The organism is Flavobacterium hibisci (assembly GCF_020026925.1).
In the GTDB taxonomy this organism is placed as follows: Bacteria; Bacteroidota; Bacteroidia; order Flavobacteriales; family Flavobacteriaceae; genus Flavobacterium; species Flavobacterium hibisci.
Map to the genome: position 1 here is coordinate 1 of NZ_JAIQDW010000017.1, position 57,671 is coordinate 57,671.

Consider the following 57,671-nt stretch of genomic DNA (forward strand, 5'->3'; position numbering starts at 1 on the left):
ATGCCAATCCATAATTGGGGATTAATACTCAATCAGTTCTTAACTATATTTGAAAAAAGGGTCCAACTTTAATTAAAAAGTCAAACCCCGTTATTTTTAAACTTACACACTTTTTAGGACAGTGTCTTTCAAGCGTATATCAATAATCTCTTTTTCTCTTTTCTGTTTTTCGAAAGCAAGATTGGAACGCAATTCAATCATTTGTTCAAGGGTGTTTTTCACCATACCTTTATTGAACAAACTATTGGGATTGCTTTTGAGCAAATTCTCATATTTCAGTAAAGTATCTTCTGAATTTGCAAGTAATTCCTCTATGCGTTCTATACTATACATCTTTTGATAATTGTATTTTATATATTCCTTTGCTGTTCATTTTTCGTGTATCAAAGCCATATGTTGTTATCCATTTTTGCTTTTCAATTTCATCATTTCGATCTATAAAATAAACATCTACTAAATATCTCACTTTAATATTTTCTCTATTTAAAAACAATTCTTCAAACAATTTCTGTTTTCTATCATTTAAATGTTCTATTTCATTCTGGTCTAATAAAAAAACAACATCTATATCTTCTGGTTCAGGTTTATGAGTTGAAAATGAACCATCAATCCAAAGTTCTGCATTTAAACCCAAAGAAAAAAATTCACTCAAATAGGCATTAAATCGATTTATCAATTGCTTTCACTGTTCATTTTCTCCAAAAGGTTCTAAGAAAATTGTATCTAATTGCCACAAAGCAATTTCTTTAAAACCATTTTCAAATAGTGGTTCATATTCTCTTTTATACATTTTACTTTAAAATAAGTTATGCAATTTAATCTTTTTTAATTTATTCTATAAAACACTTCAAATTTAAATATACACAAGTTCTAAAACCGGATTTTTACATTACGAATATAGTATTATTTTTATTACAAATTATTAAGTACAGATTAACTCCCTAATCATTCTCCTAAGACCACTCCCGCATGAGGGATGGAAATGGCATCTTTTTGTTTTCCTTCTTTAGGAAAAGAAAAGATATAATGGACAGCCCGACCCTTGTGGTCATGCCCAAATAATCTACAAAATTATTCCACAAAAAAACTCCATTATCGCTAATGGAGTTCTATAAAATTATTTCTTTAAAGTATTATTCTACTTTTACAATTACAGAAGATGACATTCCGTTTATCCCTGAAGCCGTTAACTGAATATCTTTTTTGTTTCCATTCGACTGGATAATAGCAATACATTTTCCGTTATAGACTTTGCAGGAATTGGCTTTAAATGACTCCAAATTGGCCTGATAACCATTGTCAACACCTACTAATTTTCCGCCACCTGTAACTTCAAAATCTATTTTATAATCGGCATTCGGAACCAGATTTCCGTCTTTATCAACGATTGAAACCGTTACATACACCAAATCGTAAGTATCATTTTTAATGGTTGATTTATTTACTTTCAAATCAATTTTGGAAGCTGCACCAGCAGTGTGAATTTCTTTTTCCAAAACTACTTTTCCGTCTTTTCTGGAAATGGCTTTCAACGTTCCTGGTTCGTATTTTACACGCCAGGAGATATGCAGATCATCATTTTGTTTGGATTTTTTACCTAATGATTTTCCGTTTAGGAATAATTCCACTTCATCGGCATTGTTGTAATATGCCCAAACGTCAACTTCCTGATCTTTTTGCCAGTTCCAGTGCGGAAAAATATGCAAAACGGGTTTGGTTGTCCATTCACTTTGGTACATATAATAAACATCTTTTGGAAGTCCCGCCAAATCGATGATTCCGAAATACGAACTTCTCGCCGGATACGGATATGGATCAGGTTCGCCAATATAATCTACTCCTGTCCAGATAAAAGTTCCCGCCATGAAATCCTGTTTTTTGATGGTTTTCCAGTTTTCTTCGTGCGTTGCACCCCAATATGATTTTACCTGATCATAAGCCGAAACCGTCCAGTCTGCATTTCCGTCAAAAGGAGCACCATGTTTGGTTGGCCACGCTTTAATTCCGTCAGGAAAATCATAATGTCCACGGGTTTCGAGAGCCGAAACACTTTCGGAAGCCAATATTTTTTGACCTTTAAATTTCGTTGGAAAGTCTTTATAATCTTCGTGTTTGTAATTGAATCCCAGTAAATCCAAAGCTCCCGACTGATAAATGAAATTTTTCTCGATTACATTTTCGGTCAAAGCCGAAGTAACAGGACGGGTTTTGTCGAGCGATTTTACGATTTGAGCTAATTCCCTTGTAATCGCAATTCCGGTGCTGTCAAATTGTTCACGGATTTCATTTCCGATGCTCCACATCATCACCGACGGATAGTTGCGGTCACGCTTGATAAAATCTTCCAAATCCTGTTTGTGCCAGGCATCCCAGTCTTTGTGGTAATCGTTGGTTACTTTTTTCTTTTTCCACACATCAGTAAACTCATCCTGAACGATAAAACCCATTTCATCACACAATTGCATCATCTCCAAAGAATGTGGATTGTGTGCCATACGGATGGCATTGCAACCCATTTCTTTCAGCAACGTTAGTTTTCTGCGAAGAGCGTGAATGTTTTCTACCGCTCCCAAAGCGCCATTGTCGTGGTGCAGACAAACGCCTAATATTTTGGTAGGAATACCATTTAACGAAAATCCTTTTTCGGCATCGAAATTAAAATAGCGGAATCCAAGCGGAGTTTCGTAATTGTCGATTAATTTCGATTTCTCATAAATTTTGGTCACCACTTTATACAAATACGGATTTTCAGTATCCCATAATTTTGGCTGATTCAAAGCCAGATTGTGCATCTTTTTTGCAGATGTTTTTGCTTCTATTTTTTCTGTGGAAGTATAATTCGCAACTTCAACATTGTCTGAATTCACAATAGAAGTCACAAGTCTGAATTCTTTTGGGGAAGCATTTTCGTTATCGATATCCACTTCCAAATGAATAGTTGCTTTGTCTTTTGAAACTTCCGGTGTGGTTACATACGTTCCCCATTTCGCCACATGCAGTTTTTCGCTGGCTACCAATCGTACGTTTCTGTAAATTCCGGATCCGGTGTACCATCTTGAATTAGGCTGAGCGTCGTTATCGACTTTTACAGCGATGATGTTCTGTTTTCCGAAGTTCAAATGTTGCGATAATTCATAAGCAAAGGAAATATAACCGTTCGGTCTCATTCCCAAAGAATGACCGTTGATGAATACTTCGCTGTTTTTGAAAACACCGTCAAATTCAACCGAAACAGATTTGTTTTTCCAATTTGCAGGAACAGTAAATGTTTTGCGATACCAGCCTTTTCCGGCCGGCAAAAATCCCTGTGCCTGTTTTGTTTTACTGTCTTTATCGAAAGCGCCTTCAATACTCCAGTCGTGAGGCAATTGCAGACTTCTCCAATCAGCAGTACTGAAATTTGCATTGACTGCCTGTGGATGATCACCTAATTTGAAGTTCCAGTTTTTATTGAAATCTTCTACAATTCTTGTTTTTTTAGCTTGCGCGAAACTTGCTGCTGAAAACAATATTGTTAAGGCTATTGCAATTTTTTGTAAAACGTTTTTATGTTTTTTCATAAGCTTATTTTTTACCGCAAATTCGCAAATTTTATTCTCCCAATTTGGATTAATAATTTGCGAATTTGCGGTCATTTTAATTTTATTGAAACTCAAAATTATCCAACATCAATCCTTTCATATCATCCGATTCTATAGTGATTTTGTAGGTTCCAGCGTTGATGTAACCACCGGAAGTTGTATTCAAAACTTTCCATTTTTCTGTTGCAGACGGAAACTCAATTGTATCATTTCGCATCATGATTCCGTAGGCGTCTTCCATTTTGAATTTAACTTTCAATGGAGTTTCGTTTCGGCTCATGAAACGGAAACGCATCAGGTAAATCCCGGCTACTCCCGGTTTGACTTCAAACTGAATGCTGTTATTCGCTTTCTGTTTGAATTCAACATAATCCGCTTTTTTGAAATTGCCTTTTTCGATTCCAGTTCCGGTTGTTTTGGCGGTTTCGGCTTCTAAAAGTACAACGGGCCTTGAATCGTCTTTTTCGCCCATATCGTAAGTTGGAACGACCGCTATTGTACTATCTTCAAAAAGCACTTTTTCGCCTTTTTTTACTTTTTTATGGAATACCGAAAATTCAACCTTATCGGAATTTTTAACCGTTTCCGTCATCTTTTTGTAACCAGAAATCGAATCTTTCGATTGGGTAAACAGATAAATTTCTGAATCTTCTTTGGTTACAAAAGAACCCGACGATTTTGATGAAATCTGTAAATAATCTGCACCAAAAACTTCTGAAGGTAATTGCGTAAACACAACATCCGAATCTGAATATTGTTTGGAATTAATATCCAGCCAGGAACCTATTTTAGCTTCTGAATTTCCTGCAACATTCTGAATATTTCGAGGCGATGCCTGAGCTCCTTTTATAGTTTTGTCTTTGGTTGCAATCGCAATTGCAGAAATAATCGCCTGACTTGCTTTTACATTCGGAAAAGAAATCGTGATTTTTCCGTTTTTGCTTTTTACTACGAAAGTTTTCTTCAATACCGAATCGTGTCCTACTTCGTTCCAGATATCCAAATCTTTCAAAACAACATTGTCATTGACGGCTACGTCAAACAAACGCCAGCCTTTACAATCCAGTCCGCCTCCGGTTCCATACCAGGGCTCTGTGAAATACAATTCTACCAAATATTCTCCATCGGGAGCAGGGAATTCGTAACGCAGTTTGTCGATTCCGTATCTGAAACTCTGGAATAATTTCCAGTCTTTAGTTCCTGCTATTGGATCGAAAGTACTTCTTTGGCTTGCATAAAAATCAGGCAATTGTTTGAAATTATCCGTCCAGGACAAAGAACCCCAAGTATTTTCTCCGCTTTTGTGAACATCTGCCTGCCAAACATTTCCGTTAGAATCTTTGATTTCACTGCCTCCGGAATTGACTCTGTAAATATAATTATAACCTTTTTTAGGCTGTAAAATTGTTTCTTTTTTGGTTTCTAAAGCATTGAAATTCGGTGCTTTTGGCAAACTGTTCAAAACGATATAATCTTTGGCAACCGCTTTTCCGTTTACATAACCCACGGCATACAACACATTGTATTGAATGTTGACATTATTAAACTGAAAATGCTGTCCGATTCCCGGATTTTTTAGTTTTCCAAGGGATGATTTATTCACATCATTGAACAATTCTACCTCATCGCAATTCGAATACACATCGATTCCGTTTTTGATTCCCGGAGCATCCCAGCGATTCGGCCAGGTATGCGAAACAATATACACCATAGGATTGGTTTTGTTCGAGACATAATTAGCACGGTACATATAATAAGCATCCAAAGGTTCGCCCCAAATGCTGAAAAGTCCTTTGTAATTTACCGGTCCAACCTTGTCGATATCCCTGAATCCTTCACCGTTTTGCGAACGTCCCGGGTTTTCGTGAGAGGCAAAAAGCCAGTTGAACTGTCCTGCGATTTTGTCTTTTACCGACTCGGCTTCACGGACTTTTATTTCCATTAATTGAGAGAAACGGTTTTCGCTCAAAATTCCTTTTTGATCAAATTCGCCTTCGGTGTGCAGGTCGTGTGAACGCCAGGCACCGTATTCGCCGTTCAGCAATTGCTTGCTCATTTCGACATCGTAATTAAACGGATCGCCACCATAGGTTCCTGACCAGTTTTGAACGACATTCCAATCGGTTCCTTCTCCTCCGTTGCAGGTAGTCACGATGCGTTGCGAAGCAGAAAGTGGATCCATTTCACGGATGATTTTAGTGCATTCTTCAGCAAATGCTGCCGGAATGGTACTTTCGTTTTGAAGTCCCCACATTACAACAGAAGGACTGTTTCTGCGTTCCTTGATCCATTCTCGTAATAAGGTTTTGAAATTCTCTTTGAATTCGGATGTGTCGTACCAAATATGCGCTGAAAACTGACTCCAAAAAAGGATTCCATTTTCGTCCAGTTCTTTTTGGTATTCTAAATTATGAGGCTGGTGTGCTTCGCGAAAAGCATTGAAACCGCCCGCTTTTATTTGTTCGATCCTCGAATGAATCTGCTCATTTGAAAACGAATGACTGTTCCCGATTAGGTGTTCGTATTCACAGGTTCCGTTAATGAACAAAGGTTCGTCGTTGATGAAAAAACGATTGTCTTTTCCGTCACGACTCACCGGCCAACTAACCCAACGGATTCCATAAGGTGTTTTAAGCTCGTCTATTTTTTTTCCGTTTTCAAAAATAGTAGTCATCAATTGATACAAATACGGATTGGCTGGCGACCATAAATTAGGTTTTACAATTTCAGGAAGTGTTTGTGCTATTTGTTTAGTTTCACCTGAAGTGTTTTTGATATCACTTTTTATACTAGCAACCTTCTTTCCGTTTTTATCAAAAAGAGTGTTTTCAATAGTCAGGTTTCGGTTTGAAGTTCCGTAGTTTTTGATTTCAGTAGTAACGTTTAAAACTGCTTTTTCTTTGGAAGTTGCTATGTCATTCCAAATATGAACGCCGAAAGGTTCAATTCGAACATCATCGGTAACGACTAAAGTTACAGGTCTAAAAATCCCCATTGGCTGAGAACCTTCAGAGAATCCCCACTCGCCGGAACAGCCTCCGCAAACCCATGGCAAATCGGCAATGAATGAAGGATGTGCTGCTTTAACGATTATGTCATTTGCTTTTTCGAAAGAAACAGCGTTGGTAATATCGACCGTAAAAGTGGTTCTTCCGCCTTTGTGTTCGCCGACTTTTTTGCCGTTTACCCAAACTGTTGCATAGGAACTCACGCCTTCAAAAAAGAGAAAAAGCCTTTTTGAAGAATCTTGTTTATCAACTTTTAAAGTTTTGTGATACCAAGCCGTGCCATGCAGATTTCCGTGTTTGGTTCTTAGAAAACCATAATACTGATCCCAGTTGTGGGGTACGTTTACTTTTTGCCATTGTGTATCGACTTTTGGATTTTGCACAAAAGTTTCTTCCTTTTCCGGAAGCTGATTCAGAACAATGGTTTCCCAGGAGGAATTCAGCGAAACTTCTTTACGAAACTTCGCCTGCTCCTTGCTGCTTTGACTCCATACAAAGCAAGCGCCTACAAAAAAACAAAAAATAAAAAAAACTATTTTCTTCATATCTTTTTAAACCATATAAGTGATATAAGGTTATTTAAGTTCTGGTCTTTTATGCTCATTATTTTGTCATTTCGACGAAGGAGAAATCTCCATTAGTAACTCCGCAAAGAAATGTTGCCAATCTTTGTAGAGCATCTTGCGGAGATCCCTCGTTCCTAGGGATGACAAGATTGTGTTTGCATTCCAAAGACCTAACAGATTTTGAAAACCTATAAGGTCTGGATTATATTGGTTTGCGTGAGGGATAGCAGCGACATCCTTTTGGGGCGGGGTTCGCCCCAAAAGATATAGCGGATAGCCCGACCCGTAGTTTTTACGGAGGGTCACGCCCAAATTCTTAATAGAATAACCAGTCTACCGCACCTTTTTCGCCTGCATCGATGTAACCGACATCACGTGTGGTGATGGTTTGATCGGCGTCGATGAAGCCTAAAATCAGTACTCGTCCTTTACCTAAATCGAGTTTGTTTTCGCCTGGCTGAAAAGTGTAAGTGTGAATATTGATTCTTGCTAATTCTTTCAAATTCACGGCACTTGCCAAAATAACTTCAGCCTGACCGTGTGCATTTCCTGCCGCGTCTGTCTCTAAACTTGGCGGGAATAAAAATCGTTTCTGATCGGAATTGAAATAACCAACCACCAGTTTTACAGCTTTGGTGTTTTTGAATTTCAGGTGAGTTCCGTTTTCGTTTTGTGAAGCTTCATCGAAAGCAATTCCTTTTAGGTTTTGCAATTCAGGAGCTATTTTTGTCAGTTCCGAAATTGGTGTTCCGTACACTTTCGTTCCGTTTTTGACAGCGTAAGTTCCTTTGCTTTCGCTTAATAAAGTTACCTCAGCTGTTTTCCACGGCTTGCCTTCTTTAGTCACAATTTTACCGTCTTTTGATGATTTCAAAAGATCCAGATTTCGTTTGAAATTAGCCAGCTCTCTTTCGTAATGAGGCAATAATTCAGCCCAGGTTTTGTTGTTTCCGTCGTCTCCTCCAATTGGGATTCGGCGTTGTGCCGTCTGCATACTGTTGGCATACAAATAATGATCTTTGGTCAGATTCACCAACAATTCGTAATGTTTGATGCTTTCCTCAAGATGTGGAAGTGCTTTATCCAGATCTGCAATATCGTTGGAATAGCTGTAACGCAATACCAAAATGGCCGCTTTTACTTTTTCCGAAAAGAAATCGGCGAAGGCTCTGTAAGCATGAACATCGTTTTTCAGGCGCAGGAATTCTTCTTTGTCTTTGGTCACTTTTGGCTCGGCTTTGTCGATGGCTTCAACTGCCAGTTTCCCGTGTTGCGTGATTTCGGCAATGATTTGCGTTGGCAATTCACCAACGTGCGGTTCATTGTTCCATTCTTTTTTAGCGTATTCTAAAAGCAATTCACCGACAGGTCCGCAAGATTCGTGGAATCCCGGATATACTCTCCATTTCGCAGGGTTTACCAACTGGCTTTCGAACATTCCTAATAATAAGGTCTGACGGTTTCCTTCTGTGATTCCGAAACGTCTTAATGTTTTTGGGGCAATTTCTCCCGACTCATCATACGCTTTTTGGATATTATTTGCTGCTTCTAAATCAGTTCCGTATTTAGTTACTAAATCTTCATTCCAATATTTAATTTCTTCGTTTCTGTCTCTTTTGCTATTCCATGCATACCTTGCCCAAGCTTTGTACCAAATCCAGTCGCGATCCATTTCGAGCAGTTTTTCGCCTGTTTTTGTTTTATCAGCCGTGTAAGGCCAGTCCCAGTAGGAAGCCTGCGGATACAAATGAAGTGCATTGGCTCCGTGTATGGTGTGCATTGCCTGAACGGTTTTCTGGATAAAATCTGGTGAACCATAACGGAAAGGCTCCAGATTCGCCAAAATATGTACGTTTGAAATGTGAACGGAATTCAGTGAACTTAACTTTTTGTGGATTTCTCCCCAAGGTCCGCCAGGCGTGTACGTCGTCAATGATTCGCCATTGTATTTGTGCATTGTGTACAGGTTTTTATACAACGGAAGCGATTTTTCCATAACCAACGGTGCATCAGTATCGTGCGCACGAAGGATAATTGGCGGTTCTTCTGTTTTCCCTAAAGCTTTTAATCCGTCCTGAACGCCCGGAATAATGGTTTTGGTAAACCATTCCACATCATCATCGATAGTATTAATAGCTTCTCCAAGACATACCAGCAATCCGACATTTGGATATTTTTCGATAAATGCTGTGATTGATTTTTTAGTATAATCAGCTATTTCCGGCGTGATTGGGCGTGAACGATCCTGTGTTTTGATATTGTAATGCTCCGCAAAAGGTTTGGAAACAATTATGTTATAGAACATCTGAATTACCCAGATTCCTCTTTTGTTGGCTTCTACGGTCAGATAGTTATAAATTTCTTCGTTCTTTTTGAAATCTTCTTCGCTTACTTCCAGTGCAAACGGATAATCTTTTAATTTTACCAAAGAAGCAAATGGATGTCCATTCCATAAATACAGGGAATTTAGTCGGTTGTCAACCATCATATCCAGGTATTTTGTCCATAGTTTTTTATCATAAAACCATGGGAAAGATTCCGGTGTGTATGGATATTCGTAAACGTCTCTTCCCGGAAGATAAACCGGTTTCTGCACTCCGATACAAGATCCTCTCAACACCATTTCAGGGCTGTCTTCGATATTGATTTCAGAAGGAATTTCGCCTGAAGTTTTGATGCGGTCAGCCAATTCCATTGCACCATACAAAGCTCCGGTTGCATCGGTTCCTTCAATATAAATGAAGTTTTTTTGCGTGCGGATTTGAAAGCCTTCTTTTTTCGTTAATTGGCTGTCTTCGATTTTAGCAGTTTTGGCGTTTTGTTTCCAAAAGTCGGTTCCTTTTTCGCCAATTACGATTACTTTGTCTTTTGATTTTTTCGGTGCTTTGTCTGCAAAAACTACTTTAAGTCCTTTTGCTGTTGCTGTTTCGGATAGTTTTTCGGCTCCATATTTCGCCCTTGGGGCATTGGCATCACGAACAATTGTGATGTTTTGTGCCGATGCAAAAGTGGCGTATAGTCCTAAAAAAAGTAAACTTAAATATTTCATTGTGTTTTTATTTTTTGACCACAAATTGGTACAAATTACAATCTTGATTTTTTTGCCACAGATTAAAAAGATTTTTTAAAATCTGTGGAAATCTTTTTAATCTGTGGCTAAATAATTTTAATTCTGAAAAATGCGTTTTAAATATGCTACATTCGCTCCGTAATTGGCTTTTACGTTATGCACCTGTGTCACGTCTCTCGAACGTTCTACGATTAGCCAACCACTCCATTTCATTTCGTCCAGCGTTTTTTTGATTTTTGGCATATCGACATTTTTATCGTTTTCCAGCCACACAGTATCTGTTGTTGAAGCGTGGATCTGAGCCAGGTATTTTTTGCCTAAAATCTTCAATTCGGTTGCGATGTCTCTTCCGTTATCGACTGCATTGGCAAAATTGAAAGAACTTTTAATGTGTTTACAGCCAATTTCTTCCAATAATTTTTTCTCTTCGGTCGCATTTAATGAGGTTTCGATTGCAATTACTCCGCCAATTTTACCGACTTGTTTACCTGCCCATTTTAATCTTTCGATAATAATCGGACGCAATTCTGGATTTTTAGTCAAATCGCTTTCAGTTCCCAATGGTAGATAAGCGACTTTTACCTTCATATTTTTCATTGTTGCCACACAATCGTTGATCATCAGGTTAACGGAATCTCTTTTGGCAAATGACTGTGCATAAAAACCGGACATAGCGATAGAACTGATTCCGACACCTGTTTCTTTGGATTTATCCAGAAACTTTTGTCTTTCTATCGGATCTCCCAATTTACTGTCGAAGGTTGGCCTTTTTCCCAATCCGCCCATATCGAGTTCGATTCCGTCTGCTTTTATTTCGCTTGCCAAACCAAAAGCACCCAGTTTTTGTCTTTTTAAAATCATCCAGTCGCAAACGGCTACTTTGTATTTTTGCTTTTTATTGGATTGTGCTGAAACTACATTACTGAATGTTCCTGATAAAACAACCAGCATTGCAATAAACATGCTTCTTTTAAAATTTGTTGACTTCATAATTATTATTTTAATTAATGCAGATTAAAAACAATCTGTTAAATCTGCTAAATCTGCGGGAAAAATTACTCTCGCAGATTTAGCAGATTATGGAGATTAAAATTCTTTCTGTATGAATATCTTACTCTTCTTCTGCTTTAACAGCTTTTACTTCAACGCCTTCCTGTCCCGGCCAGATTCCATTTTTGATTGGAAGTGCGACCAATTTGCTTGGGTCAATTTTTACGTATTTCAGTTTTTGTCTTCTCCAGGTATATACGATATGCACCATTCCGTCTGAACTTTGAATTATTGATGGATAGGAATATTGGCTGATTTTTGAGTCTTCCAAAACTAAAACAGCATTCCAGTTGATTCCGTCATCAGAGATAGAAAGATTCAAAGGCGTTCTTGGTCCTTTGGCTTCTTTTCCCGGAGGCAAAACGTGATTATAAACCAATAAATGTTTTCCGTTTTTCAATGTTACAGCATCGGTTCCTGAATTATTATTTGGCAAACCAATGAGTTCTAACTCCGACCAGGTTTTTCCGTTGTCTTTTGAAAAAGTACTGAAAATGGCTCTGTTTTTAGTTCTTCCAATTGCCTGAATACTTCCGTCTTTATGAAACAAAATACTTGGCTGAATGGCATTTATTTTTTGTTTTCCTCTTGAAATGGTATCGCCCAAAACCCAGGTTTTCCCGAAATCAGGAGTTGATTCCATACGCAAATGCCAGCCATTTCCTTCGGTACTTGAAGGAAGCAATAATGTTCCATTACTCAATAAAACCGGTTTATTTTTGATTGGCCCCAGAAAATCTTTACTTGGCATATCAATCTTATCAGACCAGGTTTTTCCTCCATCAGAAGAAGTTCTGTAAACACCCCACCACTCGGATGGTTTTGGTCCGATTTTATAAAATAACATCAAATCGCCACCCGGAATTTGGTACAAAACCGGATTCCACGTTGGAAATCTTGATCCATCCGGCATTACACCATCAGCTACTTTAATAGGTTCGCCCCATTTATCGCTCCCTTTTGGTTTTATGGCAGAATAAATACAAACATCAGGATGCCTTTCGTGACTTCCTCCAAACCAGGCTGACACTAAATCTCCGTTCGTCGCTTCCTCAATAGTTACAGAATGGCACGACGGATAAGGCGCTTTCTCATAAATGAATTCATCTATCAAAATCCCTTCTTTCCATGTCTTTTTTTCCAAAGCAGATTTACAGCTTCCCAAAAGTAGCAGTCCGAAAAGGGCAATAGTTAGCTTAGCAAGTTTCATTATTTTATTCTTTTAAAAATTATAAGGTTTATTTTCAATGAATTACACAAATATCCGAATATAAAATTTCATTAAGTGTAAAAATAACACTAAAAAAATAGTCAAGTGACCTGTACCGTCCTGTATTAAGTGTCGTTTACTTCACATTCAAAACATAAGAACCCGATTCTAAAGTCAGGACAATGTTGTTATTTTCTGTTTTATAAGAAGATGATTTCTCCAGTTTCTGATTGTTCACTGTTACCGAAGAGGGATTTTTTGTTGGCAAATATACCACTGCCGATGAATTGGCAGGGATCGTAATTTTCCATTGCAACGTATTTTTGCTTTTCTTCCAGTCGCTTTTAATTACTCCGTAAATCGATTCGTAAGAAGCATTTACAAAAGTCAATCCGGCGTTGAAATCCGGTTTCATAATGATTTGTTTGAAACCCGGAGTTTCGGGATTGCTCATGATCCCCGCCATATTTTCGTAGTACCAGATCAATAAATCACCCAAAAGCATTACGTGATTTTGCGAATTCATAGTGGGATCAGCGGTGTTTCCGTTCCATAATTCCCAAATGGTAGTGGCACCATTTTCGACCATATAACCCCAGCTTGGATAGGTTTTATTTGAGGCTAATTTGAAAGCCAAATCCCCTCTTCCAAAATTCGTCAGCGTTCGCATTAAAAACTGCGTCCCGATAACTCCCGTGCTGATATGCCCTTGTTTCGTTACCTCCACTTCGTAAACCATATTCTGAAAAACCTTATCAATCAGATTTTCAGGAACCAAACCGAAAGCCAATGGCAGAACGTTTGCTGTCACGGTATTATTCGCGTAATAGTTTTTCTCGGTATTTAAAAATTTAGCATTGAATGCTTTTTTGATTCGTTGAGCCAATTCATCATAATAAGCAACATCAGCATCTGCCTTTGCGATTACGGCAAACTTTTTCATAATCGTCAAAAGCTGGTAATAAAACGCACTCGATAACAATTGTCCATCGGTTAAACGCGCAGGATCTTTGGAACGAATCAATTCCAACGATTCAGGTGGAACACACCAATCACCGTATTTATCCTTATCCATTAAATCATTTTGAAGATAATTTTCCTCCATATACACCATCCATTTTTTCATTGATGGGTATTGTTTTTTAATCACTTCCGCATCACCAAATTGTTGATACAGCATATCTCCCACCGTAATATAGGTTCCCGGCCAGGTCACATTATCTCCGTAATAACGCCAAAATGCCGGCGCCACATCCGGCAATCCTCCGTCCTGTGTCTGTGAATATTTTATATCGTCCAGCCATTTGGCATACAACGTCTGATTGTTGAATAAAAAACTTTCACCATAAGCACCCGTGGTTCGATCTCCCAACCAAGGCTGACGCTCATTTCGTTGCGGACAATCGATAGGCATTCCTTTGTAATTCCCGCTAATTCCCCACCAGGCATTTTTAAAAATCTGGTTCATCGTCGCATCCGAAGATTCGAAAGTTCCTGTTGTTTTTAAATCGTCATACACCACTTTTCCAACGAAATTATCCAATGTCGGTTTGGTCGGAAAACCTGAAATTTCTACAAATCGAAACCCGTGAAAAATAAATCTTGGTTCCCAGATTTCTTCGCCTTCGCCTTTTAAAGTATACACATCTGTCGTTTTTGCATCACGCAAATTGGCAATGTACAACGAACCGTCTTTCTGCAACGATTCGGCAAATTTCATTGTGATTTTGTCTCCGCTTTTTCCTTTTACTTTTAGTCGCAGCCAGCCCACCATATTCTGACCCATATCTAAGATGTAAGTCCCTTTTGCGGTCGCTTTAATCGAAATTGGTTTTACTTCGCCCATAATTTTCATATACGGCGACATCTGCGCTTCGTAAAAACCGCCCGGTTCCTGAACATATCTGGCGTTTACCCAGTTTTTATCGTCAAAATTGGTCGTCGCCCAGCCTTTCATTTCTTTTCGGGCATCATATTCTTCACCGTCGTATTCGTTGTTGGAAAGAATTGGTCCATCGGTAGTTAATTTCCAAGTGTCATCTGTTCGGATTACTTCTTTGCTTCCATCGGTATATTCGACAAACAATTGCATAGCCATTTTCGGAAAACCAAACGATTTGATTTTATACGGTTTGTAATCCTGACGCATGGCAAAAAAACGTCCATTCCCTAAAATCGTTCCCAGCATATTTTTTCCTTCCTTTAATTGCGAAGTCACATCAAAAACATTGTATTTTACGTTTTTGGTGTAATCCGTCGGAACGGGTGCCAAAACCTGATCGCCAATTTTATTTCCGTTAATATACAGCTCATACAAGCCCATTCCCATGATGTACACCTTGGCATTTTTGACCTGTTTTTTAAGGTTGATTTCTTTTCGCAGATAACGAGCAGACAATTTAGAATATTGGGAAATACTGTCATCTTTCGACAATTTTTCATACCCAATCCAGCGTGTAGATTTCCAGTCGGCATAGGTTAAAATCCCGATGCTGAAATGAGCAGTTTCTGCCGATTTTATTTCGCCTTTATTCGTAAAAACAATTACTTTCCAAAACGCATTTTGTCGGTCTCCGAGCTTTTTTCCGTTGTAAATGACATTCACAGAAGCATCGCTATCTACTTTTCCGCTGTCCCATAAATCGGCTTTGTTCGCATTCAGGTTTTCTAAAGTGGAAGCCACCAAAATTTGATAGGACTTTTGTTTTACATCATTCAAATCCGATTGTATTTGCCAGCTCAAACGCGGTTTTAAAACGTCAATTCCTTCCGGATTGGTCAGCATTTCGCATTGCAGGTTTGTAACACTGATTTTTGTTTGGGCTTTCGCCGAAAATGTAAAAAGTGCAATGATTAATGTAAGATGTAAAAAAAGCTTTTTCATTGTTATATTTTTTAAGCTGATTTGCTATAATTTTTTCTCACGCAGATTTAGCAGATCAAGCAGATTTTTTCTCATTTTTGTCATTGTGACGAAGGAAGAATCTTCGCAAGAAACTCCACAATCAAAATCGTCAATCTTTGTAGAGCCACTAATGGAGATTCCTCGTTCCTTGGAATGACAAACTAGACGTAATCTTAATTTTTTATTCTGCCACTAATTTCTCCAATTTTTCAGAAACCGCAATTTCCTTTCCGTTTTTAAAGATTCTGAAACCTTTTCCTTTATGATATTTCTCACCAGTTTTGTCCCAAAGAATCGTAATAATATTCCCGTGATACAAAACATTATCCAGACAAAACCAATCCCATTTTTCCTGTGGAATCAATGGATTCACTTCAATTTTCTCATCCGCTCTCGGGCGCAAACCAACCAATCCCGTAATCATCAAATCGTTAAAAGTCGAATGGTTGTAATAACGGCTACGCTCTTTGTCGCCCATTAACCAATAACCCGTTTTTTCGTCCAGATATTCGCCAATATAAGGTCTTCCTCTGTAATATTGCGATTCAACATACAAATTCATCTGTTTGAAATAATCGGTTTTAGCAACGAAAGTTTGATCGTAATTATTTAAAACATTGGCCAAAGCCGTCAAAGTCTGCGAACTCGCAAAAGGCCAAATCGCTCCGTCCCATTCACAGGTTCCGGTTCCATGAGTCCTGAAACGCGGACTTCTGCGCTCGGCAGTTGTCAATCCAAACGGTGCCGAAAACCCTTTTTCATCCTTAATCTGCTCCCAGGCTTTTTCGAAACCTTTATCTTTTTGTGGCAGATTAAAATACCACGGAATAAATCCAATCGCCTCTCTTACCTGCGCCAGTGTATCTTTCTCCGTAAAAGTTTCAAAAAATTCACTTTTCGAATTCCATAATTTGGTTTCTACCAACTGTTGCAAAACATCCGCTTTAGCTTTAAATTTGGCTTCCGCTTCCTTATCGCCTTTCATCTCCGCCATTTTAGAAATTGCCACAGCATTTCCATACATATAACTATTAATTGTTGGTCTTGCATTTTGTACTTTTCGACCTCCGCTCAACGACTCTTCCATCCCGTCTTTTACATCGTGCTGCCAAAACAAACCATCCTTGCGCTGACGGTCTTTTTCCCAAACGGCATAATCCGTCACCATATCCGGATACATATCCAATAAAAATTTCTCATCCTTATTCACCAAATAGCGATTGTACAAAGCATCAGCCGTCCAGCTACTGAATTTATACAATTTACCCATCGGTTTTCCGTCATTGCCCCGGTACCAGATTTTCACATCCTGTTCAATATATTTTGGATCGTGAACCCAGCGAAATTCATTGATGTGATGCCCCACCGCACAAGCAATCAAATTGTATTTATCGGCATACGAACGATCCACCAAAAACTCCGTGATTCCATAACCCAATGGCGTTTTCTTGATGTGTTTTCGAGCCGTCCACCAACGATAATAATAAATTTCCTCAAAATTCTGCTGTGGACATTCAAACAGCGGAATATTCTTTTCCATCCAAGACCAAGCACTGTCATTCGGAATCGCAAATTTCAGATTCTCGTCCTCCATCTTGTTGAAATAATCCACATAATGCTTGAAGTTTTTTTGCTCTAAAACGACCGATTTCCCTTTTTGAGAATGCCCCGCACCCGATTTGCAACTGCTCAATGAAGCAATCAAAATTACAAAAAAGATTATTTTATATTTAAAATGATATAACATATTCAAAATGATTATTTTATTAATTATGGCGTGACCCTCAGATTGCTCCGTCGTCCCTCCTCGCAACTTCGGGTCGTGCTGTACGTTCCCGCTTTTTTTTGTTCGGCTGAAAAAGCCTCTCAAAAAAAGAGCTCCACTGCCATCACTCACGCGGAAAACATTCTCGGCTTCCCACTCCTGCAAGGTTTCCAAAACCTTGTAGGTTTATTAATTTTATTTCTTTTCGCCCCGATTTGTCATTCCGAGGAACGAGGATCTCCACAAGTAACTCTACAATCAAAATGCTCAATCAAAGTCATTGCGAGGAACGAAGCAAACTCACTATCCTAAGCAAACTCAGTGAATCATTGAAACGGATAAAGCAAATGTGATTGCTTCGTTCCTCGCAATGACTAATTCCCAGAAAAACTATACGTCTGCCCTGCCTTCATTTCCACATCATATTCATTATACTTCGGCAACTGTACTTTAGGCAATTTCGCTTCTTTAGAAATAATTGGTTTTTTCACTTCCACATCATAAAACAACGGATTCGGATTTTTTCCTTTTGCTTTTTTAAGTGCAATTCCTTTGTCTGCTTTCAAAGTGTTTTCCAGTTTCAATCTACAGTTTCCACCTAATTTTGAATACACTTTCAAAGTCGAAACTTTGTTGTTTTTCCAGGTCATATCAATTACAAATCCGCCTCGCGTCACCAAACCTTTGATGCTTCCGTCTTTCCAAACCGTTGGCAAAGCAGGCAATAAATGAATCGCATCTTCCTGACTCTGCATTAGCATTTCTGCGATTCCGGCAGTACAGCCAAAGTTTCCGTCAATCTGAAATGGCTGGTGTGCATCGAGCATATTTGGGTAGGTTCCGCCACCTTTTCTTTGATCAGCGGTTACCAAGTGTAATTGATCCTGAATCAGTTTGTAAGCGTGATTTCCGTCTAATAATCTGGCCCATAAATTCACTTTCCAGCCCATTGACCAGCCTGTGGATTCATCGGTTCTGTAAATTAAAGATTGTTTAGACGCTTCAAACAATTCCGGTGTTTTAATTGGCGAAATCTGATTACTCGGAAACAAGCCGTACAAATGCGAAACGTGTCGGTGATTGTCTTTTGGGTTGTCCCAATCGTCCTGCCACTCCTGCAACTGACTGTGTTTTCCGACTTTCATCGGAGCCATTTTGTTTAAAGCTTCCTGAACTCTTTTGGTAAAATCAGCATCTGGAGCTACCAGTTTCGAAGCTTCGATTACGTGTGTAAATAAATCGAAAACCAGTTGATTGTCCATTGTAGTTCCTGATGCAATTGTCGATTTTCCGGTTCCGCCTGCGTGCGTGTTTTCAGGAGAACTTGAAGGCACAACTACCAAATATCCTGTATTCGGATCTTTAATCATAAAATCCAGAAAGAAACTCGCTGAACCTTTTATAATCGGATAAACCTCTGCCAAATATTTTTTGTCTCCTGTGTACAAATAACGTTCCCACAAATCCTGACAAACCCAGGCACCGCCCGTTGGCCACATTCCTGAAGCGGCCTGGTCAACCGGAGCGGTTACTCTCCAAATATCCGTATTATGGTGTAGGACCCAACCTTTGGCGTTATACATCATCTTCGCCGTTTCTGCTCCCGTCACGCTCAGCTCTTTTGCCATTTGGATAAAAGGCTCGTGCATTTCCGAAAGATTGGTTACTTCTGCAGGCCAATAATTCATTTCGGCATTGATGTTTGTGGTGTATTTACTGTCCCAAGGCGGTGTCACCATATCGTTCCAGATTCCCTGTAGATTGGCAGGCTGACCTCCCGGTTGTGAACTCGAAATCAACAAATAGCGTCCAAATTGGAAATACAAACTCGCCAATTGCGGATCGAATTGGGTCTTGAAATCACGGATTCTTTCGTTTGTAGGTTTGGCAACCAAATCATTTTTACCTAAATCCAAAGCCACTCTGTTGAAGAATTTTTGATAATAGGCAATATGTGCTTTTTTGATATCGTCAAAACTTTTTGGTAAGGCTTTTTCCAAAAAGGATTTACTTTTTGCGATTTCGTCTTCGGTAATGTCCTTATAGTTTTTAAAATTAGTCGCTATCGAAATATAAAGCGTCACCTCATCGGCTTTGTTGATGCTTAAAATTCCGTTGCTTGCCGAAACTTCTCCACCTTTGTTTTTGGCTTCGATTCTTCCCTGAAATTTTACTTTTCCTTTTACGTTTTCAAAATTTGTCCCAACCCCCGAAAGGATTATTTGATTTCCTTCTGTTGACGGAACGGTTTTATCAATCGGGCTGTTCATAAAAACATTGGCCGTAATTTGTCCCGGTTGACTTGCCGACAATTTTACCACAATCACCTGATCTGCAAAAGCGGTCAAAATTTCTCTGGTGAATTCTACTCCGTTTACGGTGTATTTTACTTTTGCTGTAGCGTTTTCAATATTCAGATCACGGTAGTAATTTGTGTATTTTTGATGCCCGGGAAACGAAATATAAACGCTTCCGAAAGTCTGATACGGCATTCCGTCATTGGTTTGTGACATAATATCACGAGTAGCCAGATCCTGTGCTTCATCAAACTTCCCTTCGAAAACCAGCTGTCTTACTTTTGGCAAGGCCTCAATCGATTTGGTGTGGGCATTGCTGTTTGGCGAACCTGCCCAGATGGTTTCTTCGTTCAACTGCAGACGCTCCACCGATGGATCGCCAAAAACCATTGCTCCCAATCGGCCGTTACCCAAAGGCAAAGCTTCATTCCAAATGGTTGCGGGTTTGTCGTACCAAAGTTTGAGATCGGTGTTATTTTGTGCCGTTGTGGCGAAGGAAACAATTCCGAAACAGATGGCTGTAATTTTATTTTTTAATTTCATATTTTATTTTTTTAACTAATGCTACATTTCTACTAGAATGTCAATGTAACGTTATTAACTATGGTTTCAGAGCCATCGGCTCGGTTTATATTGTAGCAACGGATTTTAATCCGTTGAAGATAAATTCGTCCATCATGTCAAATCCCGTAGGGATGATTCATTTTATTTACCTCAATTCATTACATATGAACCGATCCTACGGATCTTTATTTTATGCTTCCTTTATAAACGGGTTGAAACCCGTCCCTACAAAATGTGTCGAGCCTCTGGCTCTTTATTCACGGAACCTAATAATCAAAAGACAAATATTCTTGAGTTACCAGAGCGCGTGAGGGATAAGAGCTGGCTACCGAAGTAGCGCGGATAGCCCGACCGGATTTGAGAAAGGGGGCGACTAAGCGGTTTCGAGAGTTGCCCCCTTTTTCAAATTGGGTCACGCCCAACTATTACTTCTTGACCTCATAGATTTTCAGATTTTTTTCTCCGAACATGTCATATAATTTGTTAATGTCTTTCAATGCGTTTTTCGGCAGATTTTCGGCTTTGTTGCCAAAAACATATAATTTATCATACGGTTCAATCACGCAGGTTGACTCGTCGATTTCGCCTTTTTCGTTCTTTACTTTGTTCAGATCCAGACCTAAATATTTTGCCATAAAGGGATACAAAGCCATACGTTTTGAAACGCCGAAATCGTGTCCCTCTTTGGCAAAATGAGCATTTTCAACCAAATCTTTCTTTCCGTACAGTTCGTAAGTTCTTTGGATGAAAGGGAATTCCAACTCGGGAACGGCCAGTGTCCAGTCTTTTCCGTCGGAAACGATTAACTGCGGTTTTGGAGCCATCATCGCCGAGATTTCGGCATTATTGGTTCCGTTGCCACAAAGGTGAATTCCGCGACCGCTCTCGCACGGACAACCGCCTGAAAAATGCGACGAAACCATCACTACCGGAGCGGTAACTTTGATTCGGTCATCTAAAGCGCCTAAAAACATCGTGTGCGAACCTCCGCCGGAACCGCCTGTAACGCCAACGCGAGTCATATCTACATTTTTTTGAGTCGATAAATAATCCAGCAAACGGATTCCACTCAATACCTGAACCGTCGACGCAATGCTGTTTCGATGCGTTTCTGTTGGGAACTGAAGCAGTGATTCGCCCCAGGCAAACAGGTCGTAACTTACTACAATGGCGCCCATTTTGGCCATTATGGCACAACGGTACTGCTCGTCTTTTCTGTATCTTCCGTCACCGAAATGACCGTCGGGCGTTAAGATAATCGCCGATTTTTTATTTAACGGATACGGTTTGTAAATCGATCCCGTAGTGTAAACGCCCGGAAGAATTTCCAGCGCGATGTTCTCAACGCTGTAATCTTTGTAGATTCTTTTTGGTGTCAAAATCGGTTTTGATTTTGGCATTGGCGGTGCTTTGTCCAAACCGAATGACGTCATCATACAGGCTTTTATTTCTTTTTTACGTACTTCCCAATCGGAAGCATTGGAATATAAAGTGGCCAAATAGTCCAAACGTTCTTTTCCTTTATCGACCGAAACTTTATGGTTTTCGTATTTTCGAATGATGTAGGTTCCATCAGGCTGTTTGAAATACATCAATTCAAATGGAGCCAGAATATTGGTTAGTGAAATTGGAAGATTTCCGGGTTCGATTCGCCAATCAGCATAATCGAGTTCTTTTCCTTTTAACAATCCGCGGTCGTCGTTTATAGTCACATTAAAGATGGTTCCAATTTTTTGAAGTGTTTCTGAAACGGGTTTTCTGAAATTTGTATCCGATGTGCATTGTGCATTCGCAAACGTCAATGTGAAAATTGAGATCAGTAACGTAAAAGTTATGTTTTTTAAATTTTTCATTTCATTTAAAAATTGTTTTAGTTTGCCTCCTGCTTTAGCTGGAGGATAATAATTTGATTTCAATATTGGCTTTAGCCGAACTTTTTAATTTGGCTAAAGCCTTGTAACTTTTATTATTTGTAACCTCCAGTTAAAACTGGAGGCAATTGATTTTCCTTGTATATGAAAAAAGTGATCTGACATTTTTACAAATCACATTTTACAACTTACAACTTACATTCTATTGTATATTTTCCTGAACCTAATTTCAAATTTTTAATCGGTTTTCCATTGACTTTTATTTCTGAATTATTGGCGATTGGCAATTTTATTGTCGCTGATGTATTGGCAGGAATTTCGACTTTCAGGATTAATTTTCCATCTTTCTTTTCCCAGGCTGAAGCAATTTTTCCATAAATCGATTGGTAAGTTGCTTTTACAAAAGTCATATTGCCTACCACTTCCGGCTGAATGAAGAAATGTTTGAATCCCGGATTTTTTTCATCAGGCACAATTCCGGCTAAACTTTGGTAAAACCATTCTTCGATTTGTCCCATCATAAAGTGATTCCACGAATTTCCTTTGCGCGGATCCCATTGTTCGGTGAGAGTCGTTAGTCCGAATTTTATCTGAAAACCATAACCTGGTGCATCGTAATGGTTGTTCATCTTGTACATCGTTTCGTTTTCGCCGTTTCGTGCCAAAGCCTGAAACAAATAACGGTTTCCAACATCGCCTGTCGTTAATCGGTCGCCTTTGGCTTTGATATCGGCCAATAAATTCTGCATCACTGCCGATTTATATTGCGGTTCTACGATATCCATAAAGATCGGAACGGCGTTGCTAAACTGACTGCTGGTTCCGTATTGCTTGGTTTCTGAATTGAAAAACTCCTTATTGAAAGCGTTTTTAATATCCCAAGTCAAGGTCTCATATTTCGCAATATCTTCCGTTTTATTCAATAGTTTTGCCGCTTTTGCAACTAAACTTGTTCCATAAAAATAATGTGAAGTTGCCGAAAGTGCAATCGGACTATTTTTGGAATATCCTGCTGCATGTGTGCCGTAATCATACCAGTCGCCCAATCCGTGCGAAACGATATGATTCGTCGCTTTGGTTCCTAAATAATCTACGTACTTTTTCATTACCGGATAATATTTCTCAATCAATGACGCATCGCCATAATATTCGTAATACATCCACGGCAGAATCACGCCTGTAACTCCCCATTCAGGTGAATCGGTAAAGTCGCCTCCAAAAACTACATATTCGGGAACGATGGTCGGAATTAATCCGTTGTCGCGTTGCGAATCTTCAATGTTCTGCATCGTTGCCGGAATAAAACTTTCCAGATTATAATTGAACATCAGGCCTGGTCCGTTCAAATGAATTTCTTCGAGCCAACCTAATTTTTCGCGTTGCGGACAATCGGTGAAAACGCTCTGGAAATTACTTTTTATAGCGTTATTAATCAGCAAATGTGTTTTATTGAAAATATCATTGGAAGATTCAAAGGTTCCTGCTTCTCCTGCTGAATTGTAAATGAAATTCGATTTTAAGTCTAACAAAGTCGGAAGCTTTTCGTCCTTGGTTTTCTTGTAATTGATGTTTTCAATCTGAACATACTGATAACCATAGAAACTAAATTTCGGTTGCCATTCTTCGATACCTTCACCTTTTAAGGTATAATCGTAATAGTAAGGTTTACCCGTTTTTCCCTGACTTACTGTTCCGTCTTCATTCAGACTCTCGCCCACCCATACACGAACGGTTTGGCCTTTTTTCCCTTTTACTTTTATGGTTGTAAATCCGGAGAGGTTCTGACCCATATTGAAAATAAAAAAGTTAGGTTTCAGTTCTTTTGCTTCTTTTACATCATAACGTTTCTGGATCGTAACTGGTGTTGTCGTCTGCGCTCTTAAAACTCCTTTTGGCGCTTCCTGAACGACTACTTTTTTCCAATTGGCATCATTAAAATCTTTATTGTTCCAGCCTTTTTGTTCCAGATTGGCGTTGTAATCTTCTCCTCCAAAAATACTATTGTAAGTAATCGGACTTTTGCTGTATTTCCAGTTTTCGTCTGATTTTATGATGTCTTCGGAACCGTCTTTGTAAACGACTTTCATTTTGAAAAACAAAGTCGGCGGACCAAAACTCACGTAAAACTTAGAATATCTTTCGGCCAAAGTATTATACATTCCGTTGCCTAAGAGAACGCCAATTACGTTTTCTCCGTTTTGAAGTTCTCTTGCAGTCAATTCGTAGGTATTGAAATTGACAGTTTTATCGTAATCTGTCCACAAAGGCGCAAATTCACTGTTGCCGATTTTCTTTCCGTTAATCGTCAGTTCATAATGCCCTAAACCTGAAATGTAAACTACGGCCTCCTTGATTTCTTTTTTTACTTCGAAAGGCTTACGCAACATAATACTTCTGCGTGACAAAGAATCCGAAGCATTGATCAGAGCGTCTTTTTTCTGTCTGTTAAAGGTCGCTGTATGATAATTTCTGCCTTCCGGCAAATGGCTGTCGGCTTTTGTAATAGCTCCAATCCAGATTGGATTCAAATCTGATGCTAAAGGCGACATTCTAAACGAAGCTGTTTTACTCCAATTGGACGCCTTGCCTTTTTGATTCCACACTTTGACTTTCCAGAAATATTTGGTTTCTCTTTTTAACGGAGTTCCGCTGTAAGTAATTTGAAGATTTTTCTCTGAATTTACTCTTCCGCTGTTCCAGATATCACCTTCGCCATTTTTTAGTTTTTCTTCCGAAGATGAAACTAAAATCTGATAGCCTATTTGCGAGGCATAAAATTCTTTTGAAACCAACTGCCAGCTTAATCTTGGCTGGTTTTGAACAACTGCCAATGGATTTTCGGTCAATTCGCAGGTCAAATGTTCAGCAGAAATTTGTGCATTCGAAATGAATGTTATCAGAAGACAAAAGAGGAATAATATGTTTTTGAAAAACTTCACTGTGTATGTTTTTTTTTGCCACAAATTGCACAAATTTTCACTAATTATTCTTTTTCTTTGAGCTAAAATATTTGCGTGAATTTGCGGAATTTGCGGTTATATTTTTTTATAATTTCTTTGTCACCAACGACTCAATATTAAAAACCGCTTCGGGAATTAATTTTCCTGTATCCGGTAAATCGGTGAAATCCGGCGTATCTGGCTCAGTGTCAGCATTTGGTGTGTAACGTTGCTCTCCGGTGCGGAACATAATACGTGAAATTCCGTCAACCGGTGCATAGAAAATTTTGTTGGTTTCTTTGCCATCATTCACTTTTACAGTGTACGAACGGGAAGTTACGTCTAATTTTACAGTGATTTTATAATCTTTTCCAGCTTCGTATTTTCCAATTCCGCCATGACGGGCTCCATGTTTTACTTTTATTTCGCCGTCTTTATCGAAAACAATGCGGATCGCAGGCAATCCTTGTTTGTTTTGGAATTCCACCTGCAGTAAACCGTGGTTATTTTGTTCTGGTTTTACGGTGAAAGTCGCTTCCATTTTTTGTGCAAACGGAATCACGCGCTCAGCACGCGAATAGTCAAAATAATCCTGATCTCTTAATGTCAGGCATTTTTTGCCATCTGCTTTCTTTTCGATTTTTGTGGATGCCCACGATAAATCGTAGGTGTTCCATAATTTTAATTCTTCGCCGTTTGGCAAATTATTGAAAACATCATTCACGTTGTCTTTCACTTCGCTGGTCACAGGAACAGGAACAGAAGCTACCCAAATATCTTCTTTGTTGACACTGTAACTTACCCAAAGTTTTCCATCGGGCGGAGTTCCATCTCCTTCATTTATTCCGCGAACGTATTGCGGACCTGCTGATTTGTAATTTCCGCCGTAACGCATTGGGGTAATTTCGCCGTGAACCAACAATAAATCTTTGTAATTCAATCCGTCATCACTAGTTGAAATTGCCAATGGCCAACGGTATTCCGAAGGATTATAAACAGTCGCATAACGGTTATCCGAAGTTTTTTGTCCCCAGATTTTGGCATTACTGTTTACAAATCCGGGCGCTCTTACCGGAATGTATTCCCAGGTTTTGCCTTCGTCTTTACTTAAGGAAGTTAAAGCAAATTTCCATAAACCAACTACGTTTCCGTTTGGCAAATGGTAATAATTGAACGCTTTGTATTGTTTTTTTAACGGAATCAATTCATCGTCACGATCGGCTTCTTCTACCCATTGTTGCATTAGCAGAGGTTTAGAAAGTAACTCGTTGCAAGCTTTGATGAACTTTTTGTCTTTGCTTTTGGTATAAAATGGAAAAGTCGTTGGCAATGGATTTCCGGTTTTATTGTATCGGATAAAATAAATCGGGCCGTAAGTTCCGTCTTTGTAGATTTCACGCACGACACGTCCAATTCCTTTTCCGTCATTAGGATCATCTTTTTTGTCTAATGCAACTCCATAATAACCTATCGCCAATAATCTGTTATCAGAGGAAACATAAAAGCCCATTCTCTGATGCATGATAGCATCGATGTTTTTCGCAACGCCTTCTACACCTTCTTTTTTGAATCCATCTGGAACATGATAAATCGGGAAAAGCACTGCTGGTTTTGTCCAGGTTACACCGTCTTTCGAAGTCATTATAAAAGTCTGGCTCGGCGGAATGTGCTCTCCGGACGGGTCGCTCAAATAATGCAGGTAAAAAGTATTGTTCCAATACGCCATCATGGATTGATGATTGTAAGTCCAACCGAATCCGTCTGCTTTTTCAGGATGTTCACGGCTGGCGCGCATAATCTGCGTTGCGTGAACGCCAACTGCCGGACTCAATTGCCCGTGGTGGTAATCGACATTAGAAAGTGTTTTACCTGTATATCGTATCGTGTCTTGTTGGGCTTGCGCCGAATTGACTGCAACACAGCTTAACAAAAGGGCTGTCGCTGTTACGATATTGGTTTTTATGTTTTGAAATGCAATCATTTTTATTTTATTTATGTCATGACCTCAGGGTTATGAATCCTGCGGTCGAATAAATCCATTATTTTTTTTCAATTAATCCTTTTAGAACTTCTGCGGAAATAGTTGTAATCGTTCCGTGTTTGTGTCCTTCGGGTAATTTTATTTTTGAGGAAACATCTTCGAATTTCACAAAATCGGTCGTGCTTAAAGCTTTATAATTTTTGGAACCGTAGTTGTCATAATACAGCAACCAGTTTTTATCCACTTTTACGACTGTTGGCCCTTCAGATAAATATTCCGTCAAGGGTTTTGATCTTTTTTCGAATGGGCCTAAAGGTGATTTCCCGAAAGCTACTTCTATGTTTCGCATGGGTCTGGTGTTGTCTTTCAGAACCAAAACATAATCCTTTTTGCCTTTTTTTACGATGACACAATCGATGACGCTAAAGCCTGGATCGTAATATAATTTGGTATCCGAAAAGGTTTTGAAATCCTTAGTAGTTACGTAATACATTCGGTGGTTGTTTTTCTCGTCTTCTACTCCTCTTTCGAATCGGAACGGAATTGTAGATGCCCAGATAATGATGTATTCTTTTTTGACATCGTCGTAAAAAATCTCTGGCGCCCACACGTTTACGACTTCGGGTTCGTGTTTCATTACGGGAATGTATTGTTGTTCCGACCAATGAATCAAATCTTTCGAACTAGCGTATCCAAAACCGTTTCCGCCTTTCCAGTCGGTTGTCCAGACCATATGAAACGTTCCGTCGGCGCCTTTTGTGATAGACGGGTCACGCATGATTTTGCTGGCACCAATTTCGGGTTTTAGGAATGAGCTTTCTAAACCTTTCCAGTTGTAACCGTCTTCGCTGTAGGCCAGGTACAAACCTTCCGTAGCCGGTTCACGAAAAGAAGTGAAAAGAAAAATTTCTTTCTTTTTTTGGGAATAGCTTAGAGCGAAAAGCGAAAGGGTTAATATGATGAATATTTTTTTCATTGTTATGTTTTTATACTTACCAAAGGTTTCATTGTTAAGTTATTTGCTAAAATCTGTAAAAGTTATCTATTTCCAGAACACATTACCCTTAAAGTTTGTCATTCCGAGGAACGAGGAATCTCCGCAAGTAATTCCGCAATCAAAATCCCCAATCTTTGTCGAGCTTCTAACGGAGATTCCTCGTTCCTCGGAATGACAAACTGTGTGTAAAACCTAGCAAACTAAACCAATTTATGTTTTCCGAACACTTATGTTTTAAAAACCTTGCAGAATACTCGTTGTTTATTCTGAAATCGCTTTTTTATCCAGATCTTTTCCTTTTTTCACAACTGTAGTCACATTGTTGAACACATTGTTTTTAAGGAAAATATTCTTTGTATCCTTTCCGTTGGCTTCGATGAAAACATCGGTGGCGTTGAACGGGAAATTGTTGTTGATCATAATGTTGGAAGCGTTGTCGATCTTGATAACCGGCACCCCTTTGATTGGCGTTGAAGATCCTACATTGTCGAAAATCAGGTTTTTTGCATCCAGAATTTTGAAAGAAGAACCTATGGTTGCGTTGACTTTTACGTCATGGAATTCTACATCTGTTGCCGTGTTGACGGTGAAACCTTCCTTGCCTTCCATGTTTATGTTGGAGAACGTGATGTTTTGGATTGGCATTTCGACAATTCCGCGAACGAAACCGGCTTTGTTGACATTTCCACCTGTAACGTTGCTGATGTGGATGTTTCTGAAAATCGGCGTGCGCTCTGTAACCGGCTCTACCGGATTGTCCTTGTCGTAGAATAAATCCAAGATGATAGCTTCTTCCTTGATGTTTTTCATTACTATATTGCTCACGCGAATTTCTTCGACCACTCCACCTCGTCCACGTGCGGCTTTGATACGGATTCCACGATCGGTTCCGTCGAAAACACAATTGGAAATCGTGATTTTTTTGATTCCGCCAGACATTTCGCTTCCAATAACCACACCTCCGTGACCGCTTAACATGGTACAGTTGGTGATGGTTACGTTTTCGGTTGCTTTTCCGTATTTCCGACCGTCTGCGTCGCGACCCGATTTGATGGTGATACAGTCGTCACCTACGCTGATGTGGCAATCTGAAATGTGAACGTTCGTACAGGAAGAAGGGTTAATTCCGTCTGTGTTTGGCGAATGCGGATTGAAAATCGAGATTCCGGTTACGGTTACGTTGTCGCAGAATTCAGGATTTATGGTCCAGAACGGTGAATTTTTGAAGGTAACGCCTTCGATTAAAATATTTTTGCAATTATAAGCCTGAAAAAAAGAAGGTCTGAAAAAATGTTTGTCAATCGTTCTTTTGTAATATGGCTCGTACACAATTCCTTTGTTTTGCTCCGTCCACATTTTTTGGTATTTGGTTTCCGGAATCGGACCTTTGGCAGTTTCGATTCGGTAGACTTCATTCCACCACGCTTTTCCCTGACCATCTATTACACCTCTTCCTGTGATGGTAATATTTTCGACGTCTTTGGCGTAAAATAATGGAGAGAAAGACTGCATCACGATTCCTTCATAACGCATTTCGACATACGGAAGATAATCATCGAAGTTCTCTGAAAATTTCAAAAGCGCTCCTGAATCCAAATGAATTGTGATGTTGCTTTTTAGTTTTAAAGCGCCTGTCAAATATTCACCTGCTGGGAAAAATATGGTTCCGCCTCCATTGGCTGACGCATTATCGATGGCTTTTTGAATGGCTTCGGTGCATTTTATTCCTTTGTTGTTTCCGCCTTCGTTTAGGATGTTTAACCAGCCGTCATTTGCGAAAGCTGAATTAATTCCGGTGATTAAACAGAGTAGTATTATGATATTTTTAATTTTCATAGTGTTGTTATTTTCTTCTCATTTTTGTCATCCCGAGAAACGAGGGATCTCCGTTAGTAGCTCCACATGCTGAATAAACTTTGTGTTAGTTTCTTGCGGAGATCCCTCGTTTCTCGGGATGACAATTTTGTGTTTATTTATTTGAACTTAAAATTAAAACCCAGTCGTTTCCATCTTCTTTTTTGCCGGAAGGCTGGAATTCTTTAGTTCCTTTATTGTCAAAAACTCCAATCTTTGTTTTTTTTCCGTTTCTTGGGTTGTACCACGTTGCGGTTACTTTATCTCCTGAAATTTTACCCATATTGACAGTGATTTTTCTTCCGGTATAGGTATAAATCAAAGCATAATCATTTCCTCTTGTTGCCACCTGATAATCGTATTTTTCTCCCTGATTGGCAACTAAGGACTGATCCGGAACTCTTTCTAAGTAGGGAAATTCCAACATCAGATTTTTAATGTGTACCATTTGTCCGGCTCCGGGTGCATTGATGGCTGATGTCCAAAGTTCTTTGTTTCCGTAAGCTGGATTGTCTCCTTTTCTGAACATTTGCATTACGGCATTGTGTCCGTAAGTGTAACCTGCTCCGCCTGCAAAAACCGACCAGTAGCCGTAGCGACGTACATCACTTGCTGTCCATTTTGGCTGTAAGGTGTCATGCAAACCATGCGGAATTCCTTCGTATGATGGCTCTCCGTCTAATGTTGGTTTGGTTGGTTTTAAATCCCAGTCTCTATGAACGAATTTGTAATTATCTTCTTTGAAAGGTTTCACCGAATCCTGATCGTATCTTCTGTGACCGGACTGGAACATATTGAAATCCAGCCAGCTTGCATTATGAAAATTCTCTGAAGAATCGGTTCTTCCGAAAGGATGAAAAGTCACTAACTGATCCGGATTATTGGTTTTTAAAGTACTTCCGAGCGCGTTCCAGATGTCCTGAAATTTATCTCCGTAAGTATCGCCACCGTTCAGCCAGATTATATTGGTTCTTTTTTTATATCGATCGGCTAAAAATTTGGCATATTTTTCAACATCAGCTTTCGTTACTTTACTTTTAGCACTACTAATATTAGTACCCCAAACCGGCACCATGGCAAGGTAGATTCCGTTTTTTTGTGCTACATCCAAAGTATAATCTATGTGATCCCAGTAATCGTATTCGGGAGCATCATTTGGATCGTTGCCTGGTGACGTAATTTGCTGAGACAGATTATCATTCATTAAGGCCTGATCACCATACGCATTTACAGCATTCACATTATGCAAAACCATTACCTGAACTACATTGAATCCTTTTGCTTTTCGATCCTGAAGGTATTTTTCTACACCTGCCCTGTCCAGTTTTCCGAATGTCAGCCAGCCTGTATCGCCAAGCCAGAAAAATGGTTTTCCGTCTTCAGTAACAAAATAATGCTTGTTTTCGTAAACTTTGATTTTTGGTAATGCTTTTGATTTTGCAGATTGTGAAAATCCGCTTTGTGCTGTCAACATCATGCTTATGCTCAGTGCAAATAGATATTTCAGATTCATTTTATTTTTTATTTTGAATTGTGTTTTTATTTTTTTTTGCCACGAATTACACAAATTTTCGCTAATTTCTTCTTTGCTTCGTCTTAATTATTTCACGCAGATTATAAAAAATAATTTCTGAAAATTTGTGTAATTTGTGGCTAATTTTTCTTCACTACGAAAAGTACTTTTTCTTTTATTTCTGATTGCGGAATTACGACTTGTTTTCCTCCGCTGATATTTGCTTTTTTCGTGATATTTCCATTTGAAGCATTGATTGCATATACCTCAAAAGTTCCTTTGTGATTTGATAAATCGATAGAAACATCCTGATCATTTTTCAGATAAAAAAGATAAGAATTCCCTTTGTTTTCAAGCTTCCACAGCTTATCTGAGAAAGTAGTTCCTTCTGCAAACTTCATACCAGTAAGGACAGAATGAAAGGCAGAAAGTTCAATTTTTGGAACATTTGCCAAAGAAGCTCCTGCCATTAATGCCGGCCATCCAAATCGGGGTGCTCCCATTGTGGAATACAACACTGCTTTTTCCGGATATTTTTCACGGTATTCGCGAACGGCACGATACACCTGATCGTCTGTTTCTTTTCCGGTTTTCATTTTACGGGCGTGCTGGCGTGGCGCTAAATTCTTTCCACCTTCCGGTGCATACAGCGTTCCGTCTTCTTTGTAATACCAATATCTGATATCAATTACATCAACGGTTTTAGCTCTTACTTCATCATTCAAAATAGCATCCTGAACATCTTTGGTCGCACTCAAAGCTATTTTCGATTCGTTTGGATGTGACTTTTCATAATTGGCTATCACGTCTATCCAAAATTGCATGAAGCTCAAAGGACCTGTATATTCGGCACTTGTGAGCTGCAAAACGTTAGCATTGTCTTTAAAGTTTTCGATATTTTTTTCAATGAATGCTGTGTGTAATTTACGAATGTCTGCATTTTTTATATCATAAAATTGTTCGGCAAGAAAAATTCTTTTATCGCCCGCGTAAGGCGGTGGTTCCGGCAATCCTGTTGTATTGATGTTATTCGCTGGACGCCAAGGCGAACTCGACCAGTGTGCTCCAGCTTCTAAAATATTATGCTGAAAATAATTTTCGTTTAAAAGAATTTTATTTTTTTGACCTGCTAATTCTGCAAAAGTTTTCAATCGGTTCCAATAAAAAGCGTTGTATCTGGTCAAATCGTATTTACTCAGATGATCCCAGGCAATTCCCTGACCGCTTCTGTCGAAAGGCTGTTCGTAGAATGGTGCCCAGACATCCGCATCGATTCTGCGGATGCGCTCGTGATCGGCCATTCGTTGTTCGTACCACAATCCGTAATTATGATCGATCGCCGATTTATTGTTTTCTACCAAATAATTTACGGTTTCTTCCAAATTATCGGTGTACCCAACTCCATAATGTCCAGGCACAAATCGTGTAATGTGGGGTCTAGATTTCGAAACTTCTGATTCGCGTAAGCTTCCTCTCCACCAAGGTACATCAACCACTTCTCCGGTAATAACGGCTTTTTCAGCAGTTAATAATCCGTTGGTTAAAGCAATTTTATTGGTATTTGCATTTACAACTGCATCCGCTTTTACTTCGTCAATTCGTTTTGCTTTGGCATAATCAATCGAAATTGGATTTCTTGCTGATGCTTTACCAATAAACTCTCTTAAAGTTTCATTTAATTTATAAGCTTCGGCGGTTAGTTCTTTTGCCTGTTCCAATGTCGGACTTGAAGAAGGTTCTGTACCTAAATCCATAATCTGAGGATCCATTGGTAATTTGCCCAAACGCTGTTCCAATAAAGCATAAAATAAACTTCTTGGACTGATATGGTTGTTCACGTCTTTCCAATGTCCGTTTCCTGCCCATTGTGCCCAGACTCCAAACGCCCAATTCTGAGCTGTTGGCGGACTGTAGTTTTCTATTTTTGATGCCGAAGTTTCCCAAATTACGCTATTGGCAACATTCCATCCTAAACCTCTACCGTCCTGTTCTTTGTTTTTGAAACTGATGGCGTTTCCGTCAATTAGTGAAACATCGAAAAGGATTCCGGTTGCCCAGCTTCCCACAGATCCGCTGAAACTGTACGGCAGATGTGATTCGCATTGCAAAAACACATTTGGTCCTGCTGTAGCATAACCTCCGACTACAAAATCATTATATCCAAATTCCGAATAACAACGCTGAAACAAAGTCTGCTGTCCTTCTGTATAAAAAGTATTTCTTCTATGTGCTGCAATTTCCGAAATTGGATTTAAAGCCAGACAATCTTCAACAGTGATTCTTTTGGCTGTTTTCAAAATAGAAACTGCACCGCCTGCAAACTGTTCAATATTGACTTGTTTTACCCAAATGTCTTCCGCATTTGCTATAGAAATTCCATGCCATCTGTGCTGTTCGTCTTTTGGATTTGTAGTATCGTAATCTGATTTCAATGTCAGGTTTTCAACACCTGAATTATTGATTTTTCCTGACCATGTGTAAGTTGCAATGGTTGATTTTGATAATTCTTCATCCAAAGCATTGGTCAAAGGCGCATCAATAATAATTTTATTTCCATCAATAGCTGTAATTTCCCTGTCGGCACGAATAACAAAATCATCGGCTTTCCATCCGATCCAGCCACTTTCTCCACCAAAGTCATTCATTGATAAAAGGTCAATCCAATTTTTGGTAATCGGCGTATTAATTGTAATATGATCTCCTTTTTTTAGGGAAGTTCCATTTTTTATATTTAAAACTGTTGCTCCTAATGGTGTGAAATTATCTGCTAATTCAAATTTATCTTTTAAAATTTGATTGTTGATTCCACTGATATTGACAATTGCTTTTCGGTTGATAGAAGTTCCTAACAGCATTGTTCCGTTAATATCTGAACCGCTACCTCTTAGTACAATTCCGCTATCTTTGATATTAATTTCGCCCGAAACTTTGAAGGTTCCTTTGTCTAAAAGTACAGTTCCTTTAAAACCGTTTTTATCGGCTTTTAATTTGGCAACATAATCTATTGCGGATTGAATTGTTTGAGTCGCATCACCTTCAATATGGGGAACAAAAGCTTTGATAGCAACATCCGGAAGTGCAACTGACGAAGCTTTATATCCTGCATACGAAAAATCAGGAATCTGGTTTCCTTTTGCGTCAGCGATACGTTCCAGCTTTCCTGCTTTAGATTTTGTAATATCGGGAAATGTGTTTTGTGCAGTGCTGATATTGGCACTAAAGAAAATAACAAAACAGGATAAAACGAGTATATCCTGTTTTGTTAGTATTATATTTTTGAATTGGATAAAATTCATTTTTACTTAAACTTTCAAATTACATTTTCCACAAACTTGTCATTTCGACGAAGGAGAAATCACACTAGAAATTCTACAAAGTATATCATCAATCTTTGTCGATATACGAGTGTGATTTCTCCCAAAGGTCGAAATGACAAAATTTGAGCTTATTTTATTATCAAAATTTAAACCTTTACTGCAGTAAAACTTTCGATAAAGTATCCTTATTATTTTCCGGTTTCGTCCAGTCTGTTTTATTGTTTGGATCAATTCCGTTGAAATATTTTTCTAAGTTGGTGTATCCGTCTCCGTTACTATCTTTATTAGCATCCGAAGCATCATTTGGATTCAGTCCAAATTTCTTTTCCCATGCATCCGGAATTCCGTCATTATCAGAATCTTTATAGGGTTTTCCTTTGTATTCCGGATATCCTCCCACTTGATTCGGATGTGTGATAATACCTTTTTTGTAGGAGTCGGCAGGTAATCTTCTTTTGATATATTCCTTACCAATTGTATTTTCCAGACCGTCTTTTACTTCAATTTTTCCGGTACGAACCTGTTTAATGATTCTTTCATCGACTGCATCACGTTTTGGCAAAGTTGCTCCTGCATTTTCTAATACAAAATCATAAGCCTGATCCGCTTTCATAATAGAGATTGGTGGCGTTGGAAAAGCTTTATTTTGTTTAATTTGTGCCAAAAAGTCTTTGGTTATTTCGGGCGACAAATCTTCTAATTGTACTCCTCCGTTCCAGTTATCGGCTGTCACTTCAGGAGAACCCAGAATAAAGTTTCCATCAACAAAGGCCTTTCCGTACTGTTTTGGACTGATATAACCTGATTCCGGTTTGATAATTCGGTAACGAATTGGCTCATCTGTCGGCGTGATTGGTCCCGGTTTGAAATAATTATTGATAATGTTGTATTGCGAACGGTAATCACCACCATCAAGGGTACGATTCCACCAATTGAATACGACGTTATTTACAAAATTAAAACTTCCATACATTCCGACTGAGGCATTTCTCGAAATATTATCGGCCCACAAATTGCGGATAAACATGCTGTTCAAACCGCCGATAGTACTTCCGAAAGCATGATTGTAAGTATCCAGGCCTTCTGATGAAATGGTATTCTGAATAGTCACATTAACAGCCGGTAGTTTTTCTAATTTTGATTTTTCATTCGCCTGAAACTGGTGGCGGTATAATGAAATATTTTCGTCTAATCCCCAGCTCATGGAGCAGTGATCGATAATTACGTTTCCTATTACGTTTCCTCCCAAAGCATCGTCACGACGAGTCACTTCGGTTTCTCCACGGCGAAAACGCATGTAACGAATTATAATATCATGTGTGTCTAATAAAACAGATTCTCCTGCAACGCAGATTCCGTCACCCGGTGCTGTTTGTCCAGCAATTGTAATATAAGGTGCACGAACCGTAATTGGCTTTTTAAGACGAATGATTCCTGAAACATTGAATACTACAGTACGGGCTCCAACAGCCTCAAGTGCTTCACGGAAAGTTCCTTTTCCGCTGTCTTCTAAACTTGTGACAACAAATATTTTACCTCCTCTTCCGCCCGGTGTTTGAGCTCCGCCTCCCATAGCACCGGGAAAAGCAGGAATATCAGCATGAACCAAATCAGTTGGTAATGATGCCCAAGGCACATAAGGTCTTCCTTGCAATTCTTCGGCTTTGATAATATGTTCATTGGCTTTCCAAATCTGATCCAAGCGCTCACTTTCAGCCTTCATCATGGCATCAGTTTTTTCCTGAAGCGGTTTTGGAATATCAGGATACTGAGCGTAGGCTGATGAAAAGATCGAACAGAATGAAAGCGCTATTATTGTTCTAAGGGTCGTCTTGTGAAAATTGTTTTGCATGATCATTAGTATGAAGTTTGTAGTTAGAATAGTTTGACACTGCAATTCATATAAAGTTTAACTTCTAATTTCAAAAATTAAACATGTCAAAAAATAGCCGCTATTCCTTCTTTTGATTCTTTTCTTTTTCTGCAATACGTTTATTCCAGCCTTCTCTTTCTTTAGTTAAATCGTAACCTTCTTTAGACAGGTAATTATTGATTCTTCCTTTGTATTTACCAAACCAGGCATGCTTTTCTTTAGAAGAACCACCATCCATGGCGTGTTCCCTTGCTTCAACTAAAGCATCGTAAATATATTTTTTTTGAGCTTCTGTCAAGGTAGGAATCATATCATTATACGCTGTTACCGTAATCGGAAGTACACCATACGTCATTCCGTCTTTTACCTCGGTGATTTTTGCTTCGTTTAACTGTGTTTTTAATTTTTTAAGATAAGCTTTGTGCAGTTTGTCAATTGATTTATCTGCATCAGCTTTTAGTTTATCAATTTTATCGTTTTGTTTTTCTTTAGTTAAACTACTATCGTCTTTTACTTTTTTAACTGCAGCATCTCTTTCGTCCTGGATTTTGCTCAAATCACGAAACTGCTGTGCAATGATATTGGTTACAGCTGTTTCTTTTTGTTTGTCATTTAAGGCTAATTTCTCAACAATCTTAGCTGCTCTTTCATTGGTAACCTTTACATATTCCGGGTCTGCATCCTGCTGTGCGCTTAATTTGCAAAAGGCAAAAAACAAGAACAATATCCCTAATTTCTTAATTGATGTCATTTTATTTATTTTTTAGTCTAAAGTCAAAGGTTATAAAGTTGAAAGTTTATCCCAAGGTTTATGACCTAACTTCACTTTTTATTTTAAGTCTAACAAAGGTCTTACCAAAGTTTCTTTATTATTCGCTAAATCTGTCCAGTCCACTTTGATAGCCGGGTTTACACCGTTGATGTAGTCTTCGATATTAGAATATCCATCACCATTTAAATCTTTTTTAGTATCAGACGGGTCTTTTGGATCTAACCCGTATTTTTTCTCCCATGCATCCGGCATACCGTCTTTATCTGTGTCGACATAAGGTTTTCCTTTGTATTCAGGATATCCGCCTACCTGTGAAATATCTGTGATGATTCCTTGTTTATACGAATCTTTCGGTAAGCGACGGTGTTCAAATTGGTAGAAGTCTTTTTTCTCCAATCCTTTTGCGTATTCCGGAACTCCGGTTTTAACGGTTCTTACGATTCTTTCATCCACTTTGTCCCTGATTGGCAAAGTTGCTCCCACATTTTTAAGAACAAATTCATATGCTTCATCTGCTTTCATAAAAGGACGGAACCATGGCATTGGGAAAGGTTTGTCACTTTTCATTTTATCGAAATAGGTTTTGGCCTCATCATACCCCATTAATTCCCCTTTTTTGTTTTCGATCTGAATACCACCATCCCAGTTGTCTTTGGTAACTTTTTCGTTACCATTTACTATGTTTCCTGTTACGTGTGCTCTACCAAAAACCATATAAGGCAATTTGCTTCTTCCTGATTCCGGTTTTAAGATTCTGTAGCTGATTGGTTCATTTAAATTCGTTACAGGTCCCGGTTTGTAGAAATTGTTGATAATATTGTAGTTCGCCGTGTAATCACCTCCATCTGTTGATCTGTTGTACCAGTTGAAAACAACATTGTTTACAAAATTGAAAATTCCGTTCCAGCCGATAGACGGGTTTCTACCTGCGTTGTTAGCCCACATATTTCTCATAAAAGAGCAGTTTTCACCGCCTAAAGTACTTCCGAAAGCGTGGTTATACGTATCCAATGCTTCTCCGAACAAACTATTTTGAATGGTTATGTTTACTGTACCCACTTTAACTTCCGGATAACCGGCACCAGGATTATACATGTGACGGTACATAGACATATTTTCATCTAATCCCCAGGTTGCAGAAACGTGATCGATCATGATATTTCCAACAGGATTTCCTCCAATAGCATCATCACGACGGCCTACGAAAGTTTCTCCCCTGCGGAAACGCATATGTCTGATAATTACATCGTGTGTATCAATCCAAGTAGATTCTCCTGCCACGCAAATTCCGTCACCAGGAGCTGTTTGCCCCGCAATGGTAATATAAGGAGCACGAATAATTAATGGGCTTTTAAGTCTGATAATTCCTGATACATTGAAAACTACTATTCTGGCTCCGCCTTTTTCGCACGCTTCACGCAAAGTTCCGGGTCCGCGGTCTTCTAAGCTTGTTACCACATAAACATTTCCGCCACGTCCTCCAAAAGTGTACATACCTCCTCCTTCAGCTCCTGGAAAAGCAGGTATAGACGCCTGTGGTAAATCTGTTGGCCTTGATGCCCATGGAATAAATGGCTTGCCGTGTTTCGCTTCTTCTTCAATTACAACTAATGCTTTTTCCCACGCTTCGTCTGAAAGTCTGTTAGCCTCCGCAATAATGGCGTCTTGTTGTGCCTTAATCTCAGGGCTGATTTTTGGGTATTGGGCAAAACATTTCATGCTTCCCAAAAGCAAAAGGGGCAATACAAATAATGCTGAATTTTTCATGTTAATTTTAATTTGGTAATTCGATTTAAACAAATCACCTGTATCTTTTTGAGGGAATACAGGTGATAGTTATAGTATTTTAATATTTTTTTTATTTCAAAGGATCAAAATTCCCTCCCCATCCCTGGGTTTGTTCTAAATATGGAGAAGAATCTAACAATGATTGATATATTCCGAAATAGTAGTATTCTTTATACCATGTGAATTTCCAATCGTTGGTAGTAGAATCTAAGTTATCTCTTTCAACTATATCAAAATAATTTGTATATAAATATTCCATGTATGCATCATAATTTGGAATTACTGTTCCAGGATTTTTTCCTGTTGCCGGAATTGTGTATGGAAAAACAGGATCTCTGTTAACAACTGGAGCAACACCTGAAGCATTAGCAAGGAAAGGATCCGTCGCTGCTATATATTTAGTCCCATCAGTTTTTTTGGCAACAATAAAATAACCTGTTCTTCTAGTTCCATTAAGCGGTGCAATACCGAGTCTTGTACATGTTCCTTTCGAATCATCGAAAAGCATCCATCTTCTTAAATCGTAAAAGCGTTTATTTTCATAAGCAAATTCTATTTTTCTTTCGTTTAAAACTGCTGCAAAATGCTGGTCTCTTGAGTTAATATTCTCTAAGCCATAATCATCTGAAGCTGCCCCCTTAACAATACCTGCTCGGATTCTTATAGATCTAATTAAATCTTTACCTTCTGTTAAGTTATTGATACCTATTGCACATTCAGCTAAGTTTAAAACAACCTCTGCAAAACGCATTTCCATGTAATCTGTACCACTATTTAAATAACCAGTCAAGTTACTAGAGGTTTCATTAGTTGCCTTTCTAACATATATTCCACTAGAATTTGGCCCTGTTTCAGTACTTTTGTCAGGATTCGGGGCACTCGCTGTAGGGGCTTTAGAATACCATGAGTATGTCCATTGCTTAAAGGCTGTGTTTTCAGCAAATTTCCATATAGCTCCATTGTAAGCAAATGTTTTATAAAATCTTGGATCCCTGTTTTTATAGAACAGTACTGGATTATAAGCTGCATTACCTACAATACTTTTACCATCTGCCATTGGAAAAGCATCTACAATTTGTTTAGTTGGAGATACTGAACCATTTCCTCCAGCGGCTCTTGAACGTACTGCTCTTTCCCAACCATTATTTTTTTGAAGATTAGATGTTGCAGAATTATTAAATCCATAAACAATTACTGCTTCAGGATTATTAACCTCTGTAAACCACATATTTCCCCATGCTGTCCCATTTGCTGTACCTCCAGTAGAGAAAAGGCCTTTTCCTTTAGCTTCTAAAAGTGTTTTTGCAGTAAGATTAGCGTCATAAGCACGTTTCCATCTTTGTACATCATCCGTTGGATTAAAAATCGGACTTGCCCAAGTTAACAACACACGACCTTTAAAAGCTGCTGCTGCTTCACTTGTAATTCTTCCCCAATTTGCATTTGACCATGTTACATCTTTTAGTAGTTCTTGTGCCTTATCTAAATCAGAAATAATTTGCTCAATGCATTCAGAAGTAGAACTTCTTGGGACTTCATTTTCAGTCGATCCTTCCTGAACGATTGGATTTTGTGGTTTTAACACAAGTGGCACACCTCCATATAATCTCACTAAATCAAAATACTGATAAGCTCTCCAAAAATACATCTGACCTTTTAGTGGATTTTTATCAGCATCTGCCATACCAAATTTATCAATTCCGTCTAGAAATACATTGATTTGTTTAATACGGGTATAGGCATTATTATTAATACTTTCAGGCATTCTAATCCCAATATAAGTTAATGCATGAGCATTTAAAGGAGAAATCGAAGCCCATGGTTTATTCCAGTTTGATTCGCCGGGAAGTTCATCGGTTGTCTTAGAAAATTCACTATTACCACCAGAAGCTAAATCCCATGTATTGACTGAAGCATTATTAGCTGGTAAAAAATTGAAATAAACATAATCTACATATTGTGTAGCTAATACAGGAGACTTAAATACGTCTACATCATTTATACCTGCAAAATCCTTCTTTTCTTCCAGAAAATCATCACTACAGCTTGTTGTTATAGAAAAAGTTGCTAAAAGTGTAAATAAACCTATAGCTTTTATATATTTTATTTTCATAATCATATTTTTTTAATAATCATTAAATTAAAATCCTACATTTAATCCCAAAGATAATGTTCGCAAGGTAGGATAGTCTAAGTAGCTACCATTTGCCTCTTGGAAACTGTATGGATTATAAAGGTTAAAAGGATTAAGTGCAACAAAATTTAGTTTACAGCTACTTATATTTATAGCTTGTAAAGCTTTTTGTGGTAATGAATAACTAAGTGTAATGTTTCTACAGGCAATTCTGAATGAATTAACTTCCCAAAAATCTGAATCTACAGAGTTAATTTCAACGTAAGCAGGATTTGGCATATTACCATTCGGATTTAAGGTTGGATCATAAATATTATTCCAAATAGATACTGTATTGTCTACAATTTGAGGGATTTTAGATTTAAAAGCTTTTCTTGCATCACCTGGAATACTTGAATACCCTCCAAAAGATGCATTAATCACAGTATTAAAACTAAATGATTTGTATTCAAATCTTAAAGTGCTTCCTAAGCCATAGTGACTATCCGATTTTTTTGCCAATCTCACTTGGTCATTTACATCAATGATACCATCAGGAGCCGCAAATTGCCCGTTTCCTAAATAAGCTCCTCTAACATCTCTGTAATACAACATACCAGGTCTAAGCTGTGAAGGTGTATATGTTGTGTTTCCGCTTATGTTTTTAACAGCCGTAATTTTGTACTGAGCAACATATTTATCTATATCTTCCTGATTTTTAAACATCCCTATATAATCATAACCCCACACTCCATTATCAGTCGATTCTCCTGGCTTTTTATTCCATGGTTTTAAGATATCTTCATTGTTATAATTTCCTTTGATTGCTTTATTGTCAGACCATCCAAAACGCATGTCAATTCCATACTTTATATCCTGTCCCACTTTATCATTCCATCCTACTGCTAATTCAACTCCAAAAGTGTCCATTTTTCCATAATTTTGAGCAGCTACTGTTCCTCCAATTGTAAATGGCAAATTACCTGTTACATTCATTAGCAGATTTGTTCCTATATTGTAATATGATTCTGCAGTAAGAGCTAATCTATTGTTCAAAAATTTCATATCAACACCAAAATTAGTCTTTATTTCATCACTCCAGGTTGCATCTGGATTTGGAGACGCTTCCATTTTCCATCCATGTGTCATATCGGTATTTCCTCCAAAAACCGCTCCTTTGCTACCTTGATAACTATACCTTTGTTTCCATAACCATGCTTTTGTATCATCTTTACCTAACAAACCAATAGAGTATCTAAATTTAAGAAAATCAATTGTAGAAGATTCAAAAAAGTCTTCCTTAGAAACTACCCAACCGATAGATCCTGAGTAAAAATTACCCCAATAGTATTCTGGAGCAAATTTCGTTGATGCATCACTCCTAAATAAGAACTCAGCTAAATATTTATCTCCGTAAGCATAATTTACCCTTCCAACATATCCTAATGAACCACTTTCATTTTTTGTAGTTTGACCATCAATAGCACCATTAGCAGTAGTAAATTGACCATTAGTGCCATCTAAAACATTTGTTTTTGAAACACGTTCTTTATTTAATGTTGCTTCAGATTTTTCAATTCCAAACACTCCACTAATACTATGTTTGCCAAAAGTACGGTCATATGAAACGGTTAAGTTTAACTGCTCAGATAATGTAGTGGTATTGTCAAATAATAATATGTCTCCATTATTATATTTCGTTGCTTTAAGTGGTGCATCGGTAATATTATCATTAAATATGTGTTCATTATCTCCTAGACCTTTAAACTGATATAAAGTATAACTAGTTCCTACCTGCGTCCCCCTAATATTACCCATGTTGCGTGCATAAGATCCTCTTGCCATCAAACCCTTTATAAAGGGAACTTTATATTCTGTGTACATATTCACAGTCATTGTACTTGCAGTAGTTTCTGCAAGATTATTCAAACGTTGAATTTCAGGATAATGATAACGTTGATTTCCATCATTATTATTTAACAATTCAATTGGTAAACCATTAACATAATTTGGGATATATGGAATATGAGTTAACAACTCGTTATAATCATTTTCATCTTTCTCCCCTCCAATTTTATTGAATGTTTTTTGTTGATCTGAATAAAAGCCAGACAACTGTAATCCTGCTTTCCAGTTGGAAGATAATTTAACATCAGTTCCAGCCCTAAAATTCCATTTACTATAATCCAATGTACTTAAATTTCCATTTTGTTGAAAATAAGAAGCGCCCGCAAAATACGTAGCTTTCTCAGAGCCACCAGTTACGTTCAAATTATGTCTCATATTAAAGGATGGCTTCCATTCATCATCTAAATATGTATTTTTCAAAGTCTTGAAATATTCCAATTCATCGTTTGAAAATATATATTCTTTACCAGTTTGATTATAACCATTAGGCCCATTCATAATATTCACGTATTGTGCAAATTCATATGCATTCAACATTTTTGATTGGTAGGTTTTATCATTCGAGCCATAAGAACCACTGTAAGAAAATTTAGGATCTCCTTTCGTACCTCTTTTAGTTGTTACTAATACAACCCCTTGAGCTGAACGAGCTCCATAAATTGCTGCAGCAGCATCTTTAAGAAAAGAGATGCTTTCTACTTCAGAAGAATCTAAATTATCAAAAAGCGTACTATCATTTAGACCATCCGCTCCAATTTGTAAAACACCATCGATAACATATAATGGGTTTAAATTCCCTCCATCTTTTGCTAAAGAATAAGGTTGTCTAATTGTCAAATTAGATTTTACTCCAGGTCTAGTAGATCCCCCTGAAACACCAACTCCTAAAACCCTTCCTTGTAAAGCAGTACCTAAGTCTCCAACAGGCAAATCTGTTATTTCACTCATTTTAACAGTTTCTATAGCACCTGTAAGATGAGTTTTCTTTTGACTCGTGTATCCCACAACTACAATGTTATCTAATTGATTAGAGTCTTCTTGTAATCTTGCATCAAGATTAGTACGACCATTTAAAGGAATTTCTATTTTCTTCATTCCAATAAAAGAAAAAACCAATGTTGCCCCAGGTTTTACATTAATTTCATATTTACCGTTGTAATCTGTTGTAACGGAGTTTTTTGTAGATTTTTCTGTCACATTCACACCTGGCATTAGTCCGCTTGAATTATCTGTAACGGTACCAGTGATCTTAATTTGGCTGCTTCCATTTTGGGCATAAGTGATAATGCTCATTAATGCAAACAAAATAAAACTACATCTTTTGATAAGTGTTTGTTTCATAAATTTTTGATTTAGTTAGATTAATAGTTAGGTTAGTTTTTAGTTTTAATAATTAATTTTAACGTTAATAGATACTACAATTTTATGGGCTATTAAATAACTGCAGAAAGTTAAACGTTAAAAACACATTTATACTTGGTTTCAAAAATATAAGGATTGAAAATCACAACTGTCCTGTAGCATCCTGCTAAAAAATTATCATCAAAAAAATTTAAGTAAAAAAAGTGTATCCTTAAAAAAATGTAAGAGTAAATAGTGTTACATCAAAAAAAACCATGAAAATTTAAACATAACAAAACGGAGGCAATATAAGTAAGAAAAAATACCTGGAAACGAAGCTATTTTAAAAAAAAACAATGACATTAAAAATAATTATCTATATTTTTTTTATTGAAACACTTTAAGAAATCGATTTCTTTTAATTAAAATTCTTACAAAGAATATAATTCATCACAAATAAAAAAAAATTAAAAAAATTAAAAAAAATAATTTAAGAGTAGTAAATTCTTATTAATACAGTGACGATCTTCTGGATTTTAAGTGTTTAATATAAATCGATTATTCTGTGTCGAGATTGGAGATTGACGTTATGCTGAAGTACTTTTTAATCTTCCACAATAATCGAATTGCCTCATATAGGAACTGGCTTGTTGTAATTGTATAAGTCTCAATCCTATAATCCTATACAATAATTTTATAATTTAGGATTCCAGTTACCCAATACTTTATTCAAAGTATATTTTTTTAGATCTGCTTTTTTCAATTGATGCGACCATGCTGCTCTTTTAGAAAGGTCTTTAGCTCCTTCACCTTTGCTTCCTAATTCAGCATAATAAACCGTTTTTTCCTTGTCTGGAAAGTTCTTATCTCCTTTCCATGGATTCCATCCTTCATGAACTATATGCGAACCTAATTCTGTATTGATAAATACCGTTTTCGCAAAAGGCCTCCACGGACGCCCCAGAAAAACCTTATCAACCGTATTGTCTTTTGCAGTAAGTTTACAATCCACAAATACAAATCCGTATGTATCTTCCTTAGTTGTGGAGGCTGCGGTAACATACGAATTGCTTAAACTTTCGATAGTGCAATTATAAAAATATGCAGTTGCAGCACCAAAAATAAAATCGGTTGTACCGTTGATATAACAGTTTTCTAAATAATTACGGGTTCCGCCTTTTGCTAAATACAAAGTATCCTGATTTCCTAAAATGGAGCAGTTTTTTACATAAATCCTGTCACCTTCAGTATGCAAGGCCACTGCCTGACCTACTTTACCAGCTGTATTTTCTACAGTGAGATTTTCTACTGAACAGTCATTTCCCTGAACTAACAAAGTATAAGACGTATAAGTACTAAATTTTGGATCTCCCGTAACGTCAATTCCTCTGAAAGGTTTTCCGGAATAATCATTGTATGAAATAATTGTCTTTTCTCTGTCTGAGCCTTTTAACGTAATATTTCTTTTGAAAGCCGGGATTACTACTTTTTCATTATAAATTCCGGACTTGATCGTAATAACAACCCGCTTTTCGGCGTGGTCTCTTACTTTATTAATAGCTTCCTGAATAGTTTTGAAATCTCCGGAACCATCCTGTGCGACAGTTAATTCAAACCGGTTATCAGTTGTTTGTGCAGATGATTTTAAAGCTATTAATGCTAAAAATAAGGTAACGATATATTTCATAGTTGATGGATTTTTAAATTACATAAGTCATATAAGGTACTAAGTTTAGAAATTATTTTTCTCTTGCTTAAAACCTTATATGACTTACATGGTAAATGCAAATTATTTTAATGTGAAAGCCAGACAGACATTTCGCCCTTACCATGATTTCCCCACGCAAAATACGGAATTAATTTCACAGTAAACTCTTTGCTATCTTTTGCCGAAAGCGGTTTGTAAAGCTTTTTATTCCATGAAGTATCATTATTGATGGATGAACTGGCCGTTATACTTAGCAATTGTCTGTCCTTAATTTTGATAAAATCTGTCGTGAATTTAGAATTGACATCCAAAACTACTTCGTTGATACTTGCATTCTCAGGAAGCTGATCCGATTCTAGGCAATAAACAATCGGGCCTCTTTTTACAGCCACCTGATTTTTCACTTCTTCTACTAATGGATTCGCCTGCATCAATTCAACCGGCATCGGAATATTCAATTCGATCACATCGCCTTTTTTCCATTTTTGCACTATTTTTTGGTAGGATCCTGAAGTTATAGCCTCGTTGATTTTTTTTCCATTTAATGAAATAGTTGTCCCCTGACTCCAGCCCGGTATTCTCAATAAAAAAGCATAAACATCTTTTGGAGCTTTTACGATTTTCAACGTAACTTTTCCATCCCAGGGATAATTGGTCTGTTGTTCGATTTCAATTTTTTCTCCTGCAAGTGTCGTTGAACTCAGGTTATTGCTTCCGTATAAATTCACATATAAACCTTCTTTCGAAAAGTTGTAAGCGTAATTACTCACCTCAGCAATCGTTCTGGTCACGTTCGGGGCACAACAATTGGATAACGCAATATAGCCTTCGCGTTCTTTGCTCCATCTTTGTTTGAAAGGCAAATCTTTAGAAACATTCAGCGGATTATTATAAAAGAATTTTTTTCCTTCCAAATCAATTCCCGAAAGAACACTATTATATAATGCCAATTCTACAATATCCGCATATTTGGCATCACCTGTAATCTGAAGCATTCTCCAGTTCCATAACACGTTTCCAATATTAGCACAAGTTTCAGTATGAGCCGTTGCATTTGGCAGTTGAAAAGGTCTTCCGTATGCCTGATGAATTTTCTGAACATCAGTTGGATTGTACGAAGTTCCATCTGGCGAAACCCCGTCATATAAAGAACCGCAAGCTCCTGTGATGTACATTTTTCTATATGTTACATCATCCCAAATTGATTCTAAATTATCCAGTAATTTTTTCTCTCCGGTTTCAGCATATAAATCGGCTACACCTGCGTACAGATAATTCGCTCTAACGGCGTGACCCATTGCAGTTGTCTGTTGTCTGAACGGAATCCTGTCCTGATTGTCATCGGTTCCATCTTCGGTAGTTCCTCTGATATCGATTAAATTATTCGCCAATTCCAGATATTTTGGATTTTTCGTGGTACGGTACATTTCGACAATTCCCATATAATGCGAAGGGCAAATCGCATTTCGCGCTAATTCCGGCGATGCTTTTTTATAGAAATCATATAAAAAATCAGCAACACCTTTTGCAATATTCAGAAAATTCGTTTTCCCTGTAGCTCGATAATGAATACAGGCTGCCGTCATCAAATGTCCCATGTTGTATTTCTCAAAACCCAGTTGTTTTTTAACTTCTTCAGGTCCAAGCGTTCCCCAGCGTTCATCAATCAAAACCGGTGTATGCAGGTAGCCGTCTTTTCGCTGCGCTTTCGCAAAAAGAGCAATAGCTTTATCCATTTCGGCATCCAGCTTTTTATCTTTTGTAACGGCATAAGTCGCAGCCATTCCTTCAAAAATTTTATAAAAATCACCATCATGAAAAGAAGGTCCTTTGAAAGTTCCTTTGCTTATTCCGGCAGCAATTTCGAAGTTTTTGTATGCATGGGAAACCTCATCGTTGTGATACAAGTCCCACATGTAAGGAAGCGTATTTTTGGTTTCTACATCAAATTGTTCTTTCCAGAAGCCACTGGTCCATTTTACATCCTGTAAACCTACACTCTGCAATTTAGAATAAGGACTTTCTGAATTGGCGACCAGACCTTTGTTTTGTGCTATAAAAGCAGTTGAAAAAAGGATTGATGATAATACGATGATTTGCTTTTTCATTTTTTATATTTAAAAAAATTTCAACCGAAAATTCGCAAATTATAAATATTGAGTTTGCTCAAATAATTTGCGAATTTGCGGTAAATTATTATTTCACAAAGAAATTAATCGTTCTGCTCATTGTATCCCCATCAGCATCTTTAACTGTCAGGACAAAAGATGCCAATCCTGATTCAATAGGCGTAAACTGAACTTCTTTTCCTTTTAAGATTACTCGTCCATTAGTGAGATCCGAAAACGTAAATACAGGACTTGCTTCGTATGCTTTAAAATAATCTGCAGCATTTAAAACAGTTTGCTCTCCAGATTTCACAAAGAAATGCGGCTGTGTGATCCAGTCTAAATAATTATCTAATTGTGTAAATCCGTCTTCGTCTAAATCTGCATTAGCATCTGAAAAATCTCCCGGTTTTGAATTTTCATTTAAACCAAATGCTTTCTCCCACCAGTCTGGCAAACCATCATGATCGGTATCCCAGTCTGCCGGACGGGTTTCTGATGGGAAGTTTGGCCATCCTCCTGCATCTTCCTCATTATCAATCATTCCGCCAAGACCGCTTTTGCTTCCTTTATACGTAAAAGTCCCTTTTAAAGTCTCCTCTACAATTCGGTTATCATGCTTATCAAAAAATGGCTGATTCGCACCAACATCTGAAAGTACATTTTTATACGCTCCTTTTGCTGACTGAGTATTTACATAAGACTCGAAGAAAGGTTTATCTACAAATGTCTCATAGTCTACTTTATCGTTATTGGTAATGGTTCTTTTTCTGCCTTTTTCCTGAGATTTCTCATCAAAATAACCCGGCATTACATTGCCGTCAAAGAAATAACGCTGCATTCCTTTTCCAACACCTTCATGCTGTGCATTAAGTGCTACGAAAATTCCTGTTGAAGCGCCCGGTTTATAGAAATTATTCACAAAATTAACTTCATTTGCTCCGCCGTCAGTAGTTCTTTTACCCCAGTTGTAAACTACATTGTTTCTAATATCAAGTCTTCCTGTATAAAAGCCGTCACCACTTAAACCACCGCCAATACTCCAGTTTCTCCCGTAATTATGTGCCAGTAAATTGTGGTGAAAACTTCCGATATCACCACCAATCGTTGCTGCATAACCGTGCATTTTTCCGGCTTCGTATTTATCGTGTCCGGCTACATTTAAAGCTTCTGAAATTAAAGTTCGTTGCAATGTGATATGATGAGCGCCACGCGAACTAAACGATTCATCAATGGTCCAGCTAATTGAACAGTGGTCTATGATACTGTAATCTGCACCCGTTAATCCCATACCATCAAAAGTAGTTCCGCCTCCGATTCTTACTTTTAAAAATCGAATTACACCATCATTTCCCGTTAAACCAATAGGTGCACGGCTAATCGTAATTCCTTCGCCAGGGGCTGTCTGTCCTGCAATAGTAATATAGGGCTGATTGACCACTAACCTTGATTTCAACTGAATATTCCCAGAAACATTAAACACAATAGTTCTCGGTCCAATTTGCTGATCAACAGCGTCACGTAAACTTCCAGGCCCGTCGTCGTTAAGGTTGGTTACTTCAACCACTTTTCCGCCACGGCCCCCAACGGCAAAACGCCCGTAACCTTCTGCTCCCGGAAAAGCCAATTGAGCCGGTTTGAATGACCATACATTTCCTAAAGTAACATTTCCTTTAGCATCTACTTCATCAACACGCCAATAATACGTTGAACCACTGTATAAATCAGCAACCGAAAATGTTCTGTCTGTTAATTTTCCTTTGAATTCTTTTGAAGATTCAGTGGCATTGGCAACAGCATTTTTATCTTCGCCAAAAAACAATTTATGTGCTACAGCATTTTTTGAAGCATCCCATTCCAGCAAGAACTTTTTGTCAGTTGTCACAACATGCTCATTTGCATTTTCCGGTTTTGGAGAACGTGCCTGATTCATTAAGTTTGGCGTATCGATTTCAAAACCATTAATCACAATCTGCTTTACAATATCAGGATTGATTGCAGGATCAATTTCAAAACGAACTACTACATCTTTTCCTTTTTCAGCATTGAAAGTGACATAAGCCATAGTAGCATCAATTTTTGCATTGGCTCTCTGACTTGCATTTACCGTTTCCTGAAGTTTTCCGTTTACGAAAATTCTTATCGGTGAGAAAGTTTTTCCGGTAATGACATCAAAAGCATTGTGAAAAGTTAAAAGCGTGTGTTTTCCTGGCTTTAACCCGCTAATTTTCATTTCCAGATTTTCAGCTGTAACTAGTCCGTCAGCGCCTAATCTATTGTAAAAAGGTGCGTTCATACCTACTTTATACCATTTCGAACTGAAGTTGCCTTTCAGTTTAAATGTCACACCGTTAAACGTTTTTTGGTCTTCTTTCATTTCATTTACCACCCATGAATCATAACCTGGGGCATGGACTTCTTCTAGTCTTCTCTGGAAAAAATCAAAATCGACCTTTACAATTTGTTTTTCAGTTGTTTTCCCAACCGATTGTGCCTGTACATTTGCTGATAAAAGTGTTGCCAAAACAGCAGCACTTACTAATTTTTTAATCATTTTAATTGGTAATAGTTAGTTTAATTTTTTCTTTTCTTCTGTTGAAATCCCTAACAGATTAATAATGTCTTTTTTTCTTTCTTCCGGAATTACTTTTAAAACCTTTACTTCTCCATTAATCAGCTCGGCTTCAATTGTTGTATTTTGTTTGGCATGTAACTTAAAATGAACATTCCATTCTTTGGGCCAGGCCGGAAAAAGATAGATTTTTCCATCAGCTTCCTGCAAAAGCATTTCCTGCATCCCAATCATTCCCGAACCGCCCCAGTTATGATCCGGAACCCAGTCAAATCCGGGACCCCAAAATGCCGGAAAACGTGTTTCTGAATTAGCCATTTTTAGCAGATTATATTTCATTGCTTCTTCTGTCAAACCTAAACGGGCTGCGAAAATATTATCCTGTTTCCAACCGATGTGACTTCTGAATTTTAAAGCATCAGGATCGTATTTCCATGTATTCAAAGCCGTTTCTAAATCAGGTTTTCCAATTCCAAAAATTCCCCAAGGATAAACGGGATACAATTGCGGTATTTCAGTATTGTTAACCCGCTCCCATGTTTTAGCAGGAAGCAACATTTTATGATTTTCAATCTGCCCAAAATTCAAAGGCGGAATTCTATTTTGAAATGCTTTTAAATATTCAACATCTTCTTTTGACAATTCATTCGCCGAAAGGTTTAAAAGGCTTTCTGTAATAACTTGCAAAGCCGAAATCGTGCTATTTGAATTATTCGTCATTTTATACGTTTCAGCCGCTGAACCTGGAAAAAGAACCAATTTTCCGTTTCCATCTAGTGCTTTTCTTCCTCTTTGTTTCGCTAAATATTGGTAATGTTCATCAAAAAATCGAAGACAACTAATTATAAATGAATTGTATTTCTGAATGTCTTCTTTAGCATATTCTTTCTGCTGCAACATCATTTGACAGAATTCTAAAACAGTGTCCCATTCGTATTCCAGCCAGGCATTGTATTCCATTCCCGGATCGTAATCGGCAGGACGTTTCCATTCGTATTCTGCCGGATTTGGCAATCCGAAATTTTCTAATTGTTCTGTGAACGATGCTCCGTTGTGTTTCCAATATACTTTACTTCGTAATTCGGCATTTTTTTGAAGACTTACATAATAATCCAATTGCGATTTCATCATATCAAAATCACCACTTTTTACCATCGGAAAATAAACCAATCGCTGGTTTTGAGCCGTCATCGTTCCACCTCCCCAATTTCTAAAATCGGGTGTAAAATTTAAGTCTTTATTCGTATGAACAGGATCAACTGTAAACAATCCACCATTGAATTTCGTTGGATATTTCCCATACGCATTACATCCTAACATGTATCGAAACAACTGATAATTCTGTCCGATTTGATAAACCGAATCTTTCTCAATCGATTGATTTTTTTGTATAAAAATAAAACTGCGGTTCCAGAAATTATTCCACCATTTTATCGTGTTTTTTTCTACTTGTTTTGCTGTATTTTTATTTTCAGCAATCAAACTTTTCAATCCATTATTCCAAGTTGAAAAATCAGATTGATTGGTGTTTAAATAAATTTCTAGCGAATGTTTTTTTGAAGGTTTTACGCTCGTTAAATTAAAACCTTTAAAATCGGTATCCTGATATTTTCCTAAATAAGTTCCATCCGGTTTTAGGTTATCACCTTTCATGAATCCGCCGAAAGTTAGATTGGCAATCGGATTCATCATTTGGTCTTTAACTGATTCCATTTTCTGTTGTTTTACAGCAACATCGAAAACGGTTTGTTCACGATTTCGGTGATAAAATTTAAGTCCGTTATTTTCAAAAGCAATCGAATCTTTAAAATTGACAAGATCCCCTTGAGGCGCCCATTTATAGGAATTGGCATTATTTTCTTTTCCTTTTGAAATACGGTTTTGATGACGCCAACTTTCGTAAGAAGCCGTCATTTGCAGTGGATTTTTACTTTCCAAATCGACATGGATAATCGGTTTGAAAACATCGACCCAAAGTTTGATTTTGGTATCATTTTGGCCAACCAAAATATAACCATCTTTGAGTTTTAACTCCTGATGAAAACCTGCTGCCCCCTCAAACGGATTTGGCGTTAAAGTCACTTTTACTCTTCCTAATTTCAATAAAGTATTATGTTCGTCAAAAGTACCGCTTCGCGAAAAATAGAAATACAAATCTCCTTTCTCCACCCAGACATTCATACCAATATCACCGCCTCCCAATGGCATAGATTCGGATGAATTTGTGCTTTGTGTTGTCCATACTTGATTGTAATTTTCAAGCGTTGGAATCTGCGCTTTAAGGCAAAGCGTAGTGAAGAGAAATATGTATTTTATGTATTTCATTTTTTAGCTCTCCTGCAAGGTTTTCAAAACCTTGTAGGTATTTATTTTTACACTTTTAAATTCTAAATCAGACACCTACAAGGTTTTAAAAACCTTGCAGGAGCCTCATACGTATTACCATTCATCGGTTCTAAACGAAGAAACCGGCAAACCTCCTCCGCTAAATAGTTCCGCTTTTGCGAAATCTTTCCATAAATAACGTATTGCAACAGGTTTGGCAACTTTATCAGAAGTCAAAACCACCGATTTTCTTCTTACAACCGCTTTTGCAGGATAAAAAACTTTGTCTTCGCCTGCTATTTCAAAACCTTCCACTTCTTTGTCATAAGACGTAATTCCGTTTTCAACATTATCAAAAGAAACAGTTACAGTACCGTCTTTTATTTCCATTGATTTGTATTTCGGACTTTCAAATTCGAAACCTTCAATTCCGTACGTTCTCGCCAAAGCCTGAAAAGCCAAACGGTTCCCCCCTTTTTCCTTGTCCATTGGATGAATGTTATTTTCTTCCCCAACGTCCATTAAAACTGCCATTCCCGAATTTGGAATTTCTTTTGAAGCCTTAAACTGTGCTTCTCTCAAATAAGCAGAATTGTATTTTTCTACATAATCTTTTGGATGAAATGAAGCGTAGTTAAACGGTGCAATCTGAGCGAAATAAAAAGGAAATTCTCCTTGATTCCACATTGTTCTCCAACTGCTCACCATTTTTTTCATCAAAGCCGTATATTCATTTGCTCTTTCATAATTCGATTCTCCCTGATACCAAATACAGCCTTTTATTCCGTAACCAATAACAGGAGAAAGCATTCCGTTAAACAACGTTGTCGGAACTCTGTTTGGATCTTTTGCCAATTCTTCTTTTGTTGTCGGAATTTTAGCGCTGGCAAAATCTTTCAGCATTTCCTGATTCATCCACGCTTCCATACTTGAACCTCCGTACGAAACGTGAATTAATCCAACCGGAACATTTAAAACTTCCTGTAAAAGCGATCCGAAATACCAAGCCGTTGCGCTAAAATTTGAAGTTGATTTTGGAGAAGCTTCTTCCCATTTTCCATCAAAATCGTCTTTTGGTTCTAAAACCGTAGCACGTGGAACCGTAATTATACGAATGTTTTTATTGGTTGATCTCACAATAATTTCGTTTCCGTTTTTAACTGGCTGTCCCTGAAATCCTTTTAACGGCATTTCCATATTCGATTGCCCTGAACAAAGCCAAACTTCGCCAACTAAAATGTTTTTAATGGTTACTTTTTCCGTTCCTTCTGTTACTTCAATTGTAAATGGTCCGCCTGCAATTGGTGTTTGCAATGCTGTTTTCCATTTACCGGAAACATCGGCTTTTGTTTTGTAGATTTTGGAATTCCACGATGTTTTGATGGTAACATTTGCATTCTTTTCTGTCCAGCCCCAAATGGGTGCGTTCGATTTTTGCTGTAGCATCATATTGTTACTAAACAATGCAGGCATTTTGATTTTTGCATTGATTTGCAGGCTTGTTAGAACTACTAAAAAAGCAATAATTGATTTTTTCATTTTGATTTATTTTTTTATTGCCACAGATTAAAGGATTATTTAATCATTAAAATCATTTAATCTGTGGCTAATTATGTTTTCTTTTTAATTGCCTCCAGTTTTAACTGGAGGTTACAAATGTTTTTCTTCATTGGGCTTTAGCCAAATTATTAGTTTGGCTAAAGCCCTTATCTTATATCTTTTTAAACCTCCAGTTAAAACTGGAGGCAATTCATTTTTTTCTTTTTCACAGATTAAATAATCCTTTAATCTGTGGCAAAAAAATTATCTACTTTTCTTTCACAATACTTACTGGGCCTAATAATCCCGCTTTCAATAACGGATTTCCTTCCAATCTAAATGGTGCTGTTGTCCATGTCAACCTTTCTTCTTTTGGCAATTTTTGATCACCAATTAAACGGTTTGCCCACGTATTGGTCACTTTTATTACGATTGTATTTTTTCCTTTTTGTAAAGCTTGCGAAATGTCTGTTTTGAATGGGAAAGTCCAAAGCGTTCCGCAGTCTTTTCCGTTAATTGAAACTTCGGCAATATTGGCAATTTCTCCTAAATCAATCCAGATTTTGCTGGCCTCTTTTCCTTTCCAAACAAACTCTTTTTTGTACACTACAGTTCCTGCGTAATATTTGATCTGATGATTTTCTGAAGTGCTCCAATCAAAAAGTTTATTCGTTTTTATAACTTCTTTCGGACCTTTAAATTCTGGATCGAACTGAAGTTCCCAGTTTTCATCTAAAACCTGAACTTTTTCAAATTCAGCTAATTTTCCTTGAGCTAAAATTTCTTTCGTTTCTTCTTTAAAAATCACAAAACCAGATTCGTTAGCCTCTAAAGTTAGCGCAACAATTGTTCTTCCGTTTTCTATTTTCCAATTGGCGAAAGCTGAAGTTTTATCGGTAACGGGATTGTACCATTGTGGCACTTTTCCAGCTATTCTAAACGAAGCATCAAATATTCTTTTTTGCTCCTTTTGATTAGAAAGAAAATAGACTTCTTCACTATCAGCTTTTCGGTGCGCCCAGGCAATCGTTTCTGAATCGGCTCTATTTAAATTTGGAAAATAAACATCTTGAGTAATTCCGATTGAAGCAAAATCATTTCCTAAATAAGGCAATTTAATAACCGTTCCTTTTCCGATTTTCCATGAAGTCGAATTAGCATTATTCCAAATTTCATCAATCACATGCTGCCATTTCTTCTGATCTGCTTCTGACTGAATTCCCGGCTGAATCGTTGGTTTTTCAGCTACAAAAATCGTTGCTCCGTCTTTTAACAATTGCAAGATTTTTTCGGCGGAAGCCAAAGACAAAATTTTATTCGGCGCCATTTTATGACTTCCCGGAAACAGTAAAGCTCCGTATTCGATTCCGCCTTCAAAAGTTACTTTTCCGTTCACCACTTTCGCTCTGTTGATTAAAACATCAGCATTGAAAGAATCGTATTGATAACCATTTAAAGGATTAATCCAGTGCGATAAATCGGTGATGTTTTTAGAATAAGTAACTTCTTTCGGCATTTTTGCAGTCGGCTGACCATCATTCTCTAAACGGATTTTCTCGCTTTCTAATCTATCCTTTCCAAACACATTCGGAATAAAAGACAGCAAACGATCTGGAACAAAAGAACGCGAAGGAAAATCTTCGCCAATAAAAACCGCCAAATCAATTACAGGTTTTCCTTTTTGCAATTGAAACTGCACTCTTTGACAATAATCAAACCAAGCTTTTCCAGGTTTCCACCAAGTTTGATCTCTTTGGAAAAAAGTTCCAATATCATCTAAAGTCATTCCCGGTTTTCTATCCGTCCACGGATTATGAACAAAAACATGGTAGAATAAACGATTGATTCCTAAAGCATAATTGCGGTCTGCCGTCGTTTTTAAATTTCCTGGATGTTCGTCCCAATCCATTCGCAAAGCTGTAAAAGATTCTGCCTGAATAATATCTTTTCCGTAAATATGTCCGCCCGAAATAGCGTCCACCATATCAAAAGGCTTGTCGTGAGTTGGGCTTTTCAACCAAAATTCACCACCCGGATAATCGACATATTTATAATGCAACAGAGCATCACTAATCATGGTTGGTGCGACATTTTCAGAACTTAATTTAACCTTATATTCTTTAGCAATTTGAGCGACAGTTCCGTAGAAATTATCAGCAATTAAATCGCCAATTGTTTTTCTGACATCGTATAAAACTTTCTCCGAGAAATCGGCACTTTCTACTGGAATTCCAGCCATGACAGGCAGATATTCTACAATATCATAACCCCGTCTCTTTTTAAATTCAGCTTGAAAAACCGAAGACCAATTTTGACTTCCGCATTCCCAGCTGTCAAAATGAAGAATTGCCAAAACTCTTGAAGCCAGTTCTGGACCAGCAGAACGAACGGCTTCTCCAAACCAATGATCCAATTGAAAACGGATTAATTCTGGATTAAATTTATCTACTTCTAAACCTTTTCCTGCTCCACCCGTCGCATTTTCATGTCCTGTAGAAGTATGCCCCATTCGGATAATTTTCCATTTTCCTTTGGGAGCTTTCCAGTTCAAATTTCCATCAGTGTCAAAAAAACTCGAAATATTAATGATTTCTGATTTCTTGAATGCATCTGTATTCGGAATTTGTTTTTCAGTTGTCTCTGGAGTTAAACGCCAAATGGCTCCCGATTTTCCTTCGTAATTATTGATTAACGACTGATTTGAAAGTGTAATTTTACTCACTTTCAGATTTTGTTTCCATTTGGCAAAATCCAAATCTTCCGCTCCTGGTTCTGTTCCTACTGGATCATAAACAAATCTGAAATATTTTGCTGTAACAGGCGCTATGGTATGCGTGTTCGGGAAATCCATATCCTGCCAACCGTGGCGCGGTGCAATCAATCTTTCGTGGAATTTAAAATGAACTCCATCATCACTTACTTCCACAATTAAACGTTGTGCCTGATAATCTCTTCCTTTGGTTTCAATAACAATCGATTTGCAGGTAAATGGCTGTGCAAATTCATACTGAATCCAGCCTGCCTCTGCAAACTTGAAGTTTTCGTCTTTCTTTGGATCAGCCAAAAATGAAGCATCAGAATTGTTCGAGGTCGTTACTTTTGGTAATTGAATCTGAGAAGTAGTCTGATATTCTTT

At 37.8% G+C, this 57,671-nt stretch carries 28 protein-coding genes (1 of these 28 running past the window's edge); all 28 read right to left on the reverse strand.

The annotated features are described in order from the left end of the window. Positions 1–102: 102 nt before the first annotated feature. Positions 103–333 (reverse strand): hypothetical protein, encoded by a 231-nt coding sequence (locus K8B81_RS15955; protein WP_223682557.1) that lies wholly within the window; start codon positions 331–333, stop codon positions 103–105. Next, positions 326–676 (reverse strand): DUF6932 family protein, encoded by a 351-nt coding sequence (locus tag K8B81_RS21005; protein WP_394370725.1) that lies wholly within the window; start codon positions 674–676, stop codon positions 326–328. The genes K8B81_RS15955 and K8B81_RS21005 overlap by 8 nt, the downstream gene beginning before the upstream one ends. 457 nt (positions 677–1,133) lie before the next feature. Continuing rightward, positions 1,134–3,560: a sugar-binding domain-containing protein gene (locus K8B81_RS15965; protein ID WP_223682558.1), complete on the reverse strand. Its 2,427-nt coding sequence runs from the start codon at positions 3,558–3,560 to the stop codon at positions 1,134–1,136. Positions 3,561–3,642: 82 nt separating this feature from the next. Next, positions 3,643–7,134, reverse strand: a complete 3,492-nt coding sequence (locus tag K8B81_RS15970; RefSeq protein ID WP_223682559.1) for a malectin domain-containing carbohydrate-binding protein — start codon at positions 7,132–7,134, stop codon at positions 3,643–3,645. Between the two features lie 337 nt (positions 7,135–7,471). After that, a complete protein-coding gene (locus tag K8B81_RS15975; RefSeq protein ID WP_223682560.1) occupies positions 7,472–10,204 on the reverse strand; it encodes an alpha-d-galacturonidase in 2,733 nt (910 codons plus the stop codon). A 117-nt stretch (positions 10,205–10,321) separates the two neighbouring features. Beyond that, the gene (locus K8B81_RS15980) at positions 10,322–11,215 is read right to left on the reverse strand and encodes a sugar phosphate isomerase/epimerase family protein (RefSeq protein ID WP_223682561.1); all 894 of its coding nucleotides are present in this window, start codon (positions 11,213–11,215) and stop codon (positions 10,322–10,324) included. Positions 11,216–11,336: 121 nt separating this feature from the next. Beyond that, positions 11,337–12,485 (reverse strand): sialidase family protein, encoded by a 1,149-nt coding sequence (locus K8B81_RS15985; RefSeq protein WP_223682562.1) that lies wholly within the window; start codon positions 12,483–12,485, stop codon positions 11,337–11,339. Between the two features lie 136 nt (positions 12,486–12,621). Further along, complete coding sequence (locus K8B81_RS15990; RefSeq protein ID WP_223682563.1) at positions 12,622–15,369, reverse strand: glycoside hydrolase family 78 protein; 2,748 nt, start codon at positions 15,367–15,369, stop codon at positions 12,622–12,624. 202 nt (positions 15,370–15,571) lie between these two features. Next, positions 15,572–17,329: an MGH1-like glycoside hydrolase domain-containing protein gene (locus tag K8B81_RS15995; protein ID WP_223682564.1), complete on the reverse strand. Its 1,758-nt coding sequence runs from the start codon at positions 17,327–17,329 to the stop codon at positions 15,572–15,574. Positions 17,330–17,529: 200 nt separating this feature from the next. Beyond that, positions 17,530–19,995 (reverse strand): glycoside hydrolase family 95 protein, encoded by a 2,466-nt coding sequence (locus K8B81_RS16000; RefSeq protein ID WP_223682565.1) that lies wholly within the window; start codon positions 19,993–19,995, stop codon positions 17,530–17,532. Between the two features lie 446 nt (positions 19,996–20,441). Continuing rightward, positions 20,442–21,869: a glucuronyl esterase domain-containing protein gene (locus tag K8B81_RS16005; RefSeq protein WP_223682566.1), complete on the reverse strand. Its 1,428-nt coding sequence runs from the start codon at positions 21,867–21,869 to the stop codon at positions 20,442–20,444. 206 nt (positions 21,870–22,075) lie between these two features. Then, positions 22,076–24,826, reverse strand: coding sequence for a glycoside hydrolase family 78 protein (locus K8B81_RS16010; RefSeq protein ID WP_223682567.1), 2,751 nt, complete (start codon positions 24,824–24,826; stop codon positions 22,076–22,078). A 106-nt stretch (positions 24,827–24,932) separates the two neighbouring features. Further along, positions 24,933–26,807: an exo-alpha-sialidase gene (locus K8B81_RS16015; RefSeq protein ID WP_223682568.1), complete on the reverse strand. Its 1,875-nt coding sequence runs from the start codon at positions 26,805–26,807 to the stop codon at positions 24,933–24,935. A 58-nt stretch (positions 26,808–26,865) separates the two neighbouring features. Further along, positions 26,866–27,783 (reverse strand): glycoside hydrolase family 43 protein, encoded by a 918-nt coding sequence (locus K8B81_RS16020; RefSeq protein WP_223682569.1) that lies wholly within the window; start codon positions 27,781–27,783, stop codon positions 26,866–26,868. Positions 27,784–28,065: 282 nt separating this feature from the next. Beyond that, complete coding sequence (locus K8B81_RS16025) at positions 28,066–29,640, reverse strand: glycoside hydrolase family 28 protein (RefSeq protein ID WP_223682570.1); 1,575 nt, start codon at positions 29,638–29,640, stop codon at positions 28,066–28,068. Between the two features lie 133 nt (positions 29,641–29,773). Continuing rightward, positions 29,774–31,171: a glycoside hydrolase family 140 protein gene (locus K8B81_RS16030; protein WP_223682571.1), complete on the reverse strand. Its 1,398-nt coding sequence runs from the start codon at positions 31,169–31,171 to the stop codon at positions 29,774–29,776. Between the two features lie 140 nt (positions 31,172–31,311). Then, positions 31,312–34,467, reverse strand: coding sequence for a DUF6298 domain-containing protein (locus K8B81_RS16035; RefSeq protein ID WP_223682572.1), 3,156 nt, complete (start codon positions 34,465–34,467; stop codon positions 31,312–31,314). A 175-nt stretch (positions 34,468–34,642) separates the two neighbouring features. Then, positions 34,643–36,340, reverse strand: a complete 1,698-nt coding sequence (locus K8B81_RS16040; protein ID WP_223682573.1) for a polysaccharide lyase — start codon at positions 36,338–36,340, stop codon at positions 34,643–34,645. 100 nt (positions 36,341–36,440) lie between these two features. Further along, a complete protein-coding gene (locus tag K8B81_RS16045; RefSeq protein ID WP_223682574.1) occupies positions 36,441–37,112 on the reverse strand; it encodes a DUF3826 domain-containing protein in 672 nt (223 codons plus the stop codon). Positions 37,113–37,190: 78 nt separating this feature from the next. Then, positions 37,191–38,900, reverse strand: a complete 1,710-nt coding sequence (locus K8B81_RS16050; protein ID WP_223682575.1) for a pectate lyase family protein — start codon at positions 38,898–38,900, stop codon at positions 37,191–37,193. 91 nt (positions 38,901–38,991) lie between these two features. After that, complete coding sequence (locus K8B81_RS16055; protein WP_223682576.1) at positions 38,992–41,034, reverse strand: RagB/SusD family nutrient uptake outer membrane protein; 2,043 nt, start codon at positions 41,032–41,034, stop codon at positions 38,992–38,994. A 27-nt stretch (positions 41,035–41,061) separates the two neighbouring features. Continuing rightward, positions 41,062–44,283: a SusC/RagA family TonB-linked outer membrane protein gene (locus K8B81_RS16060; protein WP_223682577.1), complete on the reverse strand. Its 3,222-nt coding sequence runs from the start codon at positions 44,281–44,283 to the stop codon at positions 41,062–41,064. A gap of 694 nt (positions 44,284–44,977) precedes the next feature. Then, the gene (locus K8B81_RS16065) at positions 44,978–45,970 is read right to left on the reverse strand and encodes a pectinesterase family protein (protein WP_223682578.1); all 993 of its coding nucleotides are present in this window, start codon (positions 45,968–45,970) and stop codon (positions 44,978–44,980) included. A 107-nt stretch (positions 45,971–46,077) separates the two neighbouring features. After that, positions 46,078–48,099, reverse strand: coding sequence for an aceric acid hydrolase (locus K8B81_RS16070; RefSeq protein ID WP_223682579.1), 2,022 nt, complete (start codon positions 48,097–48,099; stop codon positions 46,078–46,080). A gap of 88 nt (positions 48,100–48,187) precedes the next feature. Then, entirely contained in the window at positions 48,188–50,653 is a 2,466-nt protein-coding gene (locus K8B81_RS16075; RefSeq protein ID WP_223682580.1) for a pectate lyase family protein, read from the reverse strand. Positions 50,654–50,668: 15 nt separating this feature from the next. Continuing rightward, on the reverse strand, positions 50,669–52,996 hold the full coding sequence (locus tag K8B81_RS16080) for a DUF5703 domain-containing protein (protein WP_223682581.1): 2,328 nt from the start codon (positions 52,994–52,996) through the stop codon (positions 50,669–50,671). A gap of 114 nt (positions 52,997–53,110) precedes the next feature. Beyond that, positions 53,111–54,535, reverse strand: coding sequence for a sialate O-acetylesterase (locus K8B81_RS16085; RefSeq protein ID WP_223682582.1), 1,425 nt, complete (start codon positions 54,533–54,535; stop codon positions 53,111–53,113). Between the two features lie 268 nt (positions 54,536–54,803). After that, on the reverse strand, positions 54,804–57,671 hold the 3' portion of the coding sequence (locus K8B81_RS16090) for a glycosyl hydrolase (protein ID WP_223682583.1). Its footprint extends 519 nt past the window's final position; only the last 2,868 of its 3,387 coding nucleotides appear in the window; its start codon lies off the right edge, out of view; the stop codon is at positions 54,804–54,806.

Bases quoted from the DNA above. Each gene is read 5' to 3' on its own strand.
- K8B81_RS16060 (WP_223682577.1), bottom strand. From the start codon at position 44,283: ATGAAACAAACACTTATCAAAAGATGTAGTTTTATTTTGTTTGCATTA.
- K8B81_RS15970 (WP_223682559.1), bottom strand. From the start codon at position 7,134: ATGAAGAAAATAGTTTTTTTTATTTTTTGTTTTTTTGTAGGCGCTTGC.
- K8B81_RS16055 (WP_223682576.1), bottom strand. From the start codon at position 41,034: ATGAAAATAAAATATATAAAAGCTATAGGTTTATTTACACTTTTAGCA.
- K8B81_RS15955 (WP_223682557.1), bottom strand. From the start codon at position 333: ATGTATAGTATAGAACGCATAGAGGAATTACTTGCAAATTCAGAAGAT.
- K8B81_RS16045 (WP_223682574.1), bottom strand. From the start codon at position 37,112: ATGACATCAATTAAGAAATTAGGGATATTGTTCTTGTTTTTTGCCTTT.
- K8B81_RS16075 (WP_223682580.1), bottom strand. From the start codon at position 50,653: ATGATTAAAAAATTAGTAAGTGCTGCTGTTTTGGCAACACTTTTATCA.
- K8B81_RS16065 (WP_223682578.1), bottom strand. From the start codon at position 45,970: ATGAAATATATCGTTACCTTATTTTTAGCATTAATAGCTTTAAAATCA.
- K8B81_RS15965 (WP_223682558.1), bottom strand. From the start codon at position 3,560: ATGAAAAAACATAAAAACGTTTTACAAAAAATTGCAATAGCCTTAACA.
- K8B81_RS15975 (WP_223682560.1), bottom strand. From the start codon at position 10,204: ATGAAATATTTAAGTTTACTTTTTTTAGGACTATACGCCACTTTTGCA.
- K8B81_RS15985 (WP_223682562.1), bottom strand. From the start codon at position 12,485: ATGAAACTTGCTAAGCTAACTATTGCCCTTTTCGGACTGCTACTTTTG.
- K8B81_RS16085 (WP_223682582.1), bottom strand. From the start codon at position 54,535: ATGAAAAAATCAATTATTGCTTTTTTAGTAGTTCTAACAAGCCTGCAA.
- K8B81_RS16040 (WP_223682573.1), bottom strand. From the start codon at position 36,340: ATGCAAAACAATTTTCACAAGACGACCCTTAGAACAATAATAGCGCTT.
- K8B81_RS15990 (WP_223682563.1), bottom strand. From the start codon at position 15,369: ATGAAAAAGCTTTTTTTACATCTTACATTAATCATTGCACTTTTTACA.
- K8B81_RS16025 (WP_223682570.1), bottom strand. From the start codon at position 29,640: ATGAAAATTAAAAATATCATAATACTACTCTGTTTAATCACCGGAATT.
- K8B81_RS16030 (WP_223682571.1), bottom strand. From the start codon at position 31,171: ATGAATCTGAAATATCTATTTGCACTGAGCATAAGCATGATGTTGACA.
- K8B81_RS16070 (WP_223682579.1), bottom strand. From the start codon at position 48,099: ATGAAAAAGCAAATCATCGTATTATCATCAATCCTTTTTTCAACTGCT.
- K8B81_RS16080 (WP_223682581.1), bottom strand. From the start codon at position 52,996: ATGAAATACATAAAATACATATTTCTCTTCACTACGCTTTGCCTTAAA.
- K8B81_RS16000 (WP_223682565.1), bottom strand. From the start codon at position 19,995: ATGAAATTAAAAAATAAAATTACAGCCATCTGTTTCGGAATTGTTTCC.
- K8B81_RS16005 (WP_223682566.1), bottom strand. From the start codon at position 21,869: ATGAAAAATTTAAAAAACATAACTTTTACGTTACTGATCTCAATTTTC.
- K8B81_RS16020 (WP_223682569.1), bottom strand. From the start codon at position 27,783: ATGAAAAAAATATTCATCATATTAACCCTTTCGCTTTTCGCTCTAAGC.
- K8B81_RS16015 (WP_223682568.1), bottom strand. From the start codon at position 26,807: ATGATTGCATTTCAAAACATAAAAACCAATATCGTAACAGCGACAGCC.
- K8B81_RS16035 (WP_223682572.1), bottom strand. From the start codon at position 34,467: ATGAATTTTATCCAATTCAAAAATATAATACTAACAAAACAGGATATA.
- K8B81_RS15980 (WP_223682561.1), bottom strand. From the start codon at position 11,215: ATGAAGTCAACAAATTTTAAAAGAAGCATGTTTATTGCAATGCTGGTT.
- K8B81_RS16050 (WP_223682575.1), bottom strand. From the start codon at position 38,900: ATGAAAAATTCAGCATTATTTGTATTGCCCCTTTTGCTTTTGGGAAGC.